This window comes from Pseudomonas sp. ANT_J28, from assembly GCF_008370005.1.
GTDB lineage: Bacteria > Pseudomonadota > Gammaproteobacteria > Pseudomonadales > Pseudomonadaceae > Aquipseudomonas > Aquipseudomonas frigoris.
Genome location: NZ_VOBM01000016.1, coordinates 54,818 through 111,023 on the forward strand (window position 1 = coordinate 54,818; position 56,206 = coordinate 111,023).

At 58.7% G+C, this 56,206-nt stretch carries 59 protein-coding genes (2 of these 59 cut by a window edge); 5 read left to right on the forward strand and 54 right to left on the reverse strand.

The features are described 5' to 3' along the window. Positions 1-105, reverse strand: the beginning of a protein-coding gene (gene erdR / locus FQ187_RS13625) for a response regulator transcription factor ErdR (protein WP_149629893.1). It extends 543 nt beyond the left edge of the window; only the first 105 of its 648 coding nucleotides appear in the window; it begins with the start codon at positions 103-105; its stop codon lies beyond the left edge, outside the window. Between the two features lie 233 nt (positions 106-338). Beyond that, positions 339-1,073 (reverse strand): tRNA-uridine aminocarboxypropyltransferase, encoded by a 735-nt coding sequence (locus tag FQ187_RS13630; protein ID WP_149629894.1) that lies wholly within the window; start codon positions 1,071-1,073, stop codon positions 339-341. Positions 1,074-1,262: 189 nt separating this feature from the next. Between FQ187_RS13630 and FQ187_RS13635 the strand changes: the two genes are divergently transcribed. After that, positions 1,263-1,688, forward strand: coding sequence for a PA3611 family quorum-sensing-regulated virulence factor (locus FQ187_RS13635; RefSeq protein ID WP_149629895.1), 426 nt, complete (start codon positions 1,263-1,265; stop codon positions 1,686-1,688). Here the strand turns inward: FQ187_RS13635 and FQ187_RS13640 are convergent, their stop codons facing one another. Then, positions 1,689-1,883 carry a hypothetical protein gene (locus FQ187_RS13640; RefSeq protein ID WP_095128071.1) on the reverse strand — a complete coding sequence of 65 codons (195 nt, stop codon included), beginning with the start codon at positions 1,881-1,883 and terminating at the stop codon, positions 1,689-1,691. A gap of 366 nt (positions 1,884-2,249) precedes the next feature. Here FQ187_RS13640 and FQ187_RS13645 point away from each other — a divergent pair, with 366 nt between their 5' ends. Next, positions 2,250-3,368 carry a TIGR00730 family Rossman fold protein gene (locus FQ187_RS13645; protein WP_149629896.1) on the forward strand — a complete coding sequence of 373 codons (1,119 nt, stop codon included), beginning with the start codon at positions 2,250-2,252 and terminating at the stop codon, positions 3,366-3,368. Positions 3,369-3,407: 39 nt separating this feature from the next. Here the strand turns inward: FQ187_RS13645 and recX are convergent, their stop codons facing one another. From recX to FQ187_RS13770, 25 genes are all read right to left on the reverse strand, one after another. Beyond that, a complete protein-coding gene (gene recX, locus FQ187_RS13650) occupies positions 3,408-3,875 on the reverse strand; it encodes a recombination regulator RecX (protein ID WP_046046277.1) in 468 nt (155 codons plus the stop codon). An 8-nt stretch (positions 3,876-3,883) separates the two neighbouring features. Continuing rightward, on the reverse strand, positions 3,884-4,936 hold the full coding sequence (recA, locus tag FQ187_RS13655; protein ID WP_007907270.1) for a recombinase RecA: 1,053 nt from the start codon (positions 4,934-4,936) through the stop codon (positions 3,884-3,886). Between the two features lie 83 nt (positions 4,937-5,019). Further along, complete coding sequence (locus FQ187_RS13660; RefSeq protein WP_134418778.1) at positions 5,020-5,520, reverse strand: CinA family protein; 501 nt, start codon at positions 5,518-5,520, stop codon at positions 5,020-5,022. An 80-nt stretch (positions 5,521-5,600) separates the two neighbouring features. Continuing rightward, a complete protein-coding gene (locus FQ187_RS13665) occupies positions 5,601-6,137 on the reverse strand; it encodes a lysis system i-spanin subunit Rz (protein ID WP_149629897.1) in 537 nt (178 codons plus the stop codon). After that, on the reverse strand, positions 6,119-6,682 hold the full coding sequence (locus tag FQ187_RS13670) for a glycoside hydrolase family 19 protein (protein WP_149629898.1): 564 nt from the start codon (positions 6,680-6,682) through the stop codon (positions 6,119-6,121). The genes FQ187_RS13665 and FQ187_RS13670 overlap by 19 nt, the downstream gene beginning before the upstream one ends. Before the next feature lie 35 nt (positions 6,683-6,717). Beyond that, a complete protein-coding gene (locus tag FQ187_RS13675; RefSeq protein ID WP_149629899.1) occupies positions 6,718-7,164 on the reverse strand; it encodes a phage tail assembly chaperone in 447 nt (148 codons plus the stop codon). Further along, positions 7,165-8,064 (reverse strand): phage tail protein, encoded by a 900-nt coding sequence (locus FQ187_RS13680; protein WP_134418774.1) that lies wholly within the window; start codon positions 8,062-8,064, stop codon positions 7,165-7,167. It abuts the gene before it with no gap. A gap of 22 nt (positions 8,065-8,086) precedes the next feature. Further along, entirely contained in the window at positions 8,087-8,653 is a 567-nt protein-coding gene (locus tag FQ187_RS13685) for a tail fiber assembly protein (RefSeq protein WP_149629900.1), read from the reverse strand. 7 nt (positions 8,654-8,660) lie between these two features. Then, the gene (locus tag FQ187_RS13690) at positions 8,661-9,758 is read right to left on the reverse strand and encodes a phage tail protein (protein ID WP_149629901.1); all 1,098 of its coding nucleotides are present in this window, start codon (positions 9,756-9,758) and stop codon (positions 8,661-8,663) included. Positions 9,759-9,893: 135 nt separating this feature from the next. Beyond that, the gene (locus FQ187_RS13695; protein ID WP_149629902.1) at positions 9,894-10,409 is read right to left on the reverse strand and encodes a phage tail protein; all 516 of its coding nucleotides are present in this window, start codon (positions 10,407-10,409) and stop codon (positions 9,894-9,896) included. Further along, positions 10,406-11,554 (reverse strand): phage tail protein, encoded by a 1,149-nt coding sequence (locus tag FQ187_RS13700; protein WP_149629903.1) that lies wholly within the window; start codon positions 11,552-11,554, stop codon positions 10,406-10,408. Before FQ187_RS13700 ends, FQ187_RS13695 begins: the two co-directional genes overlap by 4 nt. Before the next feature lie 11 nt (positions 11,555-11,565). Continuing rightward, positions 11,566-12,165 carry a YmfQ family protein gene (locus FQ187_RS13705; protein WP_149629904.1) on the reverse strand — a complete coding sequence of 200 codons (600 nt, stop codon included), beginning with the start codon at positions 12,163-12,165 and terminating at the stop codon, positions 11,566-11,568. Continuing rightward, entirely contained in the window at positions 12,156-13,196 is a 1,041-nt protein-coding gene (locus FQ187_RS13710; RefSeq protein WP_149629905.1) for a baseplate J/gp47 family protein, read from the reverse strand. Before FQ187_RS13710 ends, FQ187_RS13705 begins: the two co-directional genes overlap by 10 nt. After that, positions 13,186-13,584, reverse strand: coding sequence for a phage GP46 family protein (locus FQ187_RS13715; protein ID WP_149629906.1), 399 nt, complete (start codon positions 13,582-13,584; stop codon positions 13,186-13,188). The genes FQ187_RS13710 and FQ187_RS13715 overlap by 11 nt, the downstream gene beginning before the upstream one ends. After that, on the reverse strand, positions 13,584-14,093 hold the full coding sequence (locus FQ187_RS13720) for a phage baseplate assembly protein V (protein WP_149629907.1): 510 nt from the start codon (positions 14,091-14,093) through the stop codon (positions 13,584-13,586). The genes FQ187_RS13715 and FQ187_RS13720 overlap by 1 nt, the downstream gene beginning before the upstream one ends. 35 nt (positions 14,094-14,128) lie before the next feature. Continuing rightward, entirely contained in the window at positions 14,129-15,169 is a 1,041-nt protein-coding gene (locus FQ187_RS13725) for a phage baseplate assembly protein (RefSeq protein ID WP_149629908.1), read from the reverse strand. A 3-nt stretch (positions 15,170-15,172) separates the two neighbouring features. Next, positions 15,173-16,411 carry a DNA circularization protein gene (locus FQ187_RS13730; RefSeq protein ID WP_149629909.1) on the reverse strand — a complete coding sequence of 413 codons (1,239 nt, stop codon included), beginning with the start codon at positions 16,409-16,411 and terminating at the stop codon, positions 15,173-15,175. Beyond that, positions 16,398-17,837 carry a phage tail protein gene (locus FQ187_RS13735; RefSeq protein ID WP_149629910.1) on the reverse strand — a complete coding sequence of 480 codons (1,440 nt, stop codon included), beginning with the start codon at positions 17,835-17,837 and terminating at the stop codon, positions 16,398-16,400. The genes FQ187_RS13730 and FQ187_RS13735 overlap by 14 nt, the downstream gene beginning before the upstream one ends. 130 nt (positions 17,838-17,967) lie before the next feature. Continuing rightward, positions 17,968-18,264 carry a phage tail assembly protein gene (locus tag FQ187_RS13740; RefSeq protein ID WP_046054588.1) on the reverse strand — a complete coding sequence of 99 codons (297 nt, stop codon included), beginning with the start codon at positions 18,262-18,264 and terminating at the stop codon, positions 17,968-17,970. Continuing rightward, positions 18,261-18,608, reverse strand: a complete 348-nt coding sequence (locus FQ187_RS13745) for a phage tail tube protein (RefSeq protein ID WP_129441663.1) — start codon at positions 18,606-18,608, stop codon at positions 18,261-18,263. The genes FQ187_RS13740 and FQ187_RS13745 overlap by 4 nt, the downstream gene beginning before the upstream one ends. 67 nt (positions 18,609-18,675) lie before the next feature. Then, the gene (locus FQ187_RS13750; protein ID WP_149629911.1) at positions 18,676-20,172 is read right to left on the reverse strand and encodes a phage tail sheath subtilisin-like domain-containing protein; all 1,497 of its coding nucleotides are present in this window, start codon (positions 20,170-20,172) and stop codon (positions 18,676-18,678) included. Continuing rightward, a complete protein-coding gene (locus FQ187_RS13755; protein ID WP_003198311.1) occupies positions 20,172-20,354 on the reverse strand; it encodes a DUF2635 domain-containing protein in 183 nt (60 codons plus the stop codon). The genes FQ187_RS13750 and FQ187_RS13755 overlap by 1 nt, the downstream gene beginning before the upstream one ends. Continuing rightward, positions 20,351-20,935 carry a hypothetical protein gene (locus FQ187_RS13760; RefSeq protein ID WP_149629912.1) on the reverse strand — a complete coding sequence of 195 codons (585 nt, stop codon included), beginning with the start codon at positions 20,933-20,935 and terminating at the stop codon, positions 20,351-20,353. Before FQ187_RS13760 ends, FQ187_RS13755 begins: the two co-directional genes overlap by 4 nt. A 134-nt stretch (positions 20,936-21,069) precedes the next feature. Next, complete coding sequence (locus FQ187_RS13765; RefSeq protein WP_056739181.1) at positions 21,070-21,417, reverse strand: phage holin family protein; 348 nt, start codon at positions 21,415-21,417, stop codon at positions 21,070-21,072. 508 nt (positions 21,418-21,925) lie between these two features. Then, positions 21,926-22,669 carry an XRE family transcriptional regulator gene (locus tag FQ187_RS13770; protein ID WP_149629913.1) on the reverse strand — a complete coding sequence of 248 codons (744 nt, stop codon included), beginning with the start codon at positions 22,667-22,669 and terminating at the stop codon, positions 21,926-21,928. A 202-nt stretch (positions 22,670-22,871) separates the two neighbouring features. On the opposite strand from FQ187_RS13770, the gene mutS reads away from it, so the two are divergent. Then, a complete protein-coding gene (mutS, locus tag FQ187_RS13775) occupies positions 22,872-25,451 on the forward strand; it encodes a DNA mismatch repair protein MutS (protein WP_149629914.1) in 2,580 nt (859 codons plus the stop codon). Between the two features lie 142 nt (positions 25,452-25,593). Beyond that, positions 25,594-25,917 carry a ferredoxin FdxA gene (gene fdxA / locus FQ187_RS13780; RefSeq protein ID WP_008154011.1) on the forward strand — a complete coding sequence of 108 codons (324 nt, stop codon included), beginning with the start codon at positions 25,594-25,596 and terminating at the stop codon, positions 25,915-25,917. A gap of 485 nt (positions 25,918-26,402) precedes the next feature. Here fdxA and rpoS read toward each other — a convergent pair whose 3' ends face one another. The 8 genes from rpoS to FQ187_RS13820 form a co-directional block, all read right to left on the reverse strand. Then, a complete protein-coding gene (rpoS, locus tag FQ187_RS13785; RefSeq protein WP_054047143.1) occupies positions 26,403-27,410 on the reverse strand; it encodes an RNA polymerase sigma factor RpoS in 1,008 nt (335 codons plus the stop codon). A 105-nt stretch (positions 27,411-27,515) separates the two neighbouring features. Further along, on the reverse strand, positions 27,516-28,373 hold the full coding sequence (locus FQ187_RS13790) for a peptidoglycan DD-metalloendopeptidase family protein (protein ID WP_149629915.1): 858 nt from the start codon (positions 28,371-28,373) through the stop codon (positions 27,516-27,518). A gap of 212 nt (positions 28,374-28,585) precedes the next feature. Then, positions 28,586-29,221, reverse strand: coding sequence for a protein-L-isoaspartate(D-aspartate) O-methyltransferase (locus FQ187_RS13795; RefSeq protein ID WP_173860469.1), 636 nt, complete (start codon positions 29,219-29,221; stop codon positions 28,586-28,588). A 41-nt stretch (positions 29,222-29,262) separates the two neighbouring features. Further along, positions 29,263-30,012, reverse strand: a complete 750-nt coding sequence (gene surE, locus FQ187_RS13800) for a 5'/3'-nucleotidase SurE (RefSeq protein ID WP_046046285.1) — start codon at positions 30,010-30,012, stop codon at positions 29,263-29,265. Beyond that, complete coding sequence (gene truD, locus FQ187_RS13805) at positions 30,000-31,058, reverse strand: tRNA pseudouridine(13) synthase TruD (RefSeq protein WP_046046286.1); 1,059 nt, start codon at positions 31,056-31,058, stop codon at positions 30,000-30,002. The genes surE and truD overlap by 13 nt, the downstream gene beginning before the upstream one ends. Next, positions 31,055-31,528, reverse strand: a complete 474-nt coding sequence (gene ispF, locus FQ187_RS13810; protein WP_010462780.1) for a 2-C-methyl-D-erythritol 2,4-cyclodiphosphate synthase — start codon at positions 31,526-31,528, stop codon at positions 31,055-31,057. The genes truD and ispF overlap by 4 nt, the downstream gene beginning before the upstream one ends. Positions 31,529-31,571: 43 nt before the next feature. After that, a complete protein-coding gene (gene fghA / locus FQ187_RS13815; RefSeq protein ID WP_149629916.1) occupies positions 31,572-32,417 on the reverse strand; it encodes an S-formylglutathione hydrolase in 846 nt (281 codons plus the stop codon). A gap of 8 nt (positions 32,418-32,425) precedes the next feature. Beyond that, the gene (locus FQ187_RS13820; RefSeq protein WP_129441645.1) at positions 32,426-33,538 is read right to left on the reverse strand and encodes an S-(hydroxymethyl)glutathione dehydrogenase/class III alcohol dehydrogenase; all 1,113 of its coding nucleotides are present in this window, start codon (positions 33,536-33,538) and stop codon (positions 32,426-32,428) included. A gap of 107 nt (positions 33,539-33,645) precedes the next feature. Between FQ187_RS13820 and FQ187_RS13825 the strand changes: the two genes are divergently transcribed. Beyond that, positions 33,646-34,542, forward strand: a complete 897-nt coding sequence (locus tag FQ187_RS13825) for a LysR substrate-binding domain-containing protein (protein WP_149629917.1) — start codon at positions 33,646-33,648, stop codon at positions 34,540-34,542. Here FQ187_RS13825 and ispD read toward each other — a convergent pair. The 18 genes from ispD to FQ187_RS13915 all read right to left on the reverse strand — a co-directional run. Further along, positions 34,539-35,246 (reverse strand): 2-C-methyl-D-erythritol 4-phosphate cytidylyltransferase, encoded by a 708-nt coding sequence (gene ispD / locus FQ187_RS13830; protein WP_149629918.1) that lies wholly within the window; start codon positions 35,244-35,246, stop codon positions 34,539-34,541. The genes FQ187_RS13825 and ispD overlap by 4 nt on opposite strands. After that, the gene (ftsB, locus tag FQ187_RS13835) at positions 35,243-35,521 is read right to left on the reverse strand and encodes a cell division protein FtsB (RefSeq protein ID WP_008028992.1); all 279 of its coding nucleotides are present in this window, start codon (positions 35,519-35,521) and stop codon (positions 35,243-35,245) included. Before ftsB ends, ispD begins: the two co-directional genes overlap by 4 nt. 170 nt (positions 35,522-35,691) lie before the next feature. Next, positions 35,692-36,981, reverse strand: coding sequence for a phosphopyruvate hydratase (gene eno, locus FQ187_RS13840; protein WP_149629919.1), 1,290 nt, complete (start codon positions 36,979-36,981; stop codon positions 35,692-35,694). A 156-nt stretch (positions 36,982-37,137) separates the two neighbouring features. Continuing rightward, entirely contained in the window at positions 37,138-37,983 is an 846-nt protein-coding gene (gene kdsA / locus FQ187_RS13845; protein ID WP_149629920.1) for a 3-deoxy-8-phosphooctulonate synthase, read from the reverse strand. Positions 37,984-37,988: 5 nt separating this feature from the next. Then, positions 37,989-39,620 (reverse strand): CTP synthase, encoded by a 1,632-nt coding sequence (locus tag FQ187_RS13850; protein ID WP_149629921.1) that lies wholly within the window; start codon positions 39,618-39,620, stop codon positions 37,989-37,991. A 274-nt stretch (positions 39,621-39,894) separates the two neighbouring features. Further along, positions 39,895-41,223, reverse strand: coding sequence for a tRNA lysidine(34) synthetase TilS (gene tilS / locus FQ187_RS13855; RefSeq protein ID WP_149629922.1), 1,329 nt, complete (start codon positions 41,221-41,223; stop codon positions 39,895-39,897). Positions 41,224-41,354: 131 nt separating this feature from the next. Next, positions 41,355-42,302, reverse strand: a complete 948-nt coding sequence (locus FQ187_RS13860) for an acetyl-CoA carboxylase carboxyltransferase subunit alpha (RefSeq protein WP_046046293.1) — start codon at positions 42,300-42,302, stop codon at positions 41,355-41,357. Between the two features lie 150 nt (positions 42,303-42,452). After that, positions 42,453-45,974 carry a DNA polymerase III subunit alpha gene (gene dnaE / locus FQ187_RS13865; protein ID WP_149629923.1) on the reverse strand — a complete coding sequence of 1,174 codons (3,522 nt, stop codon included), beginning with the start codon at positions 45,972-45,974 and terminating at the stop codon, positions 42,453-42,455. Between the two features lie 83 nt (positions 45,975-46,057). Then, complete coding sequence (gene rnhB / locus FQ187_RS13870) at positions 46,058-46,684, reverse strand: ribonuclease HII (RefSeq protein WP_178122720.1); 627 nt, start codon at positions 46,682-46,684, stop codon at positions 46,058-46,060. Positions 46,685-46,695: 11 nt separating this feature from the next. Next, positions 46,696-47,826: a lipid-A-disaccharide synthase gene (lpxB, locus tag FQ187_RS13875; protein WP_149629925.1), complete on the reverse strand. Its 1,131-nt coding sequence runs from the start codon at positions 47,824-47,826 to the stop codon at positions 46,696-46,698. 2 nt (positions 47,827-47,828) lie between these two features. Then, positions 47,829-48,605 carry an acyl-ACP--UDP-N-acetylglucosamine O-acyltransferase gene (gene lpxA, locus FQ187_RS13880; protein ID WP_149629926.1) on the reverse strand — a complete coding sequence of 259 codons (777 nt, stop codon included), beginning with the start codon at positions 48,603-48,605 and terminating at the stop codon, positions 47,829-47,831. Next, complete coding sequence (fabZ, locus tag FQ187_RS13885; RefSeq protein WP_007907157.1) at positions 48,602-49,042, reverse strand: 3-hydroxyacyl-ACP dehydratase FabZ; 441 nt, start codon at positions 49,040-49,042, stop codon at positions 48,602-48,604. Before fabZ ends, lpxA begins: the two co-directional genes overlap by 4 nt. A gap of 107 nt (positions 49,043-49,149) precedes the next feature. After that, the gene (gene lpxD, locus FQ187_RS13890; protein ID WP_149629927.1) at positions 49,150-50,205 is read right to left on the reverse strand and encodes a UDP-3-O-(3-hydroxymyristoyl)glucosamine N-acyltransferase; all 1,056 of its coding nucleotides are present in this window, start codon (positions 50,203-50,205) and stop codon (positions 49,150-49,152) included. Positions 50,206-50,207: 2 nt separating this feature from the next. Next, entirely contained in the window at positions 50,208-50,711 is a 504-nt protein-coding gene (locus FQ187_RS13895; protein ID WP_010462812.1) for an OmpH family outer membrane protein, read from the reverse strand. A gap of 45 nt (positions 50,712-50,756) precedes the next feature. Further along, on the reverse strand, positions 50,757-53,135 hold the full coding sequence (bamA, locus tag FQ187_RS13900) for an outer membrane protein assembly factor BamA (protein WP_149629928.1): 2,379 nt from the start codon (positions 53,133-53,135) through the stop codon (positions 50,757-50,759). 74 nt (positions 53,136-53,209) lie between these two features. Then, positions 53,210-54,562 carry a sigma E protease regulator RseP gene (gene rseP / locus FQ187_RS13905; RefSeq protein ID WP_149629929.1) on the reverse strand — a complete coding sequence of 451 codons (1,353 nt, stop codon included), beginning with the start codon at positions 54,560-54,562 and terminating at the stop codon, positions 53,210-53,212. Between the two features lie 53 nt (positions 54,563-54,615). Beyond that, complete coding sequence (gene ispC, locus FQ187_RS13910; RefSeq protein WP_129441621.1) at positions 54,616-55,806, reverse strand: 1-deoxy-D-xylulose-5-phosphate reductoisomerase; 1,191 nt, start codon at positions 55,804-55,806, stop codon at positions 54,616-54,618. Further along, positions 55,803-56,206: the 3' portion of a phosphatidate cytidylyltransferase gene (locus FQ187_RS13915; protein ID WP_149629930.1), read on the reverse strand. The gene runs 403 nt beyond the window's last position; the window shows 404 of its 807 coding nt (coding positions 404-807); the start codon falls outside the window, past its right edge — the gene reads right to left on this strand; its stop codon occupies positions 55,803-55,805. The genes ispC and FQ187_RS13915 overlap by 4 nt, the downstream gene beginning before the upstream one ends.

The following is a 56,206-nucleotide window of genomic DNA, read 5'->3' on the forward strand; positions in this document are numbered from 1 at the left end:
TTCCACCAGACGGACTTCCGGGCCCAGGCCCAGGGTCAACGCTTGATGCAGGGCGCTACGAAAAAGAGGGTGGTCATCGGCAATCAGGATTTCGTATGTGGCCATTTTTCAAATGATCCTGTTTTTCAAACAACTCAAGGTACAGCCACGGAGCTGCACCAACAGGGCACGTTCAACGCCAATCACGTGGCTATCCACGTAAAGAATACGGCGTATCAAACTTGGCCGCGCCCTAATCGGCGCCAAGCATGCCCAGCGAAGTCGGGGTGGTCAAGGTGCATGGCCGGTACAGTTCTTTGCAGTATGGGCGACAATCAGCGAGTGACAGGGGCGCCGATTTACACAAAAGGCACCAACTCGGCGTGTGCTGGTGTTGAAACATTCATTTCAAGCTGATGTTTGGCATCAAGGTAATGTTGGCTGAACACGTCGAAATAAGCGTCCAGTGCCGACGCAGCCTCGGTATCACCCGCCAGATCGAGACACAACGCCGCCACTTCGGCTGTGCATAAATGCTCGCTGCGGGTCGATCGGCGCAACCGGTACCGCGACAGCTTCTCGGGCAACAGGCTCAGGATCGGAAGCCGATCAAAGTAGGGGCTTTTGCGGAAAATCTTCCGGGCTTCTGTCCAGGTGGCATCCAGCAGAATGAACAGCGGACGCTTCGAACTATCGACATCGACGCTGTTTGTGACGCGCTCGGGTTCGACGTACTCACCCGGAAACACCAGATAGGGCTGCCATTGCGGGTCGGCCAGCAGCGCCAGCAATTGCTCATCAACCTCCGTACGAGACCAGATGAATGCATGGTTGTCGCGTACCACATCGGCGATCAGCCAACCGGTGTTGCTCGGTTTGAACACTTCCTTGTTGGTCATGATCAGGCACACGCCAGAACGGGCCTCGACTTGCGGGCGCCAGGCGCACAGACAGTGACTCTCGATCACGCGGCAGGCTCGGCAACGCGGTGCCCTCCAGCCTCGGGCCTGAATCGGCTTGATGCCCTCTTCCTCTCGCTCATCGCGCAAGCGGGCTACTGCGTTTGCAGCAAAGCGTGGGGTTGCGGGGTTCATCGCAGGCAACGCCGGCAGGGGAAGGAAATCGACACGAAAAACACTCGGCAAGGCAGAAAGTGGCGGCAGTTTATCAGAGCAGCCGGTGCAAGCCTGTACCGTCCAGGCCTCGTCCCCTATAATTCGCCGCCACTGAACGCACAGTCATGTGACGGGTCGAACCACCAGTCACTGAACCAGGAGAGTTTCATGCTGCGCCTTATCGTTCCCACCGCTGCCATTTTGCTGGCGTGGTCCTTCAGCGCTCAGGCTGCTTCCTTGAGTGAGCAGAATCTCAACAGAGAGCTGCGAAACGTCGCCACACAAAGCAGTGTTGGTACTCCACGAGCGATCAACGAAGACATTCTTGATCAAGGCTACACCGTCGAAGGCAACACGCTGATCAACCATCTAAGCGTACAAAGCAGCCACGCCAACAAGATGCGTGCCGACCCGAAAGCCGTGTATTTCCAGCTTGGCGCCTCTGTATGCAACAACCCATCGTTCCGCAAACTGATGGCCAAGGGCGCGGTCATGCGTTACGACTTCACTGAGGTGAAGACCAACCGCTCAGTCGGCTCCGCCAGCTATCAGGAATCGGACTGCCCGAAAGCGGCTCCGGCCAAGAAGAAGTAATCATCGGGAAGTGGCGCGCCGCTGTTCATCCTCGGCGCGCAGTTCTGCCAACAACGCCTGCAAATAACGGGAACGTCGGTCGGCCCCCTCCAGACGTCGGCAGCACTCTTCTTCGAGACTCAAATGATTGGTCTCGGCTGATGATTTCAGCAATCGATACAGTTGCGTATCGATCTCCAGAATGACTCTGGCCATAACATCCCGCCTCCCTGCACCTCGCCCTTGCTTGAGCGATAAATTCCTTGAACCGCTTGTAACGTGCGTCCTGCCTTTGACGCAAAGTTGTCGTGTCATGCCTGTCTTTTAGTAAATCAGACTGTCAGACACTCGGCTTACGTTCAGACGAGCGGTGAAAGCACCTTGCAAATCTCCAATAAGCGGTTGCCAGGAAAGACTTTGCGGCGCAATGATCAAGTCAGCGAAAATCTCTGCGAGGGTCTAGATTCATAGTGTTCACGTTTACTTTTCAGGGCAGGAAAGGAGCTGCCCATTGCGCGTCTTGTTGTGCGAATGTTTCCTTCATCCAAGGGAAAAATAGAGCCTGTATGGAAGGAGAAGTTGATGCCTTACCAACCGAATGACCTCCTGAGCCGTCATTTTGAAGAAAGCGGCCACGACCTCATCAACAAGGTCGAAGAGCAACTCAACCTGGTTTCACCAAACAGCCCGAACATCCCGATCTACCGCGACATGATCCTGACCGTGCTGCGCATGGCCCAGGAAGATCATAACCGCTGGAATGCCAAGATCACCCTTCAAGCCCTGCGTGAACTGGAGCACGCTTTCCGTGTTCTGGAGCAATTCAGGGGGCGCCGCAAGGTCACCGTTTTTGGCTCGGCCCGAACACCGATAGAACATCCGCTGTATGGTCTGGCCCGAGAACTTGGTGCCGCGCTGGCGCGCTCAGACCTGATGGTCATCACCGGTGCCGGTGGTGGCATCATGGCGGCGGCCCACGAAGGTGCTGGCCTGGCACACAGCCTGGGATTCAATATCACCCTGCCCTTCGAGCAACATGCCAATCCCACCGTGAATGGCACCACCAACCTGCTGCCCTTCCACTTCTTCTTTACCCGCAAGCTGTTCTTCGTCAAGGAAGCCGATGCGCTGGTCCTGTGCCCTGGCGGTTTCGGTACCCTGGATGAAGCGCTGGAAGTGCTGACACTGATCCAGACTGGCAAAAGCCCGCTGGTGCCCGTGATATTGCTGGACGCTCCCGGCGGCAAATTCTGGCAAGGCGCGCTGGACTTCATTCACCATCAACTGGAGGAAAATCGCTACATCCTGCCGACCGATATGAAGCTCGTCAGTCTGGTCTACAGCGCGGAAGAGGCTGTGGAGCAGATCAACCAGTTCTACAGCAACTTCCACTCCAGCCGCTGGCTCAAACATCAATTCGTGATCCGCATGAATCACAAGCTCAGCGACCAGGCGCTCGAACACATGCAGGAGGCATTTGCCGACCTGTGTCTGAGCGATCATTTCCATCAACATGCCTACAGCGGAGAGGAACACGACGAACCGCAGTTCAGCCACCTGGCGCGACTCGCCTTCACCTTTAACGCCCGTGATCATGGACGCCTGCGGGAACTGGTGGACTACATCAACCTGCCGGAAAACTGGACGCAATCCCAACCCCAGGCGCAACAGCGCACTCGGGAACCGTCCAAGGTTACGTAGATAAAAAAACGGCCCGCTATCGAAATAGCGAGCCGTCAGTCAATCGTCCATCCCTCGGCCGCTGAACAAGCGGCTGATCATTTCCATGGAATATCCCCGATAACTCAGGAACCTGCCTTGTTTGGCTCGTTCCCGGGCGTCTATCGGCAAATGCCCGGAAAACTTTCGCCGCCAGGTGTCTTCCAGTTGTTCCTGCCAGTTGATACCGCTCTCGCGCAAGGCAAGTTCGATGTCGGTACGTTGCAGGCCGCGCTGGCTCAACTCTTCACGAATACGCAAAGGGCCATAACCGGAACGGGACCGGTAGGAAACAAAGCTTTCGAGATAACGGGATTCGGACAGCAGGCCTTCTTCCGTCAAACGGTCGAGTGCCGTGTCGATCATTTCAGGGAGGGCGCCGCGTTGACGCAGTTTACGCGTCAACTCGACTCGACCGTGCTCGCGTCGCGCGAGCAGGTCCATTGCGGTTCGCCGCACCGCGACGAGTGTATCGAGTACGGCGGTCATCGGATCAATCAGATATCAGCGTCAGCCAGGTCATCAGCCGTCTCTTTGACTGGCGATGCTTTAACGTCCGGCGCTGGAGTCAGCAACTTGTCGCGCAGTTGCTTTTCGAGCTTGGCGGCGATTTCCGGATTGTCTGCCAGGAACTTGGCCGAGTTAGCCTTGCCCTGACCGATCTTGGTGCCTTCATAGGCATACCAGGCGCCGGACTTCTCAACGAAACCGTGCAGAACACCTAGATCGATCATCTCGCCATTGAGATAGATACCCTTGCCGTAAAGAATCTGGAACTCGGCCTGACGGAACGGCGAAGCCACCTTGTTCTTCACAACCTTGACGCGGGTTTCGCTACCGACAACCTCGTCACCTTCTTTCACCGCGCCGGTACGGCGGATATCCAGACGAACCGAAGCGTAGAACTTCAGCGCGTTACCACCGGTGGTGGTTTCCGGGCTGCCGAACATCACGCCGATTTTCATACGGATCTGGTTGATGAAGATAACCAGGCAGTTGGCGTTCTTGATGTTACCGGTGATTTTACGCAGCGCCTGGGACATCAGTCGGGCTTGCAGGCCCACGTGCATGTCACCCATTTCGCCTTCGATTTCAGCCTTTGGAACCAGAGCCGCCACGGAGTCGACGATGATCACGTCAACGGCGTTGGAACGCACCAGCATGTCGGTGATTTCCAGGGCTTGCTCGCCGGTATCCGGCTGCGAAACCAGCAGGTCGTCGACGTTGACGCCCAGTTTGCCGGCGTATTCAGGGTCGAGGGCGTGTTCAGCATCGACGAATGCGCAGGTCGCGCCGGCTTTTTGAGCCTGGGCGATCACCGACAGTGTCAGCGTGGTTTTACCGGAGGATTCAGGACCGTAGATTTCAACGATACGGCCTTTTGGCAGACCGCCAATGCCGAGCGCGATGTCCAGACCCAGAGAGCCAGTGGAGATAGCCGGGATCGCCTGACGGTCCTGATCGCCCATACGCATTACGGCACCCTTGCCGAATTGACGTTCGATCTGACCCAGGGCCGCAGCCAAGGCTTTCTTCTTGTTGTCGTCCATTAAAGTCCTCACGTAATCAATAAGGCCTGACGGCCAACACCTGTATAAGTAGCCAGTATTATTCCACAGCGTTTCAGGATCGCCTACCCCTGATTTGAGATTTCTCCTGCGGCATGGCGCAGCAGCCCCTCTAGCGCGGCCTTCACCGTTTGTCGGCGGACCTCGTCACGGTTGCCGGGAAAGTACTGCACCTCGCTGAACACCTGTTCTCCAACGCCCCAGGCCAGCCACACGGTGCCCACCGGCTTGCTCGGCGAACCGCCATCCGGTCCCGCCACACCGCTGACCGCCACGGCAAATCGCGCCCGGCTTTTTTCCTGCGCGCCTCGGACCATGGCCTCGACCACCTCGCGACTGACCGCCCCCACCGTCGCAAACAACTCGACCGGGACATTCAATTGCTCGGTTTTCTGGCGATTGGAATAGGTGACATAACCAGCCTCGAACCACGCCGAACTCCCCGGAACCCGGGTGATCGCCTCGCTGATCCCGCCGCCGGTACAGGACTCGGCGGCAGTGACGTGGGCATTGAGAACCTGCAAGCGCCTGCCAAGTTCAGCGGCCAGTTGGGTGATTTCTTTCACGGTCATCTCCTGAGCAAGCGGAATGAGAACTACCGTACACGAGCGGATAGCGCTTGCAAGGCGCAGGATCGATCAAAATGTTAGCGAGCGAGGGCTCTGATATAAGCCTGACAGGCCTGCAAGGCAATCAGTCCGCGGTCGCCGGCGTCGGTGATGGCGACAATTCGTTGAGCATGCGCCGGGTCAAGTCGGGCGCGCGCTGCTCCATGATCCACGCGGCTGGCTCCGGAGGCGGTTGGCACTGCACAGACAGAGGCAGCGTCATGGGCATCGAGGAGGACTGACAGGCGCACATCAGCAGTGGCAAGACGATCGCGCAGGCGACCTTGATCACGTTGGGCATCGCTAAGCGCTCGGTAATGGGTTTGTTCGCTGGTCGAAAGACGCTGCTCCAGCGCCAGACGCTTGTTCTGCTCGGCCTCTTGCTGCGTTGCGGCTGCCAGCGTCAGTTGATTCAGAGTCTCAGCTTGCACGCTGGTCAGCTCCGCCAGTTGCCGGCCATAACGCCAATCCTGAAACTGCCAGGCCAGCGCCGCTGAACCACCGGCCAACACAGCCAGAAACACAACAACGCCAATGACGCGGCAAGACATCGGGATCAAACCGAAGGCTGGCATAACACCGCCCTCGCCCGCGCCCAGAGTTGCAAACGGTCTTGCAGCCCGTTCAGGCCGCCGTTGATACGACGGGTGATGCTGTTGAACTGGTCGCGGTCGGCCAGTTCGTTCAGGCCGTTCTGGTCCCAGAACCAAGCTGCCGATTCGGCGGCCCATTGGGGTTGTTCCAGTAGTTCCGGCAAAAATAGTAAACGATCATCACCGAAGAGTCCGAGACTGCACTGATAGTAATTGTCGCGACCAGTGATCTGAATCAGGCCTCGGCCACGGTACTTTTGGCCGTCGCCATCGGGTTCCGGAGTGTTACCCAAACGGGCGGCCAGGGTGCCGGTGTCGTATTTGCTCAGGTATTGAGTACTGCCCAACTCACGTACGTACTGCAACTGCCCCGATTCGTGACCGATTTGCGCGAGGAAGGCGGCGATGCGTTTCGGGGTATTGATGTTGCGGTGAGCCATGGCGGTGTTCAGGACAGAAATGAAAACGCCCGCTTGTGAGCGGGCGTTGGGCATAACGATCTGTAGTTGTTGCTGCGTAACGGTCATATAGCCCCCAGGCCCTGATGAGCGTCTGGTTCGTGTCAAAGATATCCAGCCAGCCAAAGTGGCGCACTGGGTCGATGCTCGCTGAAAGGAAAGAATGACCCTTGCGGCCAATCCCGAAGTGCACGGCGATAGGCCTGCAATTCGGCGTATTGATCAGTGGTCAATGTTGTACCGCCGCCGTCCTCCAGTTCGTCCCTGTCGCGAGCGACCATACTGTCAGTGGCCGATAACTGGCTATCACGCCAAAGACGCTCGGCCTTCGCTGCTTCCTCCGGCACAAGAGGCGGTGTATCCACAAGAACGGGATAGCCATTATCGGCCCGCACCGAAATCAACTTCGGGGTTACTGCCAGTTGCTGGAGGAGCGAAACCCAGTACGCCTGTGGAATCTCAATGACATCGGAAGGAATATCCGACGTATTGATTCCTGGAACGTAAACACCGCAAGTACTCGCGCTAAACAAAACATTGAACTCGTTCATTTAGTAGCCCTTGGCAAAATACGTGACACCCCATCCGGCCCTGACAGAGCCACCCATGTCCCGAACCTTCAATCGGCAGCCCTGTTTCGTGGCTGTATTAGCCAACATGATGACCATCGCGCCATCACCGCCGACATGTGTAGCAACGACAGAAACAAAGGCGGTTGGAAACGAAATCGGAAAGCTGACAAATACCTCCCCGTTGGCATCTGTCGTACCGTAACCCCATTGATCGATATTGCCGCTGGAGTACTTCTGGTAACCGGGGTTGCCGGTCATACCCGAGAACAACGGCGAATATCTCAGGCTGATCGTGCCACCTGCCAGACGCCACTGATTGTCCAGCTTGATGAACTCCGCCGTATCTCCCAGCCCCAGAATGATCGGGCCGGTCGCCCCGTTGGATAGCTTGATGATGTCCGCACCGCCAGCAGTCGTTACTGTCAGCGCTCCCGACCCGGCATTGATGACATGCAGGGTACTCGCATGCGCAATTCCGGTGGTCGCAGGTAACGTCGTCGTTATCGGTGCGGCACTGGAGAAGCTGGCAACTCCCCCCACATTGGACGCTGTCAGCGCAGTACCCACGCCATAAGACGCAAAACCTGAATATTGCAGCCCGCTACGGGTTACAAACTCAGTTGTTGCGACGGTATTGTCATTGTCGAATTGCGGGGCAGTGACAAACAGACCACTGCCCCGCAATGCTGTAAGAAGCTGATTATTGATCCCTTCCGCAGGGGTTATTCCAGCGGCCTGGATAACACTTACTACTTCCTGGGTTATTCCATTACCCCAACTTGCCGGAATTAAAGACCCAGGCGCACCTGTCACAGGGTCTTCATCGACAAACTTCCCATTCACCAACCCGGCGCTGGGTACACTTCTTGGATAATCCATTGCACTTTTCCTTGTGTAGAACTCAGGCTTGTTCCGCCGAGCCAGGCACAACAGGCCAAGTGATCTCACTGGGGAAACTGGCCTGTTGCTCGATGCGATTCAACTCCACGCTGTAGAGTTTCCATTCCAGCAATTGCAGTTGCTCTTCATGACTGGCATCGCCGATGTCTTCGGCGTATTGGAGGGGCGTAATGCGCACTACAGCGTCACGAAGAAGAGTATCGCGTTGGGCGAGAATAACTTTTTTGAGATCCATCAACCGGGCCGCTTCATCGACTTGCCACGCGTTATCGATCCACCTGTGAAAACCGCCCGGCCACGGCTGCGCGGTAAAACCTTCCGGCAACTCTCCCAACGTTGTCCATGTTTCCCTGAGACCCGTGTCGGTGCGATAGACATCACCGCGAAAGTCGGCTTGCTGTTGCAAGGCCCCCTTGACATAAGCCCAGGCAAATCCGCCGGGCAGTGGAGAAAGTTCGATACTCAATGCCATAGCATTGCTCGGCAGTTGCACGCCGACACCCGGCACGACCGGAAACTCGACAGGCCCGGACAGCGCACCGCTGTCGTCCATAAGATAATTGAACATGTGTACCTCAGATCAGTTTGACACGGCCGGGATAAGCGATGTTTCGCGGGCGGGTTTCTCCCGAAAAATTGCCGATGTTGCCGATGTAGGTATCGGAATCGAACGCCGGATTGGGGTACGTCGTCGCGATCGTTCCACTGGTTGGGTAAAAATTGACGTCACTTGAAACATTCCAGATGCCATCCGGAATCGCAGGTGCCGGACGAAAGGAAGAACCCGTACTGGTTGGCAGATAGTGGTTATGGCTTTGTAGGGAATGCCCCTGAAGGCTGCCCGCTGCGCGCCCGACATCCAGACCTCTGGACTCATCAAGCACACGCAGAAACTCGCCACGCACTTCCGGAATGCGAAAGTTCAGCGCGCCATCGCCACTGGTCCATCCGCCCTCCCTGCCCGCGCGACCGGCTTCGGTAATCAGTGCCCCGGACGACTGGGCGAAGTCCCACAGCCAGGGCCATTCGCTGCGCAACAACAGACTGCCATTCAGCGCGCCATAACCGCCCGGACTGATCAGCACAGTCGTGTCCAACACCTGCCGCCCGAGAGGGGTGGCATCATACCGCCCGACCGGCCACCAGTTGCCATCACCAGTACTGCGCAAATGCCACCAGTCACCGCTTCCCATCAATACCAGAAAGGGATAGCCGGACGGCGAGAGTTGGGTATGGAATCGAATGCGATCCGTGCCGGCGGCCCGGACGACAAGGCGATTGCCGCTGTTATCCAAGCGACGCAGAATGACGTCGCGCACACCAAGTCCGGCATCGGCCGCGGGCAGAGTGACCGTCATGGCACCGGGGCTGCCGTCGATCAGCACTAAACCGAGTTCTTGCTCACTCAGTGGCTTGGATGTACTGAGCCGAGTCACCACCGAACGGGTCGGGCTGGACCTGCCGACAATCGCCTGAATGGCCTTGAGCAACTGGCTGGTATCCCCTTCAGAGGCAACCAGTCCGCCGCCTTCGATCACACTCACAATCTCTTGGGTAACGCTGTTGCCCCAGACAGCCGGGATCAACGATCCCGGCGTCCCGGCCACGGGGTTTTCATCAACGAACCGGCCATTGACCAGCCCGACGCTGGGGACGCTTTTTGGATAATCCATACGTCTTTCGTTCCTCAGAAATAACAAATGGTCCGTGTCGACGCAGTTAGCGGTGCAATAGCGCCCACGGTTTTTCAAGAAAGAAAAAGGCCCACAAGTACGTGGGCCTGAACAGGGGAGTTGAATGGCGTTTGTCTAGTCAGCCAGACCGCTGACGAACTCACGAATAGCCACCAATGCTTCATCGCCAGCGCTGCGGGCCAGATTTATCTTGCCCTTGGCCGCATGCGCGCGGATTTGTATTTTGGCCTTGAGGCGCAAGGTGCGCAGGGTCAGCAGATTGTCGCTGAGCTGTGCGGCTTTGCTCAGGATCTGCTCAGCGGCCTGCTTTGCCGTCCGGCCTTTAACGACCCATGCGGAGACGGCCATCGGCACGTCTTTTTTCGGGTAACCCGCGTCCTTGTAGGCTTGGGCGGCAACGGTGGCCTGGGCATATTCCATTGCCTTGAGTGGATCACCGGCCAGAGCAGTGCGTGCTTTGTCTGCAACAGCATCGACTTTGGCGCACAGGCGTTCGGTTTCCTGTTGTTCCAACTGGGCGACTTTCGCGGCGTCCAGAAACCATTTGTCACCGTCCCAATCATGGGCGGCAGAAGGCTGTGCAGGACGTAGTCCGTCCTCGAACTGATGAAGCTCTTGAATAACGTTCATCGAATCAACTCCCAAGAAAGACTGACATTGACTGCCGCCGAGAAGTTGACCGCGATTCCAGTGGCGTAATCAGACACGGGGTGGTTCTTGATCCCCATACTGAACAGCAATTCATCGCTGACGGCGCTGGTCGAACCGAGCATGTGTTCAGCCTGATAGGACTGCCACAACGAGCGCAATTGCGAATGGTCGAAACTGGCGGTCAGGGTCGTGACCGTGGCGTCGTTGACAAAGTTATTGGTAAAGATCACGCACGGCATCGGGTTCGTCCAACCACCATCGTGATTGGAACTGGTGGTCAGCGCCGGTGAGAGAAAGCAGTAGTTGCCGCCAACCCAACCCGTTGGCGCAAACGACACCCCGGAGATCTCCGTCGCCGAAGGCGTCGGGTTCCCCACCACCAGACGTGCCGCCCGGGCATGAGGATCCAGAGGCAGGTAAACCACACCGTTGCCGTTGACGGTTTGCGTCCACGCCAACCGGTTACGGTTGTAGATCGGCCTGATGACCGGCACGGAACCCGGCGCAGCCGTCATCACCCAGGCAATGCAGATGTCCAGCGGCGTGGACTGATAACCGCCCCCCGCCCCACCATTGACAGTGCCCCTCAAACCTTCGGGCGCGGTGTCATAGATTGTTCCGCGCTGCATGTAGAACGTCAGCACACCACCGATCACCTGCGCCCGCAGAAAGTAGCTGGAGGCCGGCAACAAATCACTGCTCCACGCTTGGGTGGTAAACGTCCGCGCCCTGCCCAACTGCCCCGCGACGACTTCCTGCCCAATGCTGACCAATACCCCCGCCGGAATCGACACCCGGCCGCCGCTGGTCGAAACTGCCGCCGGCGTCACCGGCAAACGCCCATCAGCCGTCGCCACTGTAGCCGGCGGCAACGACCCAATCGGCAATGCCGAATCCAGATTCCAACCCTTGGCGGACACGCTCTGAATTGCTTGCAGCAACTGGTCGTACTTCGTCTCATCCGGCGTCAAATCCCCGGCCTTGATGACGTTCACGATTTCCTCCGTCACCCCATTCCCCCAAGCCGCCGGAATCAACGACCCCGGCGTCCCGGTCAACGGGTTCTCATCCACAAACTTCCCATTCACCAACCCGGCGCTGGGCACACTTTTCGGATAATCCATTCCTCTACTCCCTAGTCATAATTGATGTGCACCTTGGTATGCGCCGGTGAGCTGCGATGGATTTGGCATTCCAGTGCAGAACCCGGGTTCATGCCGAAGCGTTCGCCCCAATAACTGGCGCCGAAACGTCGGCCCAGCAGCAGGCGGCCACCGGTGTTGAGCGTCCACATGAAATGCGCCTGCCAGGTTCCGAAATGCGCCTGGCCAAACCGGGCCCGTCCCATTCGCGGGACTTCAAGCTCGGTGATGGTGGCGTTCGGGTAACCCTGACTCTTGGCGATCTCGACGTAGTAGCTGATGGCCTGGCTGCCAACAGCGAGCAGTCGCCGGCGTACGGCGAGGCGGCGGTCGTCGAACAGTGGCGTTGCGCCCAGGCACGGGTCGGGCAGGTTCATCACCCGCTCCCAATCCGGCACCAGTTCGCTGACGCCGGCGGGGTCCATTTCGTTGAGCAGGTCGGCGGCGCGAGCGTCGAGGCGGGCCAGTTCCTGGGCGACGCCTTCAAGGACTTCTTCGAGTTCCGGGACCCGCTCGGGGTCCCACGCGGGACCGCTGGGTAGCAGGCTGCGCAGTTGGGCGTGGTATTGCGCGGCGGTTCTGATCACTGCCATACGCAACCTCCGAAGGTCAGCAACTGGTTGCTCGCAGCATCGACGTCGGCGGTAGGCGACTTGAGATCGTGATCACTTTCACCGGTCGCGCTGCTGATGGCTTCACGGATGTGACTCACCAGCAGGGTGTCGCCCAGGCCGCCTTCGCGGTTATGCAGATCGCGCAGTTGCGCCTCAACGGCAGCGCGAACGGCCGTGGTGTCGGGCTTCAGACTCAGTCGGTAAGTCACTGGCACTTGTACCGGTGGCAACACACGCAACTCGGCGGTGACTGGCCGCAGAGGTTCGATGTAGGCCTGGACTTCAGCCAGTTGCTCGGGATTGGGGACGGGTTGCGCATCGTCATCCCGCATGATGTACAGACTGACAATGCCGGGGCCAGGATAGCTGCCGCGACACCAGGCACGGGTCACTCCCGGACATTCGAGCGCCCAGGTTTCGTAGTCTTGCGCCGAACCGCCGTGAGGAATGATCCGGTAAGAACGAATCACCCGGGACCGCAGGGACTCCAGACTTTCCCGAGCAATACCGCCGGTCAACCCCGGCGCCAGCACCGTGAAGCTGTTGCCGATAATGCCCAGAATCGGCTGCACCGGAATCAGCGTCATGCCGGCGTCGGCATTCCCGAGGCTGCCGGCGTCGAGGGCGGCGATGGTGGTGCTGTTCAAGCTATTGCTGGTGGTGCGGGCGGAAGTGACTTTGTAAATGCGACCGTCGTTCGATTGCAGCAGAGTATCGACGTCCAGCACAGCGCCAGCGCTGGCGGTAAAACTGACGCTGCCACTGGCCGATTGCGCGGCTTTGCGCGGCTGGTTCAGACGCAGTGCGGCGATCCGTTCCAGGGTCGACTCATCGGCCTTGTCCGGGAGGATCTGCTCGGCGATCCAGTTCAGATAGCCATACAGGCCATAGGCGGCGCCACCGAGGGTGCGGGCCAGCACTTGCGCATCGGACTGGCGCAGCGAATCGCTGGCCAGGTCGCTTTGGGTGCGTTTGATCAGCACCGGCAGCGAAGGGGTTTCAAACGGCATAGATCACCTGCCAACTGTTATCAGGGTTGATGTCCAGACGCTCGCCGTCGGCCAGGGTCAGGACCGTGCGCAAGTTCAGTCGCTCGGCGTCGAGGCGTTCGCTGATGATGTCGATGGCGCTGCAATGGCCGTCATCGATCAGCCATTGCAAGGCTTCGCGGGCATAGAACTCGGCGTCCATCTGGGTCTGTCGCGTTAACTTGACCCGGCGCAGCAGCCACAGTCGCGATCCGATTCGGTCGTCCGCAACCGTAGGAAAGGTGTCGCCCCACCAGCCGAAACGTTCTGCATCATCGAGGGCATCGTCATCGGCGGCGCGGCGCCAAGTGAAGAGGCTGATCAGCACCGAACGGGTCAATGCGGCGTGGAGGTTCTGGCTGATAAACATCACTGGCCTCCCGCCGGCACGCCGGTCTGGCCGTTGCCCGCCTGCACGCCGACGTGCACGTGCTTGATCTGGCTGATGCCACCGGCAATCTGATCGCCCTGAGAGACAATCTTGCCGGTCTGGGTCATGGTCGGTGTGTCGATGTTTACGGCAGTACTGGCGCGGATGTTCAGGGTGGCGGTTTCGATGTCGATGATCCGTCCACGCTTGAAGTGGATCTTGTCGCCTTCGTCGGTGTAGATCGCCACTTCGCCCTGGGCCAGTGCCTTGAGGCGATAGCGGCGATCGGTGACCACCAGCACGATGGCGTGAGAGCGATCACCGCCCAGAAACGTGGCGATGCCTTCAGCGCCGGCCAGCGGATTGCTGGTGAAACCGTAGGGTTCGAAGTGCTCCATGTCGTCGTTCACTTCGCCGGCGGTGAGGCGCATTTGCAGGGATTGAAGCTTGGTAGCCGAGTTGGCGAGCACGACAGTGCCGCGCGCCAGGAGGCGTGTCAGTAGGCTCATGTTGATTACCTTGTAGGAGCGAGGCTGGCGGGGTGTCAGGTTTTTGGTGGCGCCGGATTTGCATCGAAGGTGTAAGGCGGCGCCACTTGCAGCGTGGTGACCGAGCCCTGTTCGGACAGCGAGTAAGTCACCTTGGAGATCAGCATGTCGTGGTCAAAACCCAATACTTTGTCGATCACCCGCACCAAGGTGTTGTGCTTCCACAAATCACCGTTGGACTGCCGCCAGCCTTGTACCCGATAGGTCGTGGTGCCAGCCTTTCCGACGCGAATACCGCTTTCCCAATCGGCACGTTGCTGCGCCAGTTCCGGGGTCAATTGCGCGCTTTCGCTGATCACGGTGATCCGCTTGCGCCCGATAATCGGGTCGGTGGAAACCCCGGACACTTCGCTCACGGCCGCACCGCTCTTCTCGTCGCCGCCCTTGTGCTGACCGATCACCCGGTACTCGGAGAACACCTGACTGAAGTCCATCGGCGCGTTGGCCGACAGAATGTTCTTGCCCAGCTCAAGCACATCACTGGCTCGCCCACCGCTGCCCGGTCGGGCCAGTACCACCCGACCTTCGGCGTCATCGGTGGAAAACACCCGAAACAGCGTGAGCAAGCGGTCGATCGACTGAAAGACCGTTTCCCCCGGCACGATGGTGTGGCTGCCGAGTCGCGCGGTGTCGGGGATTTCACTGACCACTTTCCCGGCATAAGGCGAGGCCAGCGCTTCGACGATGCTGATTAACGATTGCTGATGCCATTGGTTGGGCGTGTTGATCGCCGCGCAGTCCACCAGGTCCTGAGTCTTCGAACTGCCTTCGATGCTCAGGCTGATCTGCCGCCCGTCATAGCTGATCGGCGCCTTGAACACATACCCGCTGAGCACCAAGTCGCAGCCGATTCGCACTTGGCAAGGCGCACCCGGACGAATGGGGCGGTCGACCGTCTGCCCCGGCCATTGCCAGGTGATGTCGAGTTTGAAGGTGCGGAACTGACGCTCCAGGTCCGCGGTGATTTCAACGCTTTTCCAGCCGCCATACTCCAGACCGTCAACGGTCAGCAACACGCTGTTGTCGAGTTCATTCATGGTCTATTCCCCCAGGACTTTTACGTCGTCCAGCGGGAGAAAACCCGGATGAATAATGCCGTTGCGCTGTAGTACTTCAGCGATTCGCGTGGCGTCTCCACTTTGCTGATAGATCACGACCAGCCCCGGAAGGCTTTGCTTGAAAGACTTGCTGACCAGTCGAACGCCGGACGACGCGACCGCCTTCAAATGCGCCCGAAGGGCCTGGCGCAGATTGCTCATCGCCAGATAGTGCGCGGGGTCCGCCTTGGCCTCGGGCAGCTTGAACACTTCCTCCAGTGCCGCACGCAAAGCCTCTAGATCGTCGACCACCGGAACGTCCTGGTGCGTGGTCGGTTGCACAGCCTGATGCCCGACCGGCAGGTTGGTAACCCGCTTGACTGCCTGCGAAGCCACCGGCATCGACGCGACCCACTGGGCCACTTGCACAATCAAGGTGTCTTGCACCAGATTGGTCAGCGCCTGGGCCGCAGCGGTGGTGTCTTTGCCGGTGGTCAGCTTCGGTGCGTCGGCCTTCTTGATGGCTTCGACCTGTTGGGAGACGTTGGCAATCACGCCACGATAACCTTCACGGGTGAAGTCCTTCAGTTCGTTGATGTCGCCGATCAACCCCTTGAATTCCGCTGCCACGTCCTTGGGCAGTTCCTTGACGGCTTTGACCAGATCGCTGATCTGCTGGTACTCATCGATCAACGGCTGAAGGTGCTGCTGAATCACCTCGTAAGCCTCCTTGATGCTGTTGCGCAGGTTGGCAATGCCGATCCGCGCAGCCTTGATCAAGGTCATCGCGTCTTCGAAACGCTTCACTGCGGAGCCCAGCAAGCTGTCGGCCGACACCAGCAATAGCTTCTGCGTGCTGACCGCCGCCGTCGGAAACGGCACAGGTTGATCGGGGTAAAACTTCAGGGTAAAGGTCACCAGCCCGCCGTCCTGACGAGTGTGGGTCATGTCACATTCGCCGACCTTGACCTGCAGACGTCCGAGCCACGGGTGAACCAGCTCACCACTGCCCTGCTCCAGCGCCTTGAGCAATTTGTCGCGCTGCTCCAGGCAATCGGGGCCAACGATAAATGCGGTCAAGTCGTGAATCTTCGCCTGCAGGCCAAGGCCCTCGAAATACGGCAGATCGCGCTGCGGGTACTCGTGCAACTGGCCCTTTTGGCCGACCGGGTTTTTCGCCTGATCGACCCAGAACCGGACGCCGCGAAACGACGCCGGCATCAAACGATCACGCCAGCTCATTGGAACCTCCAAGGGACAGTGTGCGGTAGCCGATGCGCGAATTGAACGCCAGCGCCGGTTGATTGGTTTGTGGCTGATCGGTGCGCATGCCGGCCGGCGCATTTTCGAAGCGCACGGTCAGGCCGCCTTCGAGTTGTGTGCGGCTGTTGGCGGCGCTCTGTTGAATCAGGGCGCTGGAGTTTTGTGTCAGGGAGCCAGGCTGCATCGAGGGTTTGTGTGGCAGATTGCCAGGCAGCACTGACAGGCTTTGTGGTTGCTCGGTATCGGCACCAAAAAACACCGGCGCAAACTTACCGTTGCCTTCGACATTGGTTTTTTCTTGAGCCTCGGTCAGGCCTTCGACCTTGCCAGTCACGCTGGTGACAAGGCTGCCGAAACCACCGGCAAAGAATTCCTTGATCGGCGCGACGACGCCTTGCAGCTTGTCCCACCATTGGCTGAACCATTCGGTGATCGGCTCCCAACGCTTTTTGATCTCTTCCAGCGGAAACCAGTCAAACAGGCTGCGCAGCGTGTCGTACATCACCAGCGCCGGGACCTTGATGCTGTCCCAGATCCCGGAAAACAGTTCGGTGACCGCGCCCCAACCAGCGATGATCATCTCCCGCGGCGACCAGTCGAACAGGCCGTGCAGAACGTCCATGACCGGCACCGACAGCGCTCTGAGCAAGTCCCAGATGGCTGAGAACAGGCCCGTCAACGGAGTCCAGTTACTGATGATTTGTCCCAGCGGCGTGAACGCAAACATCGTCCTGAAGAACTCGACCATGGGCATCACGACCGGAGAAATCTTTTGCCAGAGCCCGGCGAAGAACGCCGAAATGGGTTTCCAGTTGGCTACGATCAAACCGGCTGCCAGGGCGATGCCAGTGGCAATCAACACGATGGGATGGGTCTTGAGCACCATGTTCATCAGATCGAACACTTGGGTCGCGCCGGTTACGGCCGTTTGCATCGCGGAAAACGCTATGGCACCGGCGGCAAGTCCCTCGATCAGCTTCGGGTTGTCATCAAGCAAGCTGCCAAAGCCAATGAGCAGCGGCTGAAGCCCTGCCGTGACGGTGGCGACGGCGGGTTGTAACGCGGTGTTTGCGGCAGCCGACACCTGCTCCATCGAACGACTGAACACATTCAGGGTTTGCGCGGCGCGGGTCGGTACGCTCGGCACATCGACACCTTTGGCGGCCTCATTGACCTCGGTCAATTGGCCCTTGAACGCAGCGGACGCCTTGATCCCGTCCACGAAGGGCGTGATCACGCTGCCACCCTTGAACAGACCGCTGATATCCAGCTTGCCCAGCCCCGTCTGTTCCAGATGTGTTCTGAAGCCCTCGACCTTCGCTCGAAGGCCGGCGAGCTTGGGGGTCAGTTCATCGATCCCCGTCAGCCGGACCGGTTTTTTATCTTCCTTTTCCATGTCTGCCATCACTGCACCTGCTGCATCGCATTGATCCGTTGCGCATGCTCCAGCGATTCGCGGAGCACATCCAAAGGCCTGGCCATCATCTGTTCGGGGTCAACCTTCCAGAACCAGGCCAGGTCATAGGCGACTGAAATCAGGTCGGTGATGGCTCCGACGCCGCACTCATGAAAAAACTCGCGACAGCCCAGCTCAGCGCGTTGAGATCAGCCAGGTCCAACTGGTTGACCGACGACGGCGGGATGCCTGCGCACACCGCGATGTATTTGGCCGCGACGTCCATGTCGAGGCTGACTTCTTCGCTCTTGTCGATCTTGTACGGCAGCGCCTTGATCGCTCGAACTTCCTGCACCGTTGGACGGCGCAGGTTGAGTTCGGTCAAAGGCTCGCCGTGAGCTTCGATCGCAACCTGAAGCTTCACGGCGCCAGTCATTGCCAGGTCCCCTTGATGCCTTCGAACTTCAGTTCGATGGTGGCGTCATCGCCCTTGGAGACAGGCTCTTCAACCAGGTAGGCGCCGGCCAGTACGTAGACTTTGCCGTTGCTGAATTCGCAGGTGACGGTCATGTCTGAACCTGCGATCAGTTGTTTGAGCGGGAAGTCCGCGGTGTGCAGCGCCGTCACTTTGAACGACGGGGAAATGTCGGTTTCCTTGTAGAAACCCGGTACGACGGTTTCCCGTTTCACAGCCATCAACGGCGCTTCGCAGCCGCCATTGATAGTCAGTTGAGCGCCGTCCACTTTGACGTAGCAGGTGCCCGCAATCAGTTGACCCATGGTGTTTCTCCCTTCAAATAAAAAGCCCACGCGAGGTGGGCTGAAATCACACAGTCAAAGGCAGCGATCAGGCTGCGTCGTCGTACTGCAGACGGAATTGGTTGAGCAGCGCAAACACGCGCAGGCCATTGATGTAATCCGGCGGGAACAGCACGTTGACCCGGCTCGGGTCCTGCACGTCGCGCTCGACGATCAGGTGCTCGGCGAACAGTTCGGCGTTTTCTACGTGGCCTTCCAGTTCGAGCTTGGCGTACTGGGCGATCAGCTCGCCGCGAATCGTGCTCGGGGTCACGATCGGCTGGCCGGCGCCGAAACGGGTGCCGTCAGAGGCCAGTTTGTGGCGACCGTATTTGCTGGTGATCACGCTTTGCAGACGACGCACGATGAAGGCCGACTGGTGCATGGTTTCGCTGTCCAGGTAGGAATTGTCTGCCTGGCCGTAGGCGTTCTTCTGATAGGTGGTAATCGAACGCTGAATGCGCACGTAGCCGCCTTCGTAGTACGCGGTGGCGATCCCGTAGTTGAGCAGCGACTGACGCTCGGTCAGGGTGAAACGCTCGCTGGCCGGTGCCGGGTCGAGACCTGGCAGGCTACCGCTTTGGGTCGGACGGCTGGCGTCGGCGGAGATGAACACCGACGTGCGCGCAGCGAGTGCAGCGGCCTGAACCCAGAATGGTTGTGGTACGCCTGGTTCCAGCGCCTGGATGGTCATGTGCTGATCGTTACGCGCCTGGCCGGCAGCGACCAAAGTACCGATGGTGCCGCGCTTGGCGCTGTAGACATGACCGAACAATTGCTTGGCCCACGACCAACGACCGGTGCTGTCATCCATGACGGCTTGCCAGGTGTTGAGGGTCGACAGGTCCGAGAATGGCATGCAGATGAACTCGAACGGCTCATCGCCCAGCGCCGCCACCGCAGCGACCTGATCCGGCACACCGGCGCCGCCGGTCATGGCGGTGATGGCCGTGGTGAGGCCGGCCGGGGTTTCTTCGCCATTGCTCTTGCCCAGGCGATTGAATTGCAGGCTGATGTCGTTACCGCTGTCGCCAGTCCATTTGGCGCTCAGGGTCACGATGCCTTCAACGGCTGCAGCGCTGACCGGCAAATCCGCCGAGGCGTTGATTTTCAGCGCCAGCGCGGTGGCCGCTTGAGCTGCCGTAGCGCCGTTGACGATGGCCGCTTGAACACGAACGCCACCGACATACACATTGAGCACGCCGCTTTGAGTGGCCGCACCGGTCAGGCTCAACACTCCTTTGGCGATGCTGCCTTCGGTGTTGTGCAGCGGCAGGCACCAAATCTCGCCGATCGGGTCGGTCTTGCGCCAGGTTTCATACATCGAGGCGAGCATCGAGCCCTGGCCGCCAATGCTTTTGGCCAGCGCCACACTGGACACCAACACCAGTTTGCCAACGTCGGCCGGCGCAATGTTGTCGTTGACCTGAGCGACGATCAAACGACGCATGGCCGACGACGCGCTATTGGCGGCCGAATTGTCCATTTCTGCGTAGAACAGCGGCACACGAATGTCCGCGGGGATGTTGCTGAATCCGATCGCCATTATTTGGCTCCCTGTGGTTTCGCCGCTTTCACGGCTTTGGTAGTGATATCGCCATCGGCCAGACGTCGACGCCACCAGGCGTTGTCCGGCACTTCACGGCCCTCGAGGGGCAACAGATCGCCCGCTTCCGGGTCGGGCACGGCACGGCCTGGGGCCGGCAGCACGGTGATGCGTTTGCTCATGGGGTTACGTCTCCAGAGAAAGTCAGTTCCAGGCGTCCGTCGGGGCCCGGGCGTTGCAGATTGGGGTCCGCCGGATCGATCGCATCGACCCGCACGGTGACCCCGGTAAAGGACGACAAGCCGTCCAGTTCACGTTCGTGCCAGCTCTCCGCAGGCTGACCCGGCAGATTGCGGCCGAGCTGGAACTCGGCAAAAAAGCGCAGGCGATACAGCATGCGGTTGCTGTTGATGGAAACCCGTTCGCCGCCGTCATAGGCGATGGCGTCGTAATCACTGCCGGGCTTGAAACCCACCAGCGCCCGCCACAGTTCGGCCCGCAGGTCGTGCATCAGATCCAGCGCTTTTGTAGCGTCGGTGGTGTCAAGCACTAGGGTCACTTCGAAGCGGTCGCGAATGGTCTGCCACGTAGCGTTTTGCGCTGCGTTGGCGCCCGCCAGATCGGCAATCGGCACCACGTAGGCGCAAGGAGTTGAAAGCGGGGTACTGGCTTGTAGCGTGTCAAGGTCGATGCCGGCAGCCACGCGACCGGCGAGGGTTGGGCAGTGATCACGCAGTTGGGTGACCAGTGGGGTGATCTTCATGGTGTTTTCACCGGGCAATAAAAAACCCGCTTGTTGGCGGGTTTGAGTGAAAGGTACTGGCCTTGGGAAACCCGCGTCCTTGCGGGTCGGATGCTGGTCGGCACCGCTGCTCGCCATTCCATTGGGCTTTGTGTTCAGTGGTCCTGGCGGGTATCTCGCGGCGGCACTTCGCAAACGCCAATCCGCTTGGCTGCCCAACGTTCATAAAGGCCAATGGCAACATCTGCCCCGGCCATCGCCGTAAGGCAACCGAACGCGCAAGCCGTCCAGATCGACACGCCGGCGGCATACAGCAGCATGATGGCCGAGACCCCGCAGACCATGCAGGCCCCGGATCGCAAGGCCAGACGGCGCAGCAATGACCAGCCGCGGGCGCCCTCCTTGTCGGCGCGCCACATTTCGCCGGACACCCCGCCCACCAGGGCGAGGACGATGACGAGCCAGATCGGCATGTCCAGCAACGCTTGTTGCTCGTTTGTCATGTCACGCCTCCGGGGGGTGATTGATGAGTGATGTGTGTGTCTTTCAAACGTTGTCTCTTGAGGTGCCTGACGGTAGGTAGGCATTCCAAAAAGCCCGGCGCTTGCTGGGCTTTTCAGTAATGCGGTCCTTCGCGTTGATCTTTCGGCGCTACTGGCGCGGTACGGATCGATTCAAATTGTTTTTCCGACCGCGGTCCCTGCCCGCCGGATAACTGCTTGTGGTGCTTTACGCTGCACACCCGGGTCAGTTGCCAACCCTCTGAACCGTTGAGGCCGGTTCATCGCTGCCTTTGTGGTGGAACTAAAGAGCTTCGTTTCGAGCTGCCTTGTTGAGCTGCTTGAGACAAAGAATATGCATGGATGCATATACAGTCAATGCATAAACGCATTTATTTATGCACTGAAAATGCATTGGTGCATGAAAGCCCCGCAGGCAAAGGCGCTGATGGCTTTTCGGCAGGCGAAAAAAAACCCGCTCGGTAGCGGGTTTTATCTGACAACGTTGAGGTTAACGGGCGTACATGCCCCACCAGAAGACGTGACCGAGGATGACAATCTGCTCTTCCTGGATTTCCTGGAAGGTGTAGTCCTCGTCCGGATGTTCATCGCGATTGAAGCTGCGCAGGCGTATCCCGGTAGGCAGGCGATAAAGCTGTTTCACCCGCAGCTGGCCGTTATGGTTGATGGCATAAAGGTCGCCATCCACGATATCGCCGATCCCGCACTTGCCGGCATTAACGCCTACGGTGGCGCCGTCGCGCAGTACCGGCAACATACTGTTGCCGCGCACCGTCACGCATTTGGCCTGGTCGAACTGCACGCCGTTGTGGCGCAGACTCCGCTTGCCGAAGCGCAGGCTAGAGCGCTCGCTTTCTTCGATGACGAACCTTCCTGATCCTGCAGCCAATTCAACCTCGCGAAGAAAGGGGACCGATACCTCGTCGTCATCGACGGGCGTATCGTCGTCCCACAGACTTATGTCCTTGAGTTCCGAATGCAATTGACCGCGCCCGGTGCTGGCTGCCGGCGCGACATCCGCACGGCCCCGCAACTGGTCGGTGCTGACGGCGAAGTACTCGGCGATCTTCGAGATGTGTTTATCCGAGGGATCGACGATCTTCCCGCTGAGGATCCGCGAGAGAGTGGATTGAGGCACGCCGGTGCGACGGTGAAGCTCCGTGGGGGAGATCCCGTGCCGATCGAGCAGCGCTCTTAATACGGTAGAAACATTGCGTTTTTGCATAACGCGCATAGTGCTTGTTCTTTTCGCGGAAGACAAATGCCAAGTTGCATACATTGCGCATAAGTCGTGCATAGACAGAAGAAATGCATCGCGGGGCTTTCATGCCTGCGTCGGGTGGACCGCCCATGTTAACCTTGCGCCCATCGCGGAAAAGCCGGGCCGATGCCCCTCCTTTGCCCTACACCTTTCAACGAATTTGCCTGATTATCCGATGAATAAAGCGCTCTCTGATCTGTCCTCTCACACGCCAATGATGCAGCAGTACTGGCGCCTGAAAAACCAGCACCCTGACCAGCTGATGTTCTACCGCATGGGCGACTTCTACGAGATCTTCTATGAAGACGCGAAGAAGGCCGCCAAATTGCTGGACATCACCCTGACCGCCCGTGGGCAGTCGGCCGGTCAGGCGATTCCGATGTGTGGGATTCCTTACCACGCCGCGGAAGGTTACCTGGCGAAACTGGTCAAGCTCGGCGAGTCGGTGGTGATCTGTGAGCAGGTCGGCGACCCGGCGACCAGCAAAGGGCCGGTGGACCGTCAGGTGGTGCGCATCATTACGCCGGGGACGGTCAGTGATGAAGCGTTGCTGGATGAGCGTCGGGACAACCTGATCGCGGCAGTGCTGGGTGATGAGCGTCTGTTCGGTCTGGCGGTGCTGGATATCACCAGCGGCAACTTTACCGTGTTGGAGATCAAGGGCTGGGAAAACCTTCTGGCGGAACTGGAACGGGTCAATCCGGTAGAGCTGATGATCCCGGACGACTGGCCGAAGGATCTGCCAGCGGAGAAACGTCGCGGGGTTCGTCGCCGCGCGCCGTGGGATTTCGAACGTGATTCGGCGCTGAAAAGTCTCTGCCAACAATTCTCGACCCAGGACCTGAAAGGTTTCGGGTGCGAGAACCTGACACTTGCCATCGGCGCCGCCGGTTGCTTGCTCAGCTACGCCAAGGAAACCCAGCGCACCGCCCTGCCCCATTTGCGCAGCCTGCGCCATGAACGCCTGGACGACACCGTGGTGCTGGACGGCGCGAGCCGTCGCAACCTGGAACTGGACACCAACCTGGCTGGCGGTCGCGACAACACGTTGCAATCGGTGGTCGATCGCTGCCAGACCGCCATGGGCAGCCGTCTGCTGACCCGCTGGCTGAACCGTCCGCTGCGGGATCTGACCGTGTTGCTGGCGCGCCAGACCTCGATTACCTGCCTGCTCGACGGTTACCGCTTCGAGAAACTGCAACCGCAGCTCAAGGAAATCGGCGATATCGAGCGAATCCTGGCGCGGATCGGCCTGCGCAATGCTCGTCCTCGTGACCTGGCTCGCCTGCGTGATGCGCTGGGTGCATTGCCTGAGTTGCAGGTTGCGATGACTGAGCTGGAAGCTCCGCACATTATTCAACTGGCGAAGACCACCAGCACCTATCCGGAACTGGCGGCCCTGCTGGAAAAAGCCATCATCGACAACCCGCCAGCGGTCATCCGTGACGGCGGCGTGTTGAAAACCGGCTACGACGCCGAGTTGGACGATTTGCAATCGCTCAGCGAGAACGCCGGGCAGTTCCTGATCGACCTCGAAGCACGCGAGAAGGCCCGCACCGGCCTGTCCCACCTGAAAGTCGGTTACAACCGTATTCATGGCTACTTCATCGAGTTGCCAAGCAAGCAGGCTGAGTCGGCGCCGGCAGACTATATCCGTCGCCAGACGCTGAAAGGTGCCGAGCGCTTCATTACGCCGGAATTGAAGGCGTTCGAAGACAAGGCGCTGTCAGCGAAGAGCCGCGCCCTGGCGCGCGAGAAGATGCTCTACGAAGCACTGCTCGAAGATTTGATCGCCCAGTTGCCACCGCTGCAAGACACCGCCGCGGCACTGGCCGAGCTGGACGTGCTGAGCAACCTTGCCGAACGCGCGCTGAACCTCGATTTGAACTGCCCGCGCTTCGTCAGTGAGCCGTGCATGCGCATCAGCCAGGGTCGTCACCCGGTGGTCGAGCAAGTGCTGACCACGCCGTTCGTGGCCAACGACCTGAGCCTCGACGACAACACCCGCATGCTGGTGATCACCGGTCCGAACATGGGCGGTAAATCCACCTACATGCGCCAGACCGCTCTGATTGTGCTGCTGGCACACATCGGCAGCTTCGTGCCGGCGGCCAGTTGCGAGCTGTCACTGGTGGACCGGATCTTTACCCGGATCGGTTCCAGCGATGACCTGGCCGGCGGGCGCTCGACCTTCATGGTCGAAATGAGCGAAACCGCGAACATTCTGCACAACGCCACCGAGCGCAGCCTGGTGCTGATGGACGAAGTCGGTCGCGGCACCAGCACCTTTGACGGTCTGTCCCTGGCGTGGGCTGCGGCCGAGCGCCTGGCGCATCTGCGAGCTTACACACTGTTCGCCACCCACTACTTCGAGCTGACGGTGCTACCGGAGGCGCAACCGCTGGTGGCCAACGTTCACCTTAATGCCACCGAGCACAACGAACGCATCGTGTTCCTGCACCACGTGCTGCCAGGGCCTGCCAGCCAGAGCTACGGCCTTGCAGTTGCACAGTTGGCCGGTGTGCCGAGCGAAGTGATCGTACGCGCTCGCGAACACCTCGGCCGGCTGGAAGCGACCGCCCTGCCTCACGAAGCACCCAAGACCGCCAAAGGCAAACCGGCCGCGCCGCAGCAGAGCGACATGTTCGCCAGCCTGCCGCATCCGGTGCTGGATGATCTGGCCAAACTTGATCTGGACGACATGACACCGCGTCGGGCGCTCGAAATGCTCTATACACTAAAGACACGGATCTAACGCACTTGCCTGCAAGCTGTTAGAATCTCGCGCGGTTTGGGATGCTGCTGGCTTATAGCCTGACCAGCAGACTATCGCTCCCAAACCTGGCGACCCCAACGTGAAGGGGCTCCGCTGCCGCCGCCTGAGGAGAAAATTAGAAATGACCTTCGTCGTCACCGACAACTGCATCAAGTGCAAGTACACCGACTGCGTAGAAGTCTGTCCGGTGGACTGCTTTTACGAAGGCCCGAACTTCCTGGTGATTCACCCGGATGAGTGCATCGACTGCGCACTGTGCGAACCAGAATGCCCTGCCGTGGCCATCTTCTCCGAAGATGAAGTCCCGGAAGACATGCAGCAATTCATTCAGCTGAACGTTGAGCTGGCGGAAATCTGGCCCAACATTACCGAGAAGAAAGAATCGTTGCCCGATGCCGAAGAGTGGGATGGCGTCAAAGGCAAGATCAAAGACCTCGAACGCTGATTACTTCCGCGCTCTCGAAAAGGCCCCTCGCGGGCCTTTTTGCTTTTCTGCAGGCAAAAAAAGGGGCGGTTTGACCCGCCCACATTTTTTCCCTATTCCCTGTGTTCCTTTTCATCGTCCTGATAAATCGCTTCCTGCGATGTCCTTTCCCCTCATCCTTGAAGGGCGTGTCTGTCCGTCGACACAGTTCAGATACTAGAGAGTTCCCTACCAAGAGCAATCACCCCCGTTAGCTGAAACCGGCTATCACAAGAGATTAATCTTAAAAAATAATCATGAAAATCAATAAGTTAATCGTATCTCACGTAGGAATATGTACGGCTGCTACCCATGAAATTAGCGAACACTTACGAAAGAGTAAGCAAACACTTACAGCGAGAGACTACAAACACAGAGATGACGACGGAGGGAACTCCCAGCCTGTCTCCCGAGCAATAAAAAACCCCGAACCAGTCGGGGCTTCTTAATGCCAGCCAGCAAATTACTTATTGAAACAACGACTCGCTCGACAGGCCATTCTTCTCGAGAATCTCCCGAAGACGCTTCAGGCCTTCAACCTGAATCTGTCTGACCCGCTCCCGGGTCAGGCCAATCTCCAGGCCTACATCTTCAAGCGTGCTGCTCTCGTGACCGCGCAGGCCGAAGCGGCGTATCACCACTTCGCGTTGCTTGTCGGTCAGCTCCGAGAGCCATTGATCGATGCTCTGGGACAGGTCGTCATCCTGCAACAGTTCACATGGATCGGTTGGACGGTCATCGGTAAGGGTGTCCAGCAGGGTTTTATCCGAATCCGGACCCAGCGAGACGTCGACCGAAGAAACCCGCTCGTTCAGGCCGAGCATGCGCTTGACCTCTCCCACCGGTTTTTCCAGCAGGTTGGCAATCTCTTCGGGTGAGGGTTCGTGATCGAGTTTTTGCGTCAGCTCCCGTGCAGCCCGCAGGTACACGTTGAGCTCTTTGACCACATGAATCGGCAACCGGATGGTCCGGGTCTGATTCATGATCGCGCGCTCGATGGTCTGACGAATCCACCAGGTCGCGTAGGTCGAAAAGCGGAAGCCGCGCTCGGGGTCGAACTTCTCTACTGCCCGGATAAGACCGAGGTTGCCCTCTTCGATCAGGTCCAGCAGCGACAGGCCACGATTGACGTAACGCCGGGCGATTTTCACCACCAGCCGCAGGTTACTTTCAATCATGCGTTTGCGCCCAGCCGGATCTCCACTTTGCGACAAACGCGCAAAATGAACTTCTTCTTCGGGGGACAGCAGAGGGGAAAAGCCAATCTCATTGAGGTACAGCTGCGTGGCATCGAGTGCACGCGTGTAGTCAATGTACTTGTGTTGCTTTAACGAGGCGGAGTGTTTGGATTTGGCACGAACGGAAGGTGGAGCAGCCCCTTCATCATTCGACATCGAATCCGTAGCGATGCCGGTCTCCATCAGGAGAACCTCATCGTCGATGTCAAACTCCGGCACTTCTTTACTGAGAGCCATTGTTATAGTCCTTTGGTGAGTTCGACCTCAGGCTCGAGCGGCGCCTCTATCCTTGGCAACGCTGGAGCCTGTTCCCTCTACGCGACGGAACAGGCTGGAAAGCGATCAACGACGTGGCAGGAATTGCAGCGGATCTACAGGTTTACCTTGTCGGCGAATCTCAAAATGCAACTTCACCCGGTCTGTACCCGTTGACCCCATTTCGGCAATTGTCTGTCCGACTTTGACCTGCTGCCCCTCCCGAACCAACAGCCTGCGGTTATGTCCGTAGGCACTGACGTAGGTATCGCTGTGTTTGATGATGACTAATTCGCCGTAGCCCCTTAAGCCACTCCCGGCGTATACCACCGTCCCATCAGACGCAGCTAAAACAGGCTGTCCCAAATCCCCGGCGATATCAATTCCTTTATTCAAACTGCCGTTTGAAGAGAATTTTCCAATAAGAATGCCATTAGATGGCCACCCCCAGCCGGTCGGGGCCGGACCGGCAGGAGGCATCGGAGCAGGGGTCGGCTTGCTGGCGACGGACGGTGCAACCACTGCTGTGCTCGTGGTTGCGCCATTCGCCTGGCGCCGGATAACCGTGGTTTTCAGCGACGAAGAAGGCGTTGAATCGGTGGCGCTGACAACCGGCGTCGGCGTTGAACCGGTGCGACCATCAAAGCGAATCGTCTGACCCGGATGGATCGTATAGGGCGCAGGAATGTTGTTGCGTGCCGCGAGGGCTTTGTAGTCCCAGCCGTAGCGAAAGGCGATGGAGAACAAGGTGTCTTTAGGTCGGACGACGTATTGACCCGTGGTCACTGCCGGACGCTGGGCGACAGCGTTGTCGCGATCGACGACGCGCACATCGCTTGATTTGTTGCTGGAGCAACCGACCAGCAAGGTGCTCAAGACAAGGCCAGTCACCAGGCGCTGAAAGCTCGTTTTACCCATTCGCTGCGCAATGACTGTGAGACTCACCCGCCGCTCCCTTTGTGGTGGCTGAAATGTGTGGATTGCCGTGTTCCGGCATGAAATGTCGCAAGTATAACGGCCCGTGCAGGCTTTACCTTTAATGAAGCGAAATGGCTTCGCGCACACGTTTGCTGCCTGACGATGAATCCCGTTTAACTGATCGATGCCGCTGTAAGACAGGAGCAATCGAAGAGAATTCAGCGCCCTGAAACAAATGCTCAGGCAAGTGGCCCATTGAGTAACGGGACGAAGCGAACAGCCCCCAGAACACGCCGGGAAAAGCCCTGCTCTTCCCGGATGATCAGCATCAATTGTTGAACCTCACCCGACCCGACCGGGATCACCAGCCGCCCTCCCGGCGCCAATTGATCAAGCAGCGCCTGAGGTACATCGGTCGCCACCGCAGTCACGATAATGCCGTTGTACGGCGCCAGCGCCGGCCAGCCTTCCCAACCATCGCCCCAGCGGAACACCACGTTGCGCAGGTTCAGTTCCACCAGGCGTTCCTTGGCCCGGTCCTGCAGAACCTTGATGCGCTCGACGGAAAATACCCGCTCGACCAGTTGCGACAGCACCGCCGTCTGATAGCCCGAGCCGGTGCCGATTTCCATCACCTTGTCGAGAGGACCTGCCTCCAGCAGCAACTCGCTCATGCGAGCCACCATATAAGGCTGCGAGATGGTCTGGTTGTTCCCGATCGGCAGCGCAGTATCTTCGTAAGCGCGATGGGCCAGCGCCTCGTCGACGAACAGGTGACGCGGTGTACGGCGAATGACTTCCAGCACCTTGGCGTTGGAAATTCCCTCTTCATACAGGCGCTGAATAAGGCGCTCACGGGTCCGTTGTGAGGTCATCCCGATGCCGCGACGCAGAATATCGTCTTGTTCACGAGCCATTAGTTCAGCCCCTCCAGCCAGCCATCGAGACTTCTGAAGGCATCATTAAAGGTGCGATCCAGTTGCAGTGGGGTGATTGAAACGTAGCCTTGCATCACCGCATGAAAATCGGTGCCCGGGCCGCCGTCTTCGGCATCCCCCGCCGCCGCAATCCAGTAACCGGATTTACCGCGCGGATCGACCACTTTCATCGGCGCTGCAGCACGTGCGCGATGTCCGAGGCGGGTCAGCTGAATACCTCGGATGTGGTCCAGCGGCAAATTGGGAATGTTCACGTTCAGTACCGTACGCGGTGGCAGTTCAAGGTCCGCGTGAGCCTCTACCAGTTTGCGCGCAAAGTACGCGGCTGTGGGAAGGTTCTCCACTTGCCGTGAGGCCAACGAAAAGGCAAACGAAGGACGCGCCAGGAAACGTCCCTCAAGGGCCGCCGCCACGGTGCCGGAATACAACACGTCATCACCCAGGTTGGCGCCCAGGTTGATGCCCGAAACCACCATGTCCGGCTCGCGCTCCAGCAAGCCATTGAGGCCCAGGTGCACGCAATCGGTCGGTGTGCCATTGAGGCTGATAAAGCCGTTGGCCAGGGTTTGCGGGTGTAACGGACGGTCGAGCGTCAGCGAGCTGCTGGCGCCGCTTTTGTCTTGGTCCGGGGCGATAACCACGCATTCGGTGTAATCCGCCAGCGCAGCATAAAGCGCGGCGAGACCGGGTGCGGTTACCCCATCGTCGTTAGAAATCAGAATACGCATGGGCTATCCGTCTGCCCCACCGGCACCAGATCAACGAGCTCGCGCACCAATACGGTGGCGAAGCATCCGGCCGGGAGGACGAATTCCAGTTGCAGAATGTCAGGCTCGGGATAATGCCACGTCAACCCACCAATGGGCAGCCGCAGGATGCGACGTTCGTGGCTCATACCGGCGTTAATCAACCAATCACGCAAGTCCGCTTCGCGAGTGGCGATTGCCTGCTCCAGTTCATGGACAGCGCCAGTGGCCGGCGAGTCACCTTCGCCCCACTGCGGACCGGTCGGGTGCAGATCGAGAATTGCCAGACGCGGGTCGCTGCACTCGGCAACACCTGCCGGAAAAAAGCTGCGACTGTCGGTGAAGGCCAGCAGATCGCCAACCTGGGCACGCTGCCAGCTGCCATCGGCGACACGCGCCGCCAACACCTGATTAAACAGAAAACTGCGCGCCGTAGAGAGCAGACGCGAACGCACGTTGCGCTGCTCCGGCAAGGCTTTGCGAGCAGCCCACGCACGGGCATCGACCACGTTACCGCCGTCAAACCCAAAACGCTGGGCGCCAAAATAATTGGGAATACCTTGCTTGGCGATCAGTTGCAGTCGCTCGTCGATCGCCGCCTTGTCGCCAGCGAATTGCGTCAGTCGCAATGTGAAGCCATTGGCCGAGTGAGCACCGCGCTGCAGCTTGCGTTTGTGCCGGCCGGTCTTGAGGATCTTCAGCGTATCGTTTTCCGCCGCCGACAAATCAGGATCAGCCTTGCCCGGCAGCTGCACGCTGAACCACTGGCGAGTCAGTGCCTGACGATCCTTGAGGCCCGCGTAGCTGACGGTGCGCAACGGCACCCCCGCCGCCTTGGCGATCCGCCGTGCCGCTTCTTCGGTATTCAGACCGCGTTTTTCCACCCAGATCCACAAGTGTTCGCCGTCGCCACTGAGGGGGATGTTGAGGACTTCATCGACCTGAAAATCTTCCGCAGTGGCTTTCAGTACCGCGGTGCCGAGGGCTTCGCCATAGGCCCGCGGGCCGAGCAATTGCAGTTCGTTCATGCGCGCAGCAACAAGGCAACGGAGTGCACGGCAATGCCTTCTTCGCGACCGACAAAGCCGAGCTTTTCAGTGGTGGTAGCTTTCACGTTCACTTGATCCAACTCAACTTGAAGATCCGCGGCAATCAGCGCGCGCATCGATTCGATATGCGGGGCCATTTTCGGCGCCTGAGCGACGATGGTGTTATCGACGTTGCCGACTTTCCAGCCCTTGGCATGGATCAGTGCGACGACGTGACGCAACAGCACTCGGCTGTCGGCGCCCTTGAATGTCGGGTCGGTGTCCGGAAAATGTTTGCCGATATCACCCAGCGCAGCGGCGCCGAGCAAGGCATCGCTCAAGGCGTGCAGCAGGACGTCACCGTCGGAGTGAGCGAGCAGCCCGAAGCCGTGTGCAATGCGCACGCCGCCCAGAGTAATGAAATCGCCTTCAGCGAAACGGTGCACATCATAGCCGTGGCCAATACGCATAAAAAAACGCCCCGATTTTTGTCAGGGCGTGATTCTACCTGCATTAGGCGCCTAGGGCGCGTGCGTGATGCTGCAAGTGGTCATCAATGAAGCTTGCGATGAAGAAATAGCTGTGGTCGTAGCCGGGCTGCAAGCGCAACGTCAGCGGATGACCTGCCAGTTTGGCGGCTTGTTGCAGGGCTTCAGGCTTGAGCTGGGTGGCCAGGAAATCGTCGCGATCACCTTGGTCGACCAACAGCGGCAACTTCTCGTTCGCCTCGGCAATCAGGACACAGGCATCCCACTCGCGCCATTTTGATCGGTCTTCCCCCAGGTAGCGGGAAAAGGCTTTCTGCCCCCAAGGACAGTCCATCGGATTGTTGATCGGCGAGAACGCCGACACCGACTGATAGCGTCCCGGATTACGCAACGCGCAGACCAGCGCGCCGTGGCCGCCCATGGAATGACCGCTGATGCCGCGCTTGTCCGAGGCCGGGAAATGGGCTTCGACCAATGCGGGCAATTCCTGCACAACGTAGTCATGCATCCGATAGTGCCGCGACCAGGGTTCCTGCGTGGCGTTCAGATAAAACCCGGCACCAAGACCAAAGTCCCAGGCGCCATCCGGATCACCCGGCACATCGGGACCGCGAGGACTGGTGTCCGGTGCAACGATGATCAGCCCCAGCTCGGCGGCCATGCGCATGGCGCCGGCCTTTTGCATGAAGTTTTCGTCGGTGCAGGTCAGGCCGGATAACCAATACAGCGCCGGCAGTTTGCCGCCCTGCTCCGCTTGCGGCGGCAGGTACACGGCAAACACCATGTCGCAGCCGAGCACATCGGAGCGGTGCCGATAGCGTTTGTGCCAGCCGCCGAAGCTTTTCTGGCAGGAGATATTTTCCAGGCTCATGACCGACCTCAGAAATGGATGACGGAACGGATGCTCTTGCCTTCATGCATCAGGTCGAACGCCTTGTTGATATCTTCCAGGCCCATGGTGTGGGTGATGAAAGTATCCAGCGGGATTTCGCCGGTTTCAGCCATTTCGACATAGCTTGGCAACTCGGTACGGCCACGCACGCCGCCGAACGCCGAACCGCGCCAGACGCGACCGGTCACCAGCTGGAATGGACGCGTGGCGATTTCCTGGCCGGCACCGGCGACGCCGATGATCACCGACTCGCCCCAACCCTTGTGGCAGCATTCAAGAGCAGCACGCATCAATTGGACGTTGCCGATGCATTCGAAGGAAAAGTCGACGCCGCCGTCGGTCATGTCAACGATGACTTCCTGGATCGGACGATCGAAATCTTTCGGGTTCACACAATCGGTTGCACCCAACTGCTTGGCGATCTCGAATTTGGCCGGGTTGATGTCGATGGCGATGATCCGCGCAGCCTTGGCTTTGACGGCGCCGATCACTGCCGACAGACCGATGCCGCCGAGGCCGAAAATGGCGACGGTATCACCTGGTTTTACCTTGGCGGTATTAAGAACTGCCCCGATGCCGGTGGTGACACCGCAGCCCAGCAGGCAGACTTTTTCCAGTGGCGCTTCTTTTGGGATTTTGGCGACGGAGATTTCCGGCAGCACGGTGTACTCGGAGAACGTCGAGGTCCCCATGTAGTGGAAAATTGGTTGGCCCTTGTAGGAAAAGCGCGAAGTACCGTCAGGCATCAGGCCTTTGCCCTGAGTCGCGCGAATTGCCTGACACAGGTTGGTTTTGCCCGACAGACAGAATTTGCACTGGCGGCATTCCGGGGTGTACAGCGGGATCACATGATCGCCGACAGCGACGGAGGTCACGCCCTCACCAATCGCCTCAACCACCGCGCCACCTTCGTGACCGAGGATCGACGGGAAGATGCCTTCCGGGTCCGCGCCCGACAGCGTGTAGGCATCGGTATGGCAGACACCGGAGGCAACCACTCGCAGCAGGACTTCACCGGCCTTGGGCATGGCGACATCGACTTCAACGATCTCGAGGGGTTTCTTGGCCTCGAAGGCAACGGCAGCGCGCGACTTGATCATGGGGATTCTCCAGTGAATAAAAACGAGACAGGGAGTGTAATACACCGCCTGACGATGAATAATCCGGGCAAAAGCAAAACATTATTGCCATACAGGGATAATCCTCGATGTCCGAAAACCGCTGGGAAGGTATCGACGAGTTCGTCGCCGTGGCCGAGTGCAGCCAGTTCACGGCTGCCGCGGAACGCCTCGGGGTTTCGTCCTCCCACATCAGTCGACAAATAGTACGCCTCGAAGAGCGCCTGCAAACCCGCCTGCTTTACCGCAGCACCCGCCGGGTCACTCTGACCGAAGCCGGGCAAACATTTTTGCAACATTGCCAGCGATTGCAGGACGGCCGCGAAGAAGCCTTGCGCGCGGTGGGTGACCTGACCAGTGAACCGAAAGGCATGCTGCGCATGACCTGCGCCGTGGCGTACGGCGAACGATTCATCGTGCCGCTGGTGACGCGCTTCATGGGGCTCTATCCGCAACTGCGCATCGACATCGAACTGAGCAACCGCCAACTCGACCTGGTCCACGAAGGCCTGGACCTGGCGATCCGTCTCGGTCGCCTGCAGGACTCGCGGCTGGTAGCGACACGTCTGGCGCCACGACGCATGTACCTGTGCGCATCGCCGTCCTATCTGGAGCGCTACGGCCGCCCGCATAGCTTGTCGGAACTGAGCCGCCACAACTGCCTCATTGGCAGCTCGGACATGTGGCAACTGGAACAGAACGGGCGGGAATTTTCCCAGCGGGTACAGGGAAACTGGCGCTGCAACAGTGGGCAAGCAGTGCTGGATGCGGCGTTACAGGGAGTGGGTTTATGTCAGCTGCCGGACTACTACGTGCTGGAGCATCTGAAAAACGGCGAATTGATTTCGCTGCTGGAAGCCCACCAACCGCCGAACACTGCCGTGTGGGCGCTTTATCCACAGCAACGGCATCTGTCACCCAAGGTGCGCAAGTTGGTGGATTATTTGAAGCAGGGGTTGGCGTTAAGGCCGGAGTATGCAGCTTAGCGGCGGTTAGACCAGCGCTGGCGCAACCATTCGAGGTCTTCGGGGCGCGTGACTTTGAGGTTGTCGGACCGGCCTTCGATCAGGCGCGGCGCCATGCCGGACCACTCCATGGCTGATGCTTCGTCAGTAATTACTGCATCGGCCACCAGACTGTCGGCCAACGCCCGATGCAATGCACCAAGGCGAAACATCTGCGGCGTATAGGCTTGCCAGATCACACTGCGATCCACGGTTTCAATCACGCGACCGTGCTTGTCGACCCGCTTGAGGGTATCGCGTGCCGGAACCGCCAGCAGTCCGCCAACCGGATCATCAGCGAGTTCACCCAGCAACTTGTCCAGATCATCACGGCTCAGATTTGGCCGCGCGGCATCGTGAACTAGCACCCAATCCTCATCGTCAGCGCCTTGCGCATGCAAATGCAGCAACGCATTGAGTACCGACCCGGAACGCTCGGAGCCGCCTTCAACCCGCTGGATTCGCGGATCGCTAGCACACGCCAGGTTCGGCCAATAAGGATCATCAACAGCAAGACTGACCACCAACCCTTTCAGCGAAGGATGATCAAGGAAACAGCCGAGGCTGTGTTCGAGAATAGTGCGCCCACCCAGTTGCAAGTATTGCTTGGGACGGTCCGCGGCCATACGGGCACCGACGCCCGCGGCAGGAATTACAGCCCAGAAGGCCGGTAACGAGGGGTTCATTGAGCCAACTGGTAAAGGGTTTCACCGTCCTTGACCATGCCCAACTCATGACGAGCCCGCTCTTCAACGGTCTCCATGCCCTTTTTCAATTCACTGACTTCAGCGTCCATCACCCGATTGCGCTCAAGCAGCCCCTCGTTCTCAGCGTGTTGATCTGCGATCTGCTGAGTCAGTTCGGCCACTTGCGCCAGACTGCCATTACCCACCCACAGGCGGTATTGCAGGCCAGCCAGCAGCAGGAGCAAAACGAGGAACAACCAATTGGGACTGCGCATCGAATATCAGGTATCCAGTGAAAAAAGACAGCCATGCCAAAACTTTGAAGCTTCTGATAGCACGAAGCCTGGAAGACCCAGGCTTGTGCTGATAAGGCATCAGATTAGTGGCAAATCCATCGCTGAGCGATTTTTCCGACACAATCCGGTGTCTTTTTACCAGTTAACGATTAACCGCGGAATTCGCTGCGACCGTTGTACTTGGCTTTGCCATTCAACTGCTCTTCGATACGCAGCAGTTGGTTGTACTTGGAAACACGGTCCGAACGGCACAGGGAGCCGGTCTTGATCTGGCCTGCCGCGGTGCCCACAGCCAGGTCGGCAATGGTCGAATCTTCGGTTTCGCCGGAGCGGTGCGAGATAACAGCAGTGTAACCAGCGGCCTTGGCCATCTGGATGGCTTCCAGGGTTTCGGTCAGGGTGCCGATCTGGTTGAACTTGATCAGGATCGAGTTGGCGATCTTTTTATCGATGCCTTCTTTGAGGATCTTGGTGTTGGTTACGAACAGGTCGTCGCCAACCAGTTGGACTTTCTCGCCGATCTTGTCGGTGAGGATTTTCCAGCCAGCCCAGTCGGACTCGTCCAGACCGTCTTCGATCGAGATGATCGGATAACGCTCGGTCAGGCCTTTCAGGTAGTCAGCGAAACCTTCAGCGGTGAACACCTGACCTTCGCCGGACAGGTTGTATTTACCGTCTTCGTAGAATTCGCTGGCAGCGCAGTCCAGCGCCAGGGTCACGTCGGTGCCCAGCTTGTAACCGGCGTTGGCCACGGCTTCGGAGATCACTTTCAAAGCGTCTTCGTTGGAGGCCAGGTTCGGTGCGAAACCACCTTCGTCGCCAACAGCAGTGCTCAGGCCACGGGCCTTCAGAACGGCTTTGAGGTGATGGAAAATCTCGGTGCCCATGCGCAGACCTTCCGAGAAAGACTTGGCGCCTACTGGCTGAACCATGAATTCCTGGATGTCGACGTTGTTATCGGCGTGTTCGCCACCGTTGATGATGTTCATCATCGGAACCGGCATCGAGTAAACACCCGGGGTGCCGTTCAGGTTGGCGATGTGAGCGTACAGCGGCAGGTCCTGGTCCTGTGCTGCGGCCTTGGCGGCTGCCAGGGAAACGGCGAGGATCGCGTTGGCGCCCAGGGAACCTTTGTTTTCAGTACCGTCGAGCTTGATCATCGCGTGATCCAGCGCTTTCTGGTCGCTTGGGTCTGCACCTTTCAACAGGTCGCGGATCGGACCGTTGATGTTGGCGACGGCTTTGAGTACGCCCTTGCCCAGGTAACGGCTCTTGTCGCCATCACGCAGCTCGAGCGCTTCACGCGAGCCAGTGGAAGCACCGGACGGCGCGCAAGCACTGCCGATGATGCCGTTATCGAGAAGCACGTCCGCTTCCACGGTGGGGTTGCCACGGGAGTCGAGAACTTCACGACCTTTGATGTCGACGATTTTTGCCATTGTTGTAAACACTCCAAAGTTGACGAAAACGACGCAGCTGAAGGAAATCTTGTATCGCCGGCAAGTGATGTGCAGCGGGCAGACTTGCGGACGATAAGGCCCAGACCCTAAGGCCTGAGCATTAATTCGTGCGGTACTTTACCGGAGAAATGAGGATTACGCGGTTTCTACCGTCGGAAAACTCTTCACCAGTTCGTCCAAAGCTTTGAGCTGGGCCAGGAATGGCTCCAGTTTGTCCAGACGCAAGGCGCAAGGGCCGTCGCATTTGGCGTTGTCCGGGTCCGGGTGGGCCTCAAGGAACAGGCCGGCCAACGACTGGCTCATACCGGCTTTCGCCAGATCGAGGACCTGGGCGCGGCGACCGCCGGCGGAATCGGAACGACCTCCGGGCATTTGCAGCGCGTGGGTCACGTCGAAGAACACCGGGTATTCGAACTGCTTCATGATGCCGAAGCCGAGCATGTCGACGACCAGGTTGTTGTAGCCGAAGCTCGATCCGCGTTCGCAGAGGATCAACTGATCGTTACCCGCTTCCACGCATTTGCTCAGGATGTGTTTCATTTCCTGAGGTGCGAGGAACTGGGCCTTCTTGATGTTGATCACCGTACCGGTCTTGGCCATCGCGACCACAAGGTCGGTCTGGCGCGACAGGAAGGCCGGCAGCTGGATGATATTGCAGACCTCAGCAACGACCGCGGCCTGATCAGGCTCGTGGACGTCAGTGATGATCGGCACGCCAAACGCTTGCTTGATGTCCTGGAAAATCCGCATGCCCTCTTCCAGGCCAGGGCCACGGTAAGAGGTCACGGAGGAACGGTTGGCCTTGTCGAAGCTGGCCTTGAACACGTAAGGGATACCGAGTTTCTCGGTGACCTTTACGTACTCTTCGCAGACCTGCATCGCCATGTCGCGGCTTTCCAGCACGTTCATGCCACCGAAAAGCACCATTGGCTTGTCGTTGGCAATCTCGATATCGCCTACGCGGATGATCTTCTGGGCCATTGGATTTACGCCTTCTTCTGGTGTTGAACCAAAGCTGCTTTAACGAAACCGCTGAACAACGGGTGACCGTCGCGTGGTGTCGAGGTGAACTCAGGGTGGAACTGGCAAGCGACGAACCACGGATGATCCGGGGCTTCAATCACTTCCACCAGGGCGCCATCACCGGAACGACCGGTGATTTTCAGACCGGCTTCCATGATTTTCGGTAGCAGGTTGTTGTTCACTTCGTAGCGGTGACGGTGACGCTCGACAATCACGTCCTTGGCGTAGCAATCGTGCACCAGGGAACCTGGCTCCAGCAGGCAATCCTGAGCGCCAAGGCGCATGGTGCCGCCCAGATCGGACGCTTCGGTACGGGTTTCGACTGCGCCGGTAGCATCTTCCCACTCGGTGATCAGACCCACGACCGGATGACCGCTGGCACGATCGAACTCGGTGGAGTTGGCGTCTTTCCAGCCCAGCACGTTACGAGCGAACTCGATCACGGCCACTTGCATGCCCAGGCAGATGCCCAGGTACGGAACCTTGTTTTCGCGAGCGTATTGAACGGCGGTGATCTTGCCTTCCACGCCACGCAGACCGAAGCCGCCAGGTACCAGAATCGCGTCGACACCTTCCAGCAGCGCAGTGCCCTGGTTTTCGATGTCTTCGGAGTCGATGTAGCGCAGGTTGACCTTGGTGCGGTTGCTGATGCCGGCGTGACTCATCGCTTCGATCAGCGACTTGTAGGCGTCCAGCAATTCCATGTACTTGCCGACCATCGCGATGGTGACTTCATGCTCAGGGTTGAGCTTGGCGTCGACCACGGCTTCCCACTCGGACAGATCGGCACCGCCACATTGCAGGCCGAAACGCTCGACGACGAAATCATCCAGGCCCTGGGAGTGCAGAATGCCCGGGATCTTGTAGATGGTGTCGGCGTCTTCCAGCGCGATCACCGCACGTTCTTCAACGTTGGTGAACTGAGCGATCTTGCGACGCGAGGAGATGTCGATCGGGTGATCGGAACGGCAGACCAGCACGTCAGGCTGCAGGCCGATGGAACGCAGTTCCTTGACCGAGTGCTGAGTAGGCTTGGTTTTGGTTTCGCCGGCAGTGGCGATGTACGGCACCAGCGTCAGGTGCATCAGCATCGCGCGCTTGGCACCGACTTCGAAACGCAATTGGCGGATCGCTTCGAGGAACGGCTGGGATTCGATGTCACCCACGGTGCCACCGATCTCGACCATGGCCACGTCGGCATCGCCAGCGCCCTTGATGATCCGGCGCTTGATTTCGTCGGTGATGTGCGGGATCACCTGAATGGTGGCGCCCAGGTAATCACCACGGCGCTCTTTGCGCAGGACGTGCTCGTAGACACGGCCGGTGGTGAAGTTGTTGTTCTGGGTCATGGTCGTGCGGATGAACCGCTCGTAGTGGCCCAGGTCCAGGTCGGTCTCGGCGCCGTCGTGGGTGACGAACACTTCACCGTGCTGGAACGGGCTCATGGTGCCCGGGTCAACGTTGATGTACGGGTCCAGCTTCAGCATGGTGACCTTAAGTCCCCGCGCCTCCAGGATGGCCGCCAATGAAGCCGATGCGATGCCTTTCCCCAATGAAGAAACAACACCGCCCGTGACGAATATGTAGCGCGTCATGAAAAACCCTAGAAGTCTGCGTTAAAGCGGTCCGAGCCGCCGGGGAAAGCGAAGGAAGGCCGAAGCCCCCGATCACCTGCATTAATCACAGTGCACCTTTCAAAAAAACCGCCGCGTTGGGACAGACCGGAAGATGAAACACCGGTACGTTGCTCGCTACACATTTTTTGGAATCGCCCAGCAAAGACTGCTTGGTAATCGGCAACTCCTGCAATTCAGGCGAATCCACAGAAGTTGTATCAAGAAGGGAGCGTAGTCTACCGGAAAGCCCCTTTCAGCTCAAACCTTGATCTTCGGTCGGCGGCTGCCAATGCAAATTCCAACGGTCCTTTGCACTGCCGTCCAAGCCCCGCAGGTTGGCCACCGCCAGCAATTGCTCGTCTCGGTAGAGCAGCGGCAATCTGCCACGGGCGAAACCCGGCACGCCGCTTTCGTTGAGCAATCGCTTCAGATCGCGATGGCCGCGACCGGGCAGATTCATCACCTCACCTCCCTCACGATAGCGGATATGCAGCAGGCCATCGGGGATTTGGCCGGTGAGCGTGAGCACGCCGTTGTCCGGCAACACCAGCAATAGCGAGGGGTCGGGCCAGTTTCCGACGGCGGGCGACGTGCGCAACCAACTGCCGGACAACCACCAGATACGCCCACCCGCCCGATGCAGTTCGCCATCCGCCAGCCGCCAGATCGGGCAGGCATCGCCGGTGGCATCACGTAAATTCTCCCAACCCGACCAATGGTCACTGTCCGGCAGTCGCGTCAGCGGTTCGAGCCAATGACTTAACGCATTGCGCTGACGAGCCGAGGACAGCATTTCCAATGCCCCCAGTTCCAGGGAGGGCAATCCCAGCCAATCAAAATCATTGGCAGTGCTGGCGCCGGCCAGGTCGATTTGCGCAAGTTCATCGAGCAATCCCTGCGCTTCACTCAGATGTGCAGCGCTGCGGGCCATGGTCGTTACCGCTTGTGACCAGCGTTTGGTCAATACCGGGAATACCTGATGGCGCAGGAAATTTCGCGAGAATTGCCGATCCTGGTTCGAAGGGTCTTCGATCCAGCTCAGCCGATGCTCCGCCGCATAGGCTTCAAGTTCAGCCCGCGTGACATCAAGCAATGGCCGCAGCAGCTGCCCTTTACCGAGCGGGCGCTGGCGTGGCATCCCCGACAATCCCCTCACCCCTGCCCCACGCAACAGCCGGAATAACAACGTTTCCGCCTGATCGTCACGGTGCTGGGCGGTCATCAACACTTCATTGGCCTGAGTCGCCTCGATGAACGCGGCATATCGCGCATCCCGGGCTGCACGCTCAAGACTGGCGCCGGGTTGAACCTGTACGCGAACAACCTGCAGCGGCACACCCAGCGCATCACAGACCGACTGACAATGGTCCGGCCACGCATCAGCCACAGCCTGAAGGCCGTGATGAACATGGATGGCGTTTAGCGCCGGCAGGGATTCGGTTTTTGCGAGGTGTACGAGAAGGTGCAGCAGAACGGTGGAGTCGAGACCACCGGAGAAGGCGACGTGCCAGGTCGGGGCGTTGCGCCACGGAGCAAGATTTAGCAGGAACTTGGCAGGCAGATCAATCATGGGCTGACTCATATCGATCACTTCGCACAAAACAAATGTGGGAGCGGGCTTGCTCGCGAAGAGGCCATCACATTCAACATCATCGTTGACTGACACACCGTCTTCGCGAGCAAGCCCGCTCCCACATTAAAGCCGAGGTCAGATCAGAGACCGTAGCTCATCAGGCGCTCGTAACGGCGAGCCAACAGCGCTTCGTTATCGAACTTCTTCAACATCGCCAGCTGCGAGCTCAGCTCGGCACGGATCGATGCAGCCGCAGCGGCCGGATTACGGTGCGCGCCGCCCAGAGGCTCGCCGATTACTTTATCCACAATACCCAGGCCTTTGAGGCGTTCGGCAGTGATGCCCATGGCTTCAGCAGCGTCCGGCGCTTTCTCGGCGGTCTTCCACAGAATCGAGGCGCAACCTTCCGGCGAAATCACCGCGTAAGTCGAGTACTGCAGCATGTTCAGTTGATCGCAAACGCCGATCGCCAGAGCACCACCGGAACCACCCTCACCGATCACGGTGGCGATGATTGGGGTTTTCAGGCGTGCCATGACGCGCAGGTTCCAGGCAATCGCTTCGCTCTGGTTGCGCTCTTCAGCGTCGATACCAGGGTAAGCACCCGGGGTGTCGATGAAGGTCAGGATCGGCATTTTGAAACGTTCGGCCATTTCCATCAGGCGGCAAGCCTTGCGGTAGCCTTCCGGACGCGGCATGCCGAAGTTGCGGCGAACTTTCTCGCGCACTTCACGGCCTTTCTGGTGACCGATGATCATCACCGGCTGGTCGTCCAGACGGGCGATGCCGCCGACGATCGCAGCGTCGTCGGAGAAGTGACGGTCGCCGTGCAGTTCATCGAACTCGGTGAAGATGTGTTCGATGTAGTCCAGGGTGTACGGACGTTTCGGGTGACGCGCCAGACGCGCGATCTGCCAGCTGGTCAGCTTGCCGAAGATGTCTTCGGTCAGCGTGCTGCTTTTGTCCTGCAGGCGGGAGATCTCATCGCCGATATTCAGCGAATTGTCATTACCGACCAAGCGCAACTCTTCGATCTTGGCTTGCAGGTCGGCGATCGGCTGTTCGAAATCTAGAAAATTCGGGTTCATAGGCGTCCGTCTTGGGTCGACCTCCAAGAGAGCTTGGGCCGGCCGGTTGTCTATTCGCGCCCTACCTTAAGGGAGAGGCGCGTTCAGGTCGAGATTAAAAATCGGGTCGAGATCAGAGCTGCTCTCTTTTGGAAGAGCGGCACCTGACCGTCAACGGTATTGGAGGAAGACGTTGTCTCGCCCGAACTGGTCACGCAGGGCTTGAATCAAGGCATCCGCCGGGTCGATCCGCCAGGTCTCGCCGAACTGCAGCAAGGCCTTCGCATCGGGACTGGTGTATTCCATGGTGATCGGGCACGCGCCACGGTGACGCTTGAACAACTCACCGAGCCAGCGTAGCTGATCGCCTTTCAAATCCTGGGTCTGCAACTTCAAGCGCAGGCTTTCGGCCAGGTTGGTGCGCGCATCTTCCATGCTCATCACCCGCTTGACCCGCAGCCGCAAGCCACCGGAGAAATCGTCGTTGCTGACTTCGCCTTCGACCACCACCATCGCGTCGGTCTGCAACAACGACTGCGCCGAATGGAATGCTTCGGCGAACAGCGACGCTTCGATCCGTCCAGAGCGGTCGTCGAGGGTGATGAAACCCATCTTGTCGCCCTTTTTGTTCTTCATGACTCGCAGGGCGATGATCATGCCGGCGACGGTCTGGGTATCACGGGCCGGTTTCAGGTCAATGATGCGTTGACGGGCGAAACGGCGGATCTCACCTTCGTATTCGTCGATCGGGTGACCGGTCAGGTACAGACCCAAGGTGTCTTTCTCGCCTTTCAGGCGCTCCTTGAGCGTCAGTTCCTTGGCTTTGCGGTGATTGGCGTAGACATCGGCGTCTTCTTCGACGAACAAGCCGCCAAACAGATCGACGTGACCGCTGTCTTTGGTACGCGCGGTTTGTTCGGCCGCCTTGATCGCCCCTTCCATGGCGTTCAGCAAGACCGCGCGGTTGCGGTCGATGTTGGCCTGATAGGCTTTCTGCTCGTCATGGAAGTAAGGCCCCAGACGATCCAGCGCACCGCTGCGGATCAAACCGTCCAGGGTGCGCTTGTTGATACGTTTGAGATCGACACGGGCGCAGAAATCGAACAGATCCTTGAACGGACCTTCCTGACGCGCCTCGGTGATGGCTTCCACCGGACCTTCGCCCACACCTTTGATCGCGCCGAGGCCGTAAATAATCCGGCCTTCCTCATTCACCGTGAACTTGAACTCCGAAGTATTCACATCCGGCGCGTCGAGACGCAGCTTCATGGTGCGAATTTCTTCGATCAAGGTCACGACCTTGTCGGTGTTGTGCATATCCGCCGACAGTACCGCGGCCATGAATGGCGCAGGGTAGTGCGTTTTCAGCCAAGCGGTCTGGTATGACACCAGGCCATAAGCAGCGGAGTGGGATTTGTTGAAGCCGTAACCGGCAAATTTCTCTACCAGGTCGAAAATGTTACCGGCCAGGTCGGCGTCGATATTGTTGGCGGTGCAACCTTCAATGAAGCCGCCGCGCTGCTTGGCCATTTCCTCGGGCTTTTTCTTACCCATGGCTCGACGCAGCATGTCCGCGCCGCCAAGGGTGTAACCGGCCATGACCTGGGCAATCTGCATCACCTGTTCCTGATACAGGATGATGCCGTAAGTCGGTGCCAGAACCGGTTTGAGGCCTTCGTACTGGTAGTCCGAGTGCGGGTACGCGAGTTCGGCGCGGCCGTGCTTACGGTTGATGAAGTCGTCCACCATGCCCGATTGCAACGGGCCCGGACGGAACAGGGCCACCAGTGCGATCAAGTCTTCCAGGCAGTCGGGCTTGAGCTTTTTGATCAGCTCTTTCATGCCGCGCGACTCAAGCTGGAACACCGCGGTGGTTTCGGCTTTTTGCAGCAACTGATAAGTCGGCTTGTCATCCAGCGGGATGAACGCGATGTCCAGCGGCGGCTCATCGACCTTGGCGCGATCGCGGTTGATGGTTTTCAGCGCCCAGTCGATGACCGTCAGGGTCCGCAGACCTAGGAAGTCGAACTTCACCAGACCCGCCGCCTCAACGTCATCCTTGTCGAACTGGGTGACCAGACCATCACCGGCCTCATCGCAATAAATCGGCGAGAAGTCAGTCAACTTGGTCGGGGCAATAACAACACCACCGGCGTGCTTACCGACGTTACGTACAACGCCTTCAAGCTTGCGGGCCATTTCCCAGATTTCCGCGGCTTCTTCATCAACCTTGATGAAGTCACGCAGGATTTCTTCCTGTTCGTAAGCCTTTTCCAGGGTCATGCCGACTTCGAACGGGATCATCTTCGACAGACGATCCGCCAAACCGTAGGACTTGCCCTGCACCCGCGCTACGTCACGGACCACAGCCTTGGCCGCCATGGAACCGAACGTGATGATCTGGCTTACCGCGTTGCGGCCGTATTTCTCGGCCACGTAGTCGATTACACGGTCGCGACCGTCCATGCAGAAGTCGACGTCGAAGTCGGGCATGGATACCCGTTCCGGGTTAAGGAAACGTTCGAACAGCAGGTCATATTCCAGCGGGTCAAGGTCGGTGATCTTCTGCACGTAGGCCACCAGCGACCCGGCACCCGATCCACGGCCTGGACCTACCGGCACGCCGTTACTCTTGGCCCACTGGATAAAGTCCATAACGATCAGGAAGTAACCGGGGAAACCCATCTGGATGATGATATCCAGCTCGAAATTCAGCCGGTCGACGTAGACCTGACGCTTGGTTTCGTAGTCTTCGGTGGTGTCCTTGGGCAGCAGAACGCTGAGGCGATCTTCCAGACCATCGAAGGAAACCTTGCGGAAATACTCGTCGATGGTCATGCCATCGGGGATCGGGAAGTTGGGCAGGAAGTGAGTGCCCAGCTTCACTTCAATGTTGCAGCGCTTGGCAATCTCGACGGTGTTTTCCAGCGCTTCGGGAATGTCGCTGAACAACTCGGCCATTTCCTCGGCGCTTTTGAGGTATTGCTGATCGCTGTAATTTTTCGAACGCCGCGGATCATCGAGGGCGCGGCCCTCACCGATGCAAACGCGGGTTTCGTGAGCGGCGAAGTCTTCCTGCTTGATGAAGCGCACGTCGTTGGTCGCGACCAGCGGCGCACCGATTTTTTCAGCGAGGGCTACGGCACCGTGCAACTGTTCTTCGTCGTTGGGGCGGTTGGTGCGCTGGATCTCCAGATAGAAACGATCCGGGAACACGGCCATCCATTCACGTGCCAGGTTTTCCGCTTCGGCCGGGTTGCCACTGAGCATCGCCAGACCGATCTCGCCTTCTTTCGCCGCCGACAGCATGATCAAGCCTTCGCTGGCTTCGGCCACCCACTCGCGTTCGATAATGACCGAGCCATTGCGCTGGCCGTCGATGAAGCCGCGAGAGATCAGTTCGGTGAGGTTGCGATAACCCACAGCGTTCATCGCCAGCAGGCTGATCCGGCTCAGAGCGTTATCTGGATCCTTGTTCGACAGCCAGAGGTCGGCGCCGCAGATCGGCTTGATCCCGGCACCCATGGCGGCTTTATAGAATTTGACCAGGGAACACATGTTGTTCTGGTCCGTGACCGCTACGGCAGGCATGTTCATGCCGACCAGGGTCTTGACCAGCGGTTTGATCCGCACCAGACCGTCGACCAGGGAATACTCAGTGTGCAGGCGTAGATGAACGAATGAAGCCGGCATAGTGATCCTGTCTAGAAACTAGAAACGTGAAGACAACAAGGCCCGGATTGTACCGGGCCGTGGCAAAAACATCAGCCTTGCGACTAACTCTCGATCAGGTTTTCCCGCGCCTCGTAAGCCAGGCGTACCGGGGCGAACGAGCGGCGGTGAATCGGCGTTGGCCCCAAGCGGGCCAGCGCCTCCAGATGAACCGGCGTCGGGTAGCCTTTGTGGCCACCGATGCCATACCCCGGGTAAATCAATTCGAACGCTGCCATCTCGCGGTCGCGGCTGACCTTGGCCAGAATCGACGCGGCAGCGATGGCCGGTACCTTGCCATCGCCTTGCACCACTGCTTCGGCGCGCATCGACAGCTTCGGGCAACGATTGCCATCGATCATCGCCAGTTTCGGTGTGATGTGCAGGCCTTCGACCGCGCGCTGCATGGCCAGCATGGTGGCGTGGAGAATGTTCAGCTCGTCGATTTCTTCGACTTCGGCGCGAGCAATGCACCAGCTCAGGGCTTTTTCGCAGATCTCTTCGTAGAGTTTTTCGCGGCGTGCTTCGGTGAGCTTCTTCGAATCATTCAGGCCCAGAATCGGACGGTTCGGATCGAGGATCACCGCGGCGGTCACCACTGCACCACAAAGCGGGCCGCGACCAACTTCGTCAACGCCGGCGACCAGATCTTCAACTTCGGCGACCAGGGTGAAATCCAGGCCCATCTGAATGCTTGCTTTGCTCATTGTGTTTTGCCGATCAGGTTCAGCACCGCGTCCGCCGCCTGATTGGAGGCGTCCAGACGTAAGGTACGGTGGATTTCATCGAAGCCGCGGGTCTGTTCTTCACCGCCTTCGATCAGTGGCGACAGCGTCTGGGCCAAGGCTTCAACCGTCGCATCGTCCTGCAGCAACTCGGGCACCAACAGGCGCTGGGCCAGCAGGTTCGGCAAGGAGATGTAGGGACTTTTCACCATGCGCTTGAGAATCCAGAACGTCAGCGGTGCCAAGCGGTACGCGACCACCATCGGCCGTTTGTACAACAACGCTTCCAGGGTCGCCGTTCCGGAGGCAATCAGTACCGCGTCGCAGGCTGCCAGGGCCAGATGGGATTTACCATCGAGCAATGTCAGCGGCAGATCTCGGCCCGCCAGCAGCTCTTCAAGTTGCTTGCGGCGCTCGGGGCCGGCGCAAGGCATGACAAACCGCACACCAGGGCGCAGGGCCCGCAGACGCTGGGCCGTATCGAGGAACAACGCACCGAGACGGCCAACTTCGCCACCGCGACTGCCGGGCATCAGTGCGACCAACGGCCCGTCAGGCAAGCCGAGTTCAGCCCGCGCGGCGGCGCGATCGGCTTCAAGCGGGATCGCGTCAGCCAGGGAGTGCCCGACAAACCGCACCGGCACGCCCTTCTCTTCATAGAATTTCGCTTCGAACGGGAACAGCGTCAGCATCAGATCGCAGCCTTCGCGAATCTTCAGCACCCGTTTCTGCCGCCACGCCCAAACCGACGGGCTAACGTAATGCACGGTCTTGATCCCGGCCTGACGCAGCTTGAGTTCGATATTGAGGGTGAAGTCCGGGGCATCGATACCGATAAACACATTCGGTTTCTCGGCGATCAGGTCGGCGATCAACTTCTTGCGGCGAGCCATCAGCTCACGCAATCGGCCCAGCACTTCCACCAGGCCCATGACCGAAAGACGTTCCATCGGGAAATACGAGGTCAGGCCTTCGGCCTGCATCAGCGGACCGCCGACACCGATGAACTCGACGGCCGGGTGCTGAGCCTTGAGTGCGCGCATGAGACCCGCGCCAAGAATGTCGCCGGAAGCCTCACCCGCCACCAGCGCTATACGCAGATTAGCCATGATTAACGAGTGATGCCGCGGGTCGAAGACTCGATGGAATCACGGAACAGCGCGACTTCCGGAAACTGATCCGAAGGCTCGGCCAGTTCGGCGAGTGCCTGTTCGACCGTCAGGCCCTGGCGATAAACCACCTTGTAGGCACGACGTAGCGCGTGGATCGCATCTTCGCTGAAACCGCGACGACGCATGCCTTCGAAGTTCATGCTGCGAGCTTCGGCCGGGTTGCCAAACACCGTAACGTACGCCGGCACGTCCTTGCCGATAGCCGTGCCCATACCGGAAAAGCTGTGGGCGCCGATATGGCAATACTGGTGAACCAGGGTAAAACCGGACAGGATTGCCCAGTCTTCAACGTGCACATGGCCCGCCAACGCGGTGTTGTTGACCAGGATGCAGTGGTTGCCGATGACACTGTCGTGGCCGATGTGGGCATAGGCCATGATCAGATTGTGATCGCCCAGGGTTGTTTCAGAACGGTCCTGAACGGTCCCACGGTGAATCGTCACGCCTTCACGGATGACGTTGTGGTCACCAATGACCAGACGGGTTTCTTCACCCTTGTATTTCAGATCGGGCGTGTCCTCACCTACCGAAGAAAACTGGTAGATGCGGTTGTGCTTTCCGATTCGGGTCGGGCCTTTGAGAATCACATGCGGCCCGATCACTGTCCCCTCGCCGATTTCCACACCTGCACCGATGATCGACCAAGGGCCGACCTCGACGCCGTCGGCCAGGATAGCCGTCGGATCGATGATTGCGCGAGGGTCAATCAAACTCATAGTTTGCGTTCCGCACAGATGATTTCAGCAGAGCAGACTGGCTTGCCATCGACCGAAGCCTGGCACTCGAACTTCCAGATCTGACGCTTGCAGCTCAGAAACTTGGCTTCCAGAATCAGTTGATCGCCCGGCAACACCGGCTGGCGGAAGCGCAGCTTGTCGGAGCCAACAAAGTAATAAAGGGTGCCGTCGGCCGGTTTCACGTCGAGCATTTTGAAACCAAGGATCCCGGCAGCCTGAGCCATCGCTTCGATGATCAATACGCCCGGCATAATTGGATGCGCGGGGAAGTGACCATTGAAGAAGGGTTCGTTGATGCTGACATTCTTGTAGGCGCGAATGCGCTTGCCTTCCACATCCAGATCCACGACCCGGTCCACCAGCAGGAACGGGTAACGGTGAGGCAGGTATTCGCGAATCTCGTTGATGTCCATCATTTCGGGGGGAAGCCTATGTAAAGATTGGGAGGCGCGACTGACGCGCACCCCTCTAGCAAATCAAGGAGGCAGTCTAGCGGCTGTGCACACTTGATATGGAAATGGTATCAGCCATCTGATGAAGCATTACCGTCAGGGGTCACTTCCCCTACACGCTTTTCCAGCTGTCGCAGACGCCGCGCGATGTCATCGAGCTGACGGATACGGGCCGCGCTTTTGCGCCATTCGGCTGCCGGTTGCATGGCCGTACCGGAAGAATAGGAACCCTTTTCGGTAATCGAGTGGGTCACCATGGTCATCCCGGTGATAAAAACGTTGTCGCAAATTTCGATATGCCCCACCAGCCCTACGCCACCGGCGAGCATGCAATGCTTGCCGATTTTGGTGCTGCCGGAGATTCCCACGCACGCGGCCATGGCGGTGTGATCACCGACCTGGACGTTGTGGGCGATCTGAATCTGGTTGTCGAGTTTCACCCCGTTACCCAGAACGGTATCGGCCAGTGCACCGCGATCGATAGCGGTATTCACGCCAATCTCCACGTCGTCACCGACCAGCACACCACCGATCTGGGCGATTTTTTGCCAGACACCTTTCTCGTTGGCAAAACCGAAACCTTCGCCACCGAGTACGGCACCCGACTGAATCACCACCCGTTTGCCGATGCGCACGTCGTGGTACAGCGTGACTCGCGGGGCCAGCCAGCCGCCCTCGCCAATCTCGCAGCGGGCACCGATGAAGCAGTGCGCGCCAACGGTCACACCTGCAGCAATACGTGCGCAGCTTTCGATCACCGCAAAAGCACCAATGCTCGCCGCCGGATCGACCACTGCGTCCGCTGCCACAACGGCTGTCGGATGAACACCGATAGCGGCCTTTGGCTTGGGATCGAACAGATGGGAAATCCGCGCGTAGGCCAGATACGGATCAGGCACGACCAGCGCATCACCTGCAAACCCTTCAGCGTCAGCGGCCTTCAGCAACAGGGCTGCGGCCCGGCTGTCAGCCAGGTATTTACGATATTGAGGGTTTGCGAGAAAGCTCAACTGAGCTGGGCCAGCCTCTTGCAAAGTGGCTAGCCCAGTAATTTCTTTCTCCGGGTCGCCACGCAGTGTGGCGCCGAGGAACTCGGCCAATTGGCCGAGCTTTATAGTCGCTGTCATGGTTACTTCAGCTGATTCATGCGCTCGATAACCTGGCGAGTGATGTCGTACTGAGGTTTGACATCAATCACTGCGCCACGCTCGAAGACCAGGTCAAAAGCACCTTTCTTGATAACTTCTTCCACAGCGCTGTCCAGTTTCGGCTTGAGCTGCTTCAGCATTTCACGGTCGGCGACGGCTTTAGCTTCGTTCAATTCCTTGGACTGGAACTGGAAGTCACGGGCCTTTTGCTTGAACTCGAGTTCCAGGCGCTCACGCTCGCCTTGCTGCATCTTGTCGCCGCCGGCCATCAGACGGTCCTGGATGCCTTTGGCACTGCTTTCCAAAGTCTTGAGTTTGCTCAGCTGTGGGCCGAACTTTTTCTCGGCATCAACGGCGTACTTCTTGGCCGCGTCGGATTCCAGCAGAGCCATCTGATAGTTCAGAACGGCGATTTTCATGTCGGCAAAAGCCGGACCTGCTACCAGTACGGTCGCCAGGAGAACCAATTGAGTCAACTTACGCACGATGCACTCCTACAAAATCCATTGTCGTTATCTTGGGTCAGACGCTTAGAACGTCTGGCCGAGGGAGAATTGGAACACTTGGGTCTCGGCATTGCTGTCCGGTTTTTTGACCGGCATCGCCAAGGCGAAGCTCAACGGACCAAGGGCGGTAACCCATGTCACACCGACACCTACCGAACTGGCCATATTGCTCAGGCTGACATCGTTACACTGAGTGTTGGACTTCGAACCATCGGCGTTAGTGCTCTGCTTGCAAGTCGAATCGAACACATTACCCACGTCCCAGAATACTGAAGTGCGCAAGGAACGCTGATCTTTCACGAACGGCAGAGGGAACAGAACTTCTACACCACCCTGAATCAGGACGTTACCACCAAACGGCAGTGGGTCCTGATCCGGGTCGACTGAGGTGCCGGGGTTCACGCCCCGGCTCGGCGTACTACGAGGCCCCAGGGTGCTGTCCTTGAAGCCACGAACTGAGTTGAAACCACCAGCATAGTAGTTTTCATAGAACGGCAAGCCGTTGGTCGAACCATAACCATCGCCATAACCCAGTTCGGTGTGGAGACGCATGGTGTAGTTTTCAGACAACGGCTGGAACAATTGACCGCGGTAATCGAGCTTGAAGAACGACAAGTCGCTACCAGGCGTCGTGGCTTCCGCGGTAAGGCTCTGGGAGTGACCACGGGTTGCCAGTACACCTTTGTTCAAGGTGGATTCAGACCAACCGGCCGATGCCTTGAAGTTCAGGTACTGATCACCTTCCTGGTTAACAAAGTCGAAGATTTCGTCGACGGTGTACTGCCCCGTCTTGATCTTGTCTTGTTGCGCAGACAAACCAAACGTCAGACGCGAAGTCTCGCTGATCGGGTAACCGACGCTGACACCCGCACCCAGGCTGTCTACGGCGTAGCTGGCTACGTTGACATCGAGGTCTTTGTAGTCAGTGGTGCGATAGAACGCGTTGTAACCCAGGCTCACGCCATCAGCAGTCCAGTACGGGTCGACGTAACCGAAGTTATAGCGACTCTGGTATTGACTGCGGGTCAAACCGATGCTGACTTTGTTACCCGTACCCAGGAAGTTGTTCTGGGTGATCGAACCACCGAGGATCAGACCGGCGCTCTGGGCGAAACCGACGCTGGCGGTAATCGAACCAGAAGCCTGTTCTTCAACGCTGTAGTTCACGTCTACCTGGTCGTCGACGCCCGGCACGGCCGGTGTTTCGACGTTGACTTCCTTGAAGAAGCCCAGACGCTCAAGACGAGTCTTGGATTGGTCGATCAGGTAGGTCGAAGCCCAGCCGCCTTCCATCTGACGCATTTCACGGCGCAGCACTTCGTCTTCGGACTTGGTGTTGCCACGGAAGTTGATGCGGTTCACGTAAGCTCGCTTGCCCGGATCGACGGCGAACGTGATGTCGACGGTGTGGTCTTCATCGTGAGGCTGAGGCACGCCATTGACGTTGGCGAAGGTGTAACCCTCGTTACCCAGACGGCGGGTGATCAGTTCGGACGTGGTGGTCATCAACTTGCGCGAGAACACCTGGCCTTTCTGGACCAGCAGCAGAGACTTGACCTGGTCTTCAGGGACTTTCAGGTCGCCGCTCAACTTGACGTCACGGACGGTGTACTTCTCGCCTTCGTTGACGTTGACGGTGATATAGACGTGTTTCTTGTCCGGGGTGATGGACACCTGGGTCGAAGCGATATCCATGTTGATATAGCCACGGTCCAGGTAGTAGGAGCGCAGACGCTCCAGGTCACCGGAAAGTTTTTCACGAGCATACTTGTCATCGTTCTTGAAGAACGACAGCCAGTTGGTGGTCTTGAGTTCAAACAGGTCGATCAGGTCTTCATCAGGGAAGACGGTGTTACCCACCACGTTGATGTGCTGGATAGCAGCAACGGTGCCTTCGTTGATATTGACCTTCAACGCAACGCGGTTACGCGGCTGCGGCACCACTTCAGTGTCGACGGTAGCCGAGTAGCGACCCTGAGCGACGTATTGGCGCTGCAGCTCGTTACGCACACCTTCGAGGGTGGCGCGCTGGAAGATCTCGCCTTCGGCCAGACCGGATTGTTTGAGGCCTTTCATCAGGTCTTCAGTGGAGATCGCCTTGTTACCCTCGATCTCGATACTGGCGACCGACGGGCGCTCGACTACCGTGATGACCAGGACGTTGCCATCGCGGCCCAGCTGGATATCTTGAAAGAAACCGGTTTTGAACAACGCACGAGTGGATTCCACCAGGCGACGATCATCCGCCTGTTCACCGACGTTCAACGGCAAAGCACCAAAGACGCTACCCGCGGAGACCCGCTGGAGGCCATTGACGCGAATATCAGAGATAGTGAAGGACTCGGCGTGAACTTCGGCGATCATCAATACGGTGAGAACCGCAGTTAGCAGCAGACGTTTCATGAAGTCCTTTCTTATTCCAACTGGCAATAAACAAACTGCCGCAAAATGCGGCAGATTCGCAATTCAGCGAAGCGTTACAGTCGACTTAGATCATTGACCAGAGCAAGCAACATCACCCCGATCACCAAACTGATACCGATCTGTATCCCCCAACCCTGCACCCGATCCGACAAGGGGCGACCACGCGCCCACTCGATCAGATAAAACAACAAATGCCCCCCATCCAGTACAGGAATGGGCAACAAATTCAGAACTCCCAAGCTAATACTCAGATAAGCAAGGAAATTCAGGAAATCAGCGACACCCGACTGGGCAGAAGCGCCCGCCACTTTAGCAATGGTTATCGGTCCACTCAAGTTTTTTACCGAGAGCTCACCGAACAACATTTTCTTGAGCGAATCGAGGGTCAGTACGCTCATGGTCCAAGTGCGTCGAGCGCCCTCTCCAATCGCGGCCACAGGACCATAACTCACTTCGCGAATCATCTCTGGCGGCCAATCAACTGCCTTCACCCCAGCCCCCAGATAACCACTGGGTGCCTTCTTCTCGCCGCGAGCGGCCAGCGTCACAGGGACGTCGATTTGAGCACTATCACGCTCGACGCGCAGCATGATTTTGGTATCAGGGTGCATACGAACCGTGTCCACCACCTGCTGCCAGTCATCAAGCGACTTGCCGTCCAGAGCTAACAGTCGGTCACCGGTCTTCAGGCCAGCAGCCTGTGCCGGGCCTTTCGGGTCAAGTTCGGCCAGGACCGGTGGCAGCGCCGGACGCCAAGGGCGTAAACCCAGCGAACGAATCGGATCTGGCTCGTCGGCACCCTTGAGCCATTTATCCAGCATCAGCTCACGGGACGAATCCACTGTGGAACCCTGATCGCGGACCAGCAACTGCAGGGAACCGCTCTCCCCAAGACGACGGACCAACTGCAGGTTCACCGCGGCCCAGCCGGAAGTCGGCTCGCCATCGATGGCAATGATTTCCTGGCCCGCGCTCAAACCAGCCTTGGCGGCGATACTGCCGGATTCGACTGCACCAATGACCGGGCGCACTTGCTCGCTGCCGAGCATGGCGAGCACCCAGAAAAAAATCATCGCCAGTAAAAAGTTGGCAATCGGACCCGCCGATACGATAGCGATACGCTGGCGGACGGATTTGCGATTGAAGGATTGATCAAGCTGATCGGCCGGCACTTCGCCTTCGCGCTCGTCGAGCATTTTCACGTAACCGCCCAGCGGGATCGCGGCGACGACGAACTCAGTGCCTTTCTTGTCGCGCCAGCGCAGCAACGGCATACCGAAGCCCACGGAGAAACGCAGCACTTTGACCCCACAACGACGTGCGACCCAAAAATGGCCGAATTCGTGGAAGGTGACCAGCACACCCAAAGCCACCAGGGTGCCGACAATCATATAGAGCGCGCTCATCTACTTTCTCCGCAATCCTGTCCAGTGCCGCATGGGTCAACGTATTGCAGCACTTACCGCCCGTGACGACTCAACCATTGTTCGGCCAGTACTCGCGCTTTCGCGTCGGCCGTGAACACTGCCTCGAGATCGTCAACCGCAACCACGGGCTCGAGATTCAATACTTCTTCGATGATACTCGCGATTTCCGGGTAGCGAACCCGCCCGTCGAGAAAGGCCGCGACCGCCACTTCATTCGCCGCATTCAGCATGGCCGGCGCACTATTGCCGGATTCAGCCGCCTGACGCGCAAGGCGCAGACACGGGAATCGCTCTTCATCAGGCGCCTGGAAGTCCAGCCGCGCAATTGCAAACAGGTCCAGCGGCGCAACACCCGAATCGATCCGCTCCGGCCAGGCCAGCGCGTTGGCGATCGGTGTGCGCATGTCAGGGTTACCTAACTGGGCTAATACCGAACCGTCGATGTAATCGACCAGCGAATGAATCACGCTTTGAGGATGAATCACCACTTCGACCTGGGATGGCTTGGCATCAAACAACCAGCAGGCTTCGATTAACTCCAGCCCCTTGTTCATCATGCTGGCCGAATCCACCGAAATCTTGCGCCCCATGGACCAGTTCGGGTGGGCACACGCTTGCTCAGGGGAAACATGCACCAGTTCAGCCATAGGTGTCTGTCGGAACGGACCGCCAGAGGCCGTGAGTAAAATCCGACGCACCCCGACGGCACTCAGTCCACGAGCGAAATCCTGTGGCATGCACTGGAAAATCGCGTTGTGCTCACTGTCGATCGGCAGCAACACCGAACCACTCTTGCGCACCGCCTGCATGAACAGCGCACCGGACATCACCAGTGCTTCTTTGTTGGCCAGGAGGATTTTCTTGCCAGCCTCGACCGCCGCCAGAGTCGGTCGCAAACCCGCAGCGCCAACGATGGCCGCCATGACCGCATCGACCTCAGGATCGGAAGCAACCTGACACAGGCCCTCCTCCCCCACCAACACGCGGGTCGGCAGGCCTGCGGCGCGTAAGTCGTCCTGCAAGCCTCGGGCAGCACCCGCCTCAGGTACCACGGCGAACCGCGGCGTATGACGAACACACAGCGCCAACAGCTCGCTCAGACGGGTGAAACCGCTCAAGGCGAAAACCTGATAACGCTCGGGATGGCGAGCGATGACGTCAAGCGTGCTCAGACCAATCGAACCGGTCGCCCCCAGGACGGTAATCTGCTGCGGGCGGCTCACGGTGCCGCCATCCACAGCAGAACCGCAAATACCGGAATCGCTGCAGTCAGGCTGTCGATACGATCCAGCACGCCGCCATGACCCGGCAGCAGATTACTGCTGTCCTTGATCCCGGACTGACGCTTGAACATGCTTTCGGTGAGATCACCCACCACCGAGATGAACACGATGATGGCTGCCCCCATCAGACCTTTGAACAGCTGCGCCACCGTCCAGTCTCGAACCAGACTGACAATGACAGTAATGACCAGACTCACCGCGAGGCCGCCATAGACGCCCTCCCAGCTTTTGCCGGGACTGACCTGTGGCGCCAGCTTGCGCTTGCCAAAGGCCCGGCCGGAGAAGTAAGCACCGATATCAGCACCCCAGACCAGCACCATCACCGCCATGATCAGCCAGT

What these genes read in the sequence shown, in the direction of transcription:
- FQ187_RS13630 (WP_149629894.1), bottom strand. Translation starts at nt 1,073, where the DNA reads ATGAACCCCGCAACCCCACGCTTTGCTGCAAACGCAGTAGCCCGCTTG.
- FQ187_RS13635 (WP_149629895.1), top strand. Translation starts at nt 1,263, where the DNA reads ATGCTGCGCCTTATCGTTCCCACCGCTGCCATTTTGCTGGCGTGGTCC.
- FQ187_RS13640 (WP_095128071.1), bottom strand. Translation starts at nt 1,883, where the DNA reads ATGGCCAGAGTCATTCTGGAGATCGATACGCAACTGTATCGATTGCTG.
- FQ187_RS13645 (WP_149629896.1), top strand. Translation starts at nt 2,250, where the DNA reads ATGCCTTACCAACCGAATGACCTCCTGAGCCGTCATTTTGAAGAAAGC.
- recX (WP_046046277.1), bottom strand. Translation starts at nt 3,875, where the DNA reads ATGACCGCCGTACTCGATACACTCGTCGCGGTGCGGCGAACCGCAATG.
- recA (WP_007907270.1), bottom strand. Translation starts at nt 4,936, where the DNA reads ATGGACGACAACAAGAAGAAAGCCTTGGCTGCGGCCCTGGGTCAGATC.
- FQ187_RS13665 (WP_149629897.1), bottom strand. Translation starts at nt 6,137, where the DNA reads ATGCCAGCCTTCGGTTTGATCCCGATGTCTTGCCGCGTCATTGGCGTT.
- FQ187_RS13670 (WP_149629898.1), bottom strand. Translation starts at nt 6,682, where the DNA reads ATGACCGTTACGCAGCAACAACTACAGATCGTTATGCCCAACGCCCGC.
- FQ187_RS13675 (WP_149629899.1), bottom strand. Translation starts at nt 7,164, where the DNA reads ATGAACGAGTTCAATGTTTTGTTTAGCGCGAGTACTTGCGGTGTTTAC.
- FQ187_RS13680 (WP_134418774.1), bottom strand. Translation starts at nt 8,064, where the DNA reads ATGGATTATCCAAGAAGTGTACCCAGCGCCGGGTTGGTGAATGGGAAG.
- FQ187_RS13685 (WP_149629900.1), bottom strand. Translation starts at nt 8,653, where the DNA reads ATGTTCAATTATCTTATGGACGACAGCGGTGCGCTGTCCGGGCCTGTC.
- FQ187_RS13690 (WP_149629901.1), bottom strand. Translation starts at nt 9,758, where the DNA reads ATGGATTATCCAAAAAGCGTCCCCAGCGTCGGGCTGGTCAATGGCCGG.
- FQ187_RS13695 (WP_149629902.1), bottom strand. Translation starts at nt 10,409, where the DNA reads ATGAACGTTATTCAAGAGCTTCATCAGTTCGAGGACGGACTACGTCCT.
- FQ187_RS13700 (WP_149629903.1), bottom strand. Translation starts at nt 11,554, where the DNA reads ATGGATTATCCGAAAAGTGTGCCCAGCGCCGGGTTGGTGAATGGGAAG.
- FQ187_RS13705 (WP_149629904.1), bottom strand. Translation starts at nt 12,165, where the DNA reads ATGGCAGTGATCAGAACCGCCGCGCAATACCACGCCCAACTGCGCAGC.
- FQ187_RS13710 (WP_149629905.1), bottom strand. Translation starts at nt 13,196, where the DNA reads ATGCCGTTTGAAACCCCTTCGCTGCCGGTGCTGATCAAACGCACCCAA.
- FQ187_RS13715 (WP_149629906.1), bottom strand. Translation starts at nt 13,584, where the DNA reads ATGTTTATCAGCCAGAACCTCCACGCCGCATTGACCCGTTCGGTGCTG.
- FQ187_RS13720 (WP_149629907.1), bottom strand. Translation starts at nt 14,093, where the DNA reads ATGAGCCTACTGACACGCCTCCTGGCGCGCGGCACTGTCGTGCTCGCC.
- FQ187_RS13725 (WP_149629908.1), bottom strand. Translation starts at nt 15,169, where the DNA reads ATGAATGAACTCGACAACAGCGTGTTGCTGACCGTTGACGGTCTGGAG.
- FQ187_RS13730 (WP_149629909.1), bottom strand. Translation starts at nt 16,411, where the DNA reads ATGAGCTGGCGTGATCGTTTGATGCCGGCGTCGTTTCGCGGCGTCCGG.
- FQ187_RS13735 (WP_149629910.1), bottom strand. Translation starts at nt 17,837, where the DNA reads ATGGCAGACATGGAAAAGGAAGATAAAAAACCGGTCCGGCTGACGGGG.
- FQ187_RS13740 (WP_046054588.1), bottom strand. Translation starts at nt 18,264, where the DNA reads ATGACTGGCGCCGTGAAGCTTCAGGTTGCGATCGAAGCTCACGGCGAG.
- FQ187_RS13745 (WP_129441663.1), bottom strand. Translation starts at nt 18,608, where the DNA reads ATGGGTCAACTGATTGCGGGCACCTGCTACGTCAAAGTGGACGGCGCT.
- FQ187_RS13750 (WP_149629911.1), bottom strand. Translation starts at nt 20,172, where the DNA reads ATGGCGATCGGATTCAGCAACATCCCCGCGGACATTCGTGTGCCGCTG.
- FQ187_RS13755 (WP_003198311.1), bottom strand. Translation starts at nt 20,354, where the DNA reads ATGAGCAAACGCATCACCGTGCTGCCGGCCCCAGGCCGTGCCGTGCCC.
- FQ187_RS13760 (WP_149629912.1), bottom strand. Translation starts at nt 20,935, where the DNA reads ATGAAGATCACCCCACTGGTCACCCAACTGCGTGATCACTGCCCAACC.
- FQ187_RS13765 (WP_056739181.1), bottom strand. Translation starts at nt 21,417, where the DNA reads ATGACAAACGAGCAACAAGCGTTGCTGGACATGCCGATCTGGCTCGTC.
- FQ187_RS13770 (WP_149629913.1), bottom strand. Translation starts at nt 22,669, where the DNA reads ATGCGCGTTATGCAAAAACGCAATGTTTCTACCGTATTAAGAGCGCTG.
- mutS (WP_149629914.1), top strand. Translation starts at nt 22,872, where the DNA reads ATGAATAAAGCGCTCTCTGATCTGTCCTCTCACACGCCAATGATGCAG.
- fdxA (WP_008154011.1), top strand. Translation starts at nt 25,594, where the DNA reads ATGACCTTCGTCGTCACCGACAACTGCATCAAGTGCAAGTACACCGAC.
- rpoS (WP_054047143.1), bottom strand. Translation starts at nt 27,410, where the DNA reads ATGGCTCTCAGTAAAGAAGTGCCGGAGTTTGACATCGACGATGAGGTT.
- FQ187_RS13795 (WP_173860469.1), bottom strand. Translation starts at nt 29,221, where the DNA reads ATGACCTCACAACGGACCCGTGAGCGCCTTATTCAGCGCCTGTATGAA.
- surE (WP_046046285.1), bottom strand. Translation starts at nt 30,012, where the DNA reads ATGCGTATTCTGATTTCTAACGACGATGGGGTAACCGCACCCGGTCTC.
- truD (WP_046046286.1), bottom strand. Translation starts at nt 31,058, where the DNA reads ATGAACGAACTGCAATTGCTCGGCCCGCGGGCCTATGGCGAAGCCCTC.
- ispF (WP_010462780.1), bottom strand. Translation starts at nt 31,528, where the DNA reads ATGCGTATTGGCCACGGCTATGATGTGCACCGTTTCGCTGAAGGCGAT.
- fghA (WP_149629916.1), bottom strand. Translation starts at nt 32,417, where the DNA reads ATGAGCCTGGAAAATATCTCCTGCCAGAAAAGCTTCGGCGGCTGGCAC.
- FQ187_RS13820 (WP_129441645.1), bottom strand. Translation starts at nt 33,538, where the DNA reads ATGATCAAGTCGCGCGCTGCCGTTGCCTTCGAGGCCAAGAAACCCCTC.
- FQ187_RS13825 (WP_149629917.1), top strand. Translation starts at nt 33,646, where the DNA reads ATGTCCGAAAACCGCTGGGAAGGTATCGACGAGTTCGTCGCCGTGGCC.
- ispD (WP_149629918.1), bottom strand. Translation starts at nt 35,246, where the DNA reads ATGAACCCCTCGTTACCGGCCTTCTGGGCTGTAATTCCTGCCGCGGGC.
- ftsB (WP_008028992.1), bottom strand. Translation starts at nt 35,521, where the DNA reads ATGCGCAGTCCCAATTGGTTGTTCCTCGTTTTGCTCCTGCTGCTGGCT.
- eno (WP_149629919.1), bottom strand. Translation starts at nt 36,981, where the DNA reads ATGGCAAAAATCGTCGACATCAAAGGTCGTGAAGTTCTCGACTCCCGT.
- kdsA (WP_149629920.1), bottom strand. Translation starts at nt 37,983, where the DNA reads ATGGCCCAGAAGATCATCCGCGTAGGCGATATCGAGATTGCCAACGAC.
- FQ187_RS13850 (WP_149629921.1), bottom strand. Translation starts at nt 39,620, where the DNA reads ATGACGCGCTACATATTCGTCACGGGCGGTGTTGTTTCTTCATTGGGG.
- tilS (WP_149629922.1), bottom strand. Translation starts at nt 41,223, where the DNA reads ATGAGTCAGCCCATGATTGATCTGCCTGCCAAGTTCCTGCTAAATCTT.
- FQ187_RS13860 (WP_046046293.1), bottom strand. Translation starts at nt 42,302, where the DNA reads ATGAACCCGAATTTTCTAGATTTCGAACAGCCGATCGCCGACCTGCAA.
- dnaE (WP_149629923.1), bottom strand. Translation starts at nt 45,974, where the DNA reads ATGCCGGCTTCATTCGTTCATCTACGCCTGCACACTGAGTATTCCCTG.
- lpxB (WP_149629925.1), bottom strand. Translation starts at nt 47,826, where the DNA reads ATGGCTAATCTGCGTATAGCGCTGGTGGCGGGTGAGGCTTCCGGCGAC.
- lpxA (WP_149629926.1), bottom strand. Translation starts at nt 48,605, where the DNA reads ATGAGTTTGATTGACCCTCGCGCAATCATCGATCCGACGGCTATCCTG.
- fabZ (WP_007907157.1), bottom strand. Translation starts at nt 49,042, where the DNA reads ATGATGGACATCAACGAGATTCGCGAATACCTGCCTCACCGTTACCCG.
- lpxD (WP_149629927.1), bottom strand. Translation starts at nt 50,205, where the DNA reads ATGACAGCGACTATAAAGCTCGGCCAATTGGCCGAGTTCCTCGGCGCC.
- bamA (WP_149629928.1), bottom strand. Translation starts at nt 53,135, where the DNA reads ATGAAACGTCTGCTGCTAACTGCGGTTCTCACCGTATTGATGATCGCC.
- rseP (WP_149629929.1), bottom strand. Translation starts at nt 54,562, where the DNA reads ATGAGCGCGCTCTATATGATTGTCGGCACCCTGGTGGCTTTGGGTGTG.